51 protein-coding genes and 2 tRNA genes (2 of these 53 cut by a window edge) are annotated in these 57,671 nt (G+C 55.6%); 22 read left to right on the top strand and 31 right to left on the bottom strand.

The features are described from left to right. Positions 1-2,139: the 3' portion of a valine--tRNA ligase gene (locus CTZ24_RS02760; protein WP_208724714.1), read on the top strand. Its footprint begins 717 nt before the window's first position; only the last 2,139 of its 2,856 coding nucleotides appear in the window; its start codon lies off the left edge, out of view; the stop codon is at positions 2,137-2,139. Between the two features lie 68 nt (positions 2,140-2,207). Then, the gene (locus CTZ24_RS02755) at positions 2,208-2,711 is read left to right on the top strand and encodes a GNAT family N-acetyltransferase (RefSeq protein WP_021185764.1); all 504 of its coding nucleotides are present in this window, start codon (positions 2,208-2,210) and stop codon (positions 2,709-2,711) included. Positions 2,712-2,804: 93 nt separating this feature from the next. Here the strand turns inward: CTZ24_RS02755 and miaE are convergent, their stop codons facing one another. Together miaE and rraB are read right to left on the bottom strand one after the other, a co-directional pair. Continuing rightward, positions 2,805-3,566 (bottom strand): tRNA isopentenyl-2-thiomethyl-A-37 hydroxylase MiaE, encoded by a 762-nt coding sequence (miaE, locus tag CTZ24_RS02750; RefSeq protein WP_208724713.1) that lies wholly within the window; start codon positions 3,564-3,566, stop codon positions 2,805-2,807. 57 nt (positions 3,567-3,623) lie between these two features. Further along, entirely contained in the window at positions 3,624-4,043 is a 420-nt protein-coding gene (rraB, locus tag CTZ24_RS02745; RefSeq protein WP_013507725.1) for a ribonuclease E inhibitor RraB, read from the bottom strand. 164 nt (positions 4,044-4,207) lie between these two features. Between rraB and argF the strand changes: the two genes are divergently transcribed. The 4 genes from argF (at position 4,208) to ridA (ending at position 7,340) form a co-directional block, all read left to right on the top strand. Further along, positions 4,208-5,215, top strand: a complete 1,008-nt coding sequence (gene argF, locus CTZ24_RS02740) for an ornithine carbamoyltransferase (protein WP_021185762.1) — start codon at positions 4,208-4,210, stop codon at positions 5,213-5,215. A 244-nt stretch (positions 5,216-5,459) separates the two neighbouring features. Beyond that, positions 5,460-6,395 carry an aspartate carbamoyltransferase gene (gene pyrB / locus CTZ24_RS02735; RefSeq protein WP_208724712.1) on the top strand — a complete coding sequence of 312 codons (936 nt, stop codon included), beginning with the start codon at positions 5,460-5,462 and terminating at the stop codon, positions 6,393-6,395. Between the two features lie 13 nt (positions 6,396-6,408). Continuing rightward, complete coding sequence (gene pyrI / locus CTZ24_RS02730; RefSeq protein WP_021185759.1) at positions 6,409-6,873, top strand: aspartate carbamoyltransferase regulatory subunit; 465 nt, start codon at positions 6,409-6,411, stop codon at positions 6,871-6,873. Positions 6,874-6,953: 80 nt separating this feature from the next. Next, entirely contained in the window at positions 6,954-7,340 is a 387-nt protein-coding gene (gene ridA / locus CTZ24_RS02725) for a Rid family detoxifying hydrolase (RefSeq protein WP_208724711.1), read from the top strand. Positions 7,341-7,428: 88 nt separating this feature from the next. Here the strand turns inward: ridA and CTZ24_RS02720 are convergent, their stop codons facing one another. Next, on the bottom strand, positions 7,429-9,813 hold the full coding sequence (locus tag CTZ24_RS02720; RefSeq protein WP_208724710.1) for a beta-N-acetylhexosaminidase: 2,385 nt from the start codon (positions 9,811-9,813) through the stop codon (positions 7,429-7,431). A 269-nt stretch (positions 9,814-10,082) separates the two neighbouring features. On the opposite strand from CTZ24_RS02720, the gene nrdD reads away from it, so the two are divergent. Next, positions 10,083-12,221 (top strand): anaerobic ribonucleoside-triphosphate reductase, encoded by a 2,139-nt coding sequence (nrdD, locus tag CTZ24_RS02715; RefSeq protein WP_021185756.1) that lies wholly within the window; start codon positions 10,083-10,085, stop codon positions 12,219-12,221. Continuing rightward, a complete protein-coding gene (nrdG, locus tag CTZ24_RS02710) occupies positions 12,218-12,784 on the top strand; it encodes an anaerobic ribonucleoside-triphosphate reductase-activating protein (RefSeq protein ID WP_208724709.1) in 567 nt (188 codons plus the stop codon). Before nrdD ends, nrdG begins: the two co-directional genes overlap by 4 nt. On the opposite strand, the gene CTZ24_RS02705 is transcribed toward nrdG, so the two are convergent. Both CTZ24_RS02705 and CTZ24_RS02700 read right to left on the bottom strand, forming a co-directional pair. Further along, positions 12,677-13,714 (bottom strand): permease, encoded by a 1,038-nt coding sequence (locus CTZ24_RS02705; RefSeq protein ID WP_208724708.1) that lies wholly within the window; start codon positions 13,712-13,714, stop codon positions 12,677-12,679. The two genes, nrdG and CTZ24_RS02705, sit on opposite strands and share 108 nt — an antisense overlap. Positions 13,715-13,869: 155 nt before the next feature. Continuing rightward, on the bottom strand, positions 13,870-14,298 hold the full coding sequence (locus tag CTZ24_RS02700; RefSeq protein ID WP_021185754.1) for a YhbP family protein: 429 nt from the start codon (positions 14,296-14,298) through the stop codon (positions 13,870-13,872). Between the two features lie 100 nt (positions 14,299-14,398). Here CTZ24_RS02700 and CTZ24_RS02695 point away from each other — a divergent pair, with 100 nt between their 5' ends. Then, positions 14,399-14,686, top strand: coding sequence for a GIY-YIG nuclease family protein (locus CTZ24_RS02695; RefSeq protein WP_013507715.1), 288 nt, complete (start codon positions 14,399-14,401; stop codon positions 14,684-14,686). On the opposite strand, the gene CTZ24_RS02690 is transcribed toward CTZ24_RS02695, so the two are convergent. Both CTZ24_RS02690 and ubiT read right to left on the bottom strand, forming a co-directional pair. Then, on the bottom strand, positions 14,670-15,176 hold the full coding sequence (locus CTZ24_RS02690; RefSeq protein ID WP_013507714.1) for a GNAT family N-acetyltransferase: 507 nt from the start codon (positions 15,174-15,176) through the stop codon (positions 14,670-14,672). The two genes, CTZ24_RS02695 and CTZ24_RS02690, sit on opposite strands and share 17 nt — an antisense overlap. Then, on the bottom strand, positions 15,170-15,697 hold the full coding sequence (gene ubiT / locus CTZ24_RS02685; protein WP_021185753.1) for a ubiquinone anaerobic biosynthesis accessory factor UbiT: 528 nt from the start codon (positions 15,695-15,697) through the stop codon (positions 15,170-15,172). Before ubiT ends, CTZ24_RS02690 begins: the two co-directional genes overlap by 7 nt. A 202-nt stretch (positions 15,698-15,899) precedes the next feature. Between ubiT and ubiU the strand changes: the two genes are divergently transcribed. From ubiU to CTZ24_RS02670, 3 genes are all read left to right on the top strand, one after another. Beyond that, on the top strand, positions 15,900-16,895 hold the full coding sequence (ubiU, locus tag CTZ24_RS02680; protein WP_021185752.1) for a ubiquinone anaerobic biosynthesis protein UbiU: 996 nt from the start codon (positions 15,900-15,902) through the stop codon (positions 16,893-16,895). A 9-nt stretch (positions 16,896-16,904) separates the two neighbouring features. Beyond that, positions 16,905-17,792, top strand: a complete 888-nt coding sequence (locus CTZ24_RS02675; RefSeq protein ID WP_208724707.1) for a U32 family peptidase — start codon at positions 16,905-16,907, stop codon at positions 17,790-17,792. 117 nt (positions 17,793-17,909) lie between these two features. Next, complete coding sequence (locus CTZ24_RS02670; RefSeq protein ID WP_208724706.1) at positions 17,910-18,920, top strand: luciferase-like monooxygenase; 1,011 nt, start codon at positions 17,910-17,912, stop codon at positions 18,918-18,920. Positions 18,921-18,923: 3 nt separating this feature from the next. Here CTZ24_RS02670 and CTZ24_RS02665 read toward each other — a convergent pair whose 3' ends face one another. Continuing rightward, a complete protein-coding gene (locus CTZ24_RS02665) occupies positions 18,924-19,838 on the bottom strand; it encodes an AraC family transcriptional regulator (protein ID WP_021185749.1) in 915 nt (304 codons plus the stop codon). 183 nt (positions 19,839-20,021) lie between these two features. Between CTZ24_RS02665 and CTZ24_RS02660 the strand changes: the two genes are divergently transcribed. Continuing rightward, positions 20,022-20,768, top strand: coding sequence for an SDR family NAD(P)-dependent oxidoreductase (locus CTZ24_RS02660; RefSeq protein ID WP_208724705.1), 747 nt, complete (start codon positions 20,022-20,024; stop codon positions 20,766-20,768). A gap of 59 nt (positions 20,769-20,827) precedes the next feature. On the opposite strand, the gene CTZ24_RS02655 is transcribed toward CTZ24_RS02660, so the two are convergent. From CTZ24_RS02655 to rlmE, 17 genes are all read right to left on the bottom strand, one after another. After that, on the bottom strand, positions 20,828-22,741 hold the full coding sequence (locus CTZ24_RS02655) for a DEAD/DEAH family ATP-dependent RNA helicase (protein WP_208724704.1): 1,914 nt from the start codon (positions 22,739-22,741) through the stop codon (positions 20,828-20,830). 16 nt (positions 22,742-22,757) lie between these two features. Continuing rightward, positions 22,758-22,814 carry a protein YrbN gene (yrbN, locus tag CTZ24_RS26895; RefSeq protein ID WP_100229640.1) on the bottom strand — a complete coding sequence of 19 codons (57 nt, stop codon included), beginning with the start codon at positions 22,812-22,814 and terminating at the stop codon, positions 22,758-22,760. Between the two features lie 105 nt (positions 22,815-22,919). Further along, positions 22,920-23,804: a lipoprotein NlpI gene (gene nlpI, locus CTZ24_RS02645; protein WP_021185746.1), complete on the bottom strand. Its 885-nt coding sequence runs from the start codon at positions 23,802-23,804 to the stop codon at positions 22,920-22,922. A gap of 132 nt (positions 23,805-23,936) precedes the next feature. Beyond that, the gene (gene pnp, locus CTZ24_RS02640) at positions 23,937-26,075 is read right to left on the bottom strand and encodes a polyribonucleotide nucleotidyltransferase (protein WP_021185745.1); all 2,139 of its coding nucleotides are present in this window, start codon (positions 26,073-26,075) and stop codon (positions 23,937-23,939) included. Between the two features lie 309 nt (positions 26,076-26,384). Next, on the bottom strand, positions 26,385-26,654 hold the full coding sequence (rpsO, locus tag CTZ24_RS02635) for a 30S ribosomal protein S15 (protein ID WP_013507704.1): 270 nt from the start codon (positions 26,652-26,654) through the stop codon (positions 26,385-26,387). A 123-nt stretch (positions 26,655-26,777) separates the two neighbouring features. Continuing rightward, positions 26,778-27,722: a tRNA pseudouridine(55) synthase TruB gene (truB, locus tag CTZ24_RS02630; RefSeq protein ID WP_208724703.1), complete on the bottom strand. Its 945-nt coding sequence runs from the start codon at positions 27,720-27,722 to the stop codon at positions 26,778-26,780. Continuing rightward, complete coding sequence (gene rbfA, locus CTZ24_RS02625) at positions 27,722-28,129, bottom strand: 30S ribosome-binding factor RbfA (RefSeq protein ID WP_013507702.1); 408 nt, start codon at positions 28,127-28,129, stop codon at positions 27,722-27,724. The genes truB and rbfA overlap by 1 nt, the downstream gene beginning before the upstream one ends. Before the next feature lie 65 nt (positions 28,130-28,194). Continuing rightward, the gene (infB, locus tag CTZ24_RS02620; protein ID WP_021185743.1) at positions 28,195-30,888 is read right to left on the bottom strand and encodes a translation initiation factor IF-2; all 2,694 of its coding nucleotides are present in this window, start codon (positions 30,886-30,888) and stop codon (positions 28,195-28,197) included. A 17-nt stretch (positions 30,889-30,905) separates the two neighbouring features. Continuing rightward, on the bottom strand, positions 30,906-32,393 hold the full coding sequence (gene nusA, locus CTZ24_RS02615) for a transcription termination factor NusA (protein WP_021185742.1): 1,488 nt from the start codon (positions 32,391-32,393) through the stop codon (positions 30,906-30,908). A gap of 24 nt (positions 32,394-32,417) precedes the next feature. Beyond that, positions 32,418-32,870 carry a ribosome maturation factor RimP gene (rimP, locus tag CTZ24_RS02610; RefSeq protein WP_021185741.1) on the bottom strand — a complete coding sequence of 151 codons (453 nt, stop codon included), beginning with the start codon at positions 32,868-32,870 and terminating at the stop codon, positions 32,418-32,420. A 212-nt stretch (positions 32,871-33,082) separates the two neighbouring features. Then, positions 33,083-33,159: transfer RNA gene (locus tag CTZ24_RS02605), tRNA-Met, on the bottom strand. A gap of 59 nt (positions 33,160-33,218) precedes the next feature. Beyond that, positions 33,219-33,305 (bottom strand) — tRNA-Leu (locus CTZ24_RS02600). Positions 33,306-33,352: 47 nt separating this feature from the next. Further along, positions 33,353-33,685, bottom strand: coding sequence for a preprotein translocase subunit SecG (gene secG, locus CTZ24_RS02595; RefSeq protein WP_013507698.1), 333 nt, complete (start codon positions 33,683-33,685; stop codon positions 33,353-33,355). Positions 33,686-33,903: 218 nt separating this feature from the next. Beyond that, the gene (gene glmM / locus CTZ24_RS02590) at positions 33,904-35,238 is read right to left on the bottom strand and encodes a phosphoglucosamine mutase (RefSeq protein ID WP_021185738.1); all 1,335 of its coding nucleotides are present in this window, start codon (positions 35,236-35,238) and stop codon (positions 33,904-33,906) included. Between the two features lie 6 nt (positions 35,239-35,244). Next, complete coding sequence (gene folP, locus CTZ24_RS02585; protein ID WP_208724702.1) at positions 35,245-36,078, bottom strand: dihydropteroate synthase; 834 nt, start codon at positions 36,076-36,078, stop codon at positions 35,245-35,247. Between the two features lie 85 nt (positions 36,079-36,163). Further along, entirely contained in the window at positions 36,164-38,092 is a 1,929-nt protein-coding gene (ftsH, locus tag CTZ24_RS02580; RefSeq protein WP_036627470.1) for an ATP-dependent zinc metalloprotease FtsH, read from the bottom strand. 174 nt (positions 38,093-38,266) lie between these two features. After that, entirely contained in the window at positions 38,267-38,896 is a 630-nt protein-coding gene (gene rlmE, locus CTZ24_RS02575; protein WP_013507694.1) for a 23S rRNA (uridine(2552)-2'-O)-methyltransferase RlmE, read from the bottom strand. A gap of 126 nt (positions 38,897-39,022) precedes the next feature. On the opposite strand from rlmE, the gene yhbY reads away from it, so the two are divergent. Beyond that, positions 39,023-39,319, top strand: coding sequence for a ribosome assembly RNA-binding protein YhbY (gene yhbY, locus CTZ24_RS02570; protein ID WP_021185735.1), 297 nt, complete (start codon positions 39,023-39,025; stop codon positions 39,317-39,319). A 107-nt stretch (positions 39,320-39,426) separates the two neighbouring features. On the opposite strand, the gene greA is transcribed toward yhbY, so the two are convergent. Further along, entirely contained in the window at positions 39,427-39,903 is a 477-nt protein-coding gene (greA, locus tag CTZ24_RS02565; protein WP_013507692.1) for a transcription elongation factor GreA, read from the bottom strand. A gap of 246 nt (positions 39,904-40,149) precedes the next feature. Here greA and dacB point away from each other — a divergent pair, with 246 nt between their 5' ends. The 3 genes from dacB to pmrB are packed head-to-tail and all read left to right on the top strand — an operon-like array spanning position 40,150 to position 43,300. After that, entirely contained in the window at positions 40,150-41,583 is a 1,434-nt protein-coding gene (dacB, locus tag CTZ24_RS02560) for a serine-type D-Ala-D-Ala carboxypeptidase (protein WP_036627468.1), read from the top strand. After that, positions 41,583-42,245 (top strand): two-component system response regulator PmrA, encoded by a 663-nt coding sequence (gene pmrA, locus CTZ24_RS02555; RefSeq protein WP_021185733.1) that lies wholly within the window; start codon positions 41,583-41,585, stop codon positions 42,243-42,245. Before dacB ends, pmrA begins: the two co-directional genes overlap by 1 nt. Beyond that, on the top strand, positions 42,242-43,300 hold the full coding sequence (pmrB, locus tag CTZ24_RS02550) for a two-component system sensor histidine kinase PmrB (RefSeq protein WP_021185732.1): 1,059 nt from the start codon (positions 42,242-42,244) through the stop codon (positions 43,298-43,300). The genes pmrA and pmrB overlap by 4 nt, the downstream gene beginning before the upstream one ends. On the opposite strand, the gene CTZ24_RS02545 is transcribed toward pmrB, so the two are convergent. Next, a complete protein-coding gene (locus tag CTZ24_RS02545; RefSeq protein ID WP_021185731.1) occupies positions 43,297-45,549 on the bottom strand; it encodes a TonB-dependent siderophore receptor in 2,253 nt (750 codons plus the stop codon). The genes pmrB and CTZ24_RS02545 overlap by 4 nt on opposite strands. Positions 45,550-45,802: 253 nt before the next feature. On the opposite strand from CTZ24_RS02545, the gene fes reads away from it, so the two are divergent. From fes to CTZ24_RS02530, 3 genes are read left to right on the top strand one after another with little or no spacing between them, the layout of a single operon-like run. After that, on the top strand, positions 45,803-47,014 hold the full coding sequence (gene fes / locus CTZ24_RS02540) for an enterochelin esterase (protein WP_208724701.1): 1,212 nt from the start codon (positions 45,803-45,805) through the stop codon (positions 47,012-47,014). 29 nt (positions 47,015-47,043) lie between these two features. Then, the gene (locus tag CTZ24_RS02535; protein WP_021185729.1) at positions 47,044-47,265 is read left to right on the top strand and encodes an MbtH family protein; all 222 of its coding nucleotides are present in this window, start codon (positions 47,044-47,046) and stop codon (positions 47,263-47,265) included. After that, entirely contained in the window at positions 47,258-51,175 is a 3,918-nt protein-coding gene (locus CTZ24_RS02530) for an enterobactin synthase subunit F (RefSeq protein WP_208724700.1), read from the top strand. The genes CTZ24_RS02535 and CTZ24_RS02530 overlap by 8 nt, the downstream gene beginning before the upstream one ends. 76 nt (positions 51,176-51,251) lie before the next feature. Here the strand turns inward: CTZ24_RS02530 and CTZ24_RS02525 are convergent, their stop codons facing one another. Genes CTZ24_RS02525 through fepD form a run of 3 tightly spaced genes read right to left on the bottom strand, consistent with a single transcriptional unit; the run spans position 51,252 to position 53,967 of the window. Beyond that, entirely contained in the window at positions 51,252-52,046 is a 795-nt protein-coding gene (locus CTZ24_RS02525; RefSeq protein ID WP_021185727.1) for an ATP-binding cassette domain-containing protein, read from the bottom strand. Then, the gene (gene fepG, locus CTZ24_RS02520) at positions 52,043-53,014 is read right to left on the bottom strand and encodes an iron-enterobactin ABC transporter permease (protein ID WP_208724699.1); all 972 of its coding nucleotides are present in this window, start codon (positions 53,012-53,014) and stop codon (positions 52,043-52,045) included. Before fepG ends, CTZ24_RS02525 begins: the two co-directional genes overlap by 4 nt. Continuing rightward, entirely contained in the window at positions 53,011-53,967 is a 957-nt protein-coding gene (fepD, locus tag CTZ24_RS02515; protein WP_244634015.1) for a Fe(3+)-siderophore ABC transporter permease, read from the bottom strand. Before fepD ends, fepG begins: the two co-directional genes overlap by 4 nt. A gap of 181 nt (positions 53,968-54,148) precedes the next feature. On the opposite strand from fepD, the gene entS reads away from it, so the two are divergent. Next, positions 54,149-55,399 (top strand): enterobactin transporter EntS, encoded by a 1,251-nt coding sequence (gene entS / locus CTZ24_RS02510; protein WP_208724697.1) that lies wholly within the window; start codon positions 54,149-54,151, stop codon positions 55,397-55,399. Here entS and fepB read toward each other — a convergent pair. Then, a complete protein-coding gene (fepB, locus tag CTZ24_RS02505; RefSeq protein ID WP_208724696.1) occupies positions 55,394-56,359 on the bottom strand; it encodes a Fe2+-enterobactin ABC transporter substrate-binding protein in 966 nt (321 codons plus the stop codon). The genes entS and fepB overlap by 6 nt on opposite strands. A 176-nt stretch (positions 56,360-56,535) precedes the next feature. Here fepB and CTZ24_RS02500 point away from each other — a divergent pair, with 176 nt between their 5' ends. Continuing rightward, positions 56,536-57,671, top strand: the 5' portion of a protein-coding gene (locus CTZ24_RS02500) for an isochorismate synthase (protein ID WP_208724695.1). The gene runs 43 nt beyond the window's last position; only the first 1,136 of its 1,179 coding nucleotides appear in the window; the start codon lies at positions 56,536-56,538; its stop codon lies beyond the right edge, outside the window.

Genomic DNA, 57,671 nt, shown 5'->3' with positions numbered 1-57,671 from the left:
CCACGTTATAAAGATCTGATCGGCAAAGAGCTGATCCTGCCGCTGGTAGACCGTCGTATTCCGATCGTTGGCGATGAACACGCCGACATGGAAAAAGGCACCGGCTGCGTGAAGATCACCCCGGCCCACGACTTCAACGACTACGAAGTTGGCCGTCGCCATGCGCTGCCGATGATCAACATCCTGACCTTCGACGGCGACATCCGCACCACTGCGGAAGTGCTCGACACTAACGGTGAAGAGACTGACGTTTACAGCAACGCCATCCCGGCTGAGTTCCAGAACATGGAACGTTTTGCTGCGCGTAAAGCGATCGTCGCGGCGATTGACGCCCTCGGCCTGCTGGATGAGATCAAGCCTCACGATCTGACCGTACCTTATGGCGACCGTGGCGGCGTGGTGATTGAGCCGATGCTGACCGACCAGTGGTATGTGCGCACTGCCCCGCTGGCAAAAGTCGCGGTTGAAGCGGTGGAAAACGGCGACATCCAGTTCGTGCCGAAGCAGTACGAAAACATGTATTTCTCCTGGATGCGCGACATTCAGGACTGGTGTATTTCCCGTCAACTGTGGTGGGGCCACCGTATTCCGGCGTGGTACGACAATCACGGCAACGTGTATGTCGGTCGCACTGAAGAAGAAGTACGTCAGGAAAACAACCTTGGCGCTGACGTTGCGCTGCGCCAGGACGAAGACGTGCTGGATACCTGGTTCTCTTCTGGCCTGTGGACCTTCTCAACCCTCGGCTGGCCGGAGAACACCGAAGCGCTGCGTACCTTCCACCCGACCAGCGTGCTGGTGAGCGGCTTCGACATCATCTTCTTCTGGATTGCCCGCATGATCATGCTGACCATGCATTTCATGAAAGATGAAAACGGCAAACCGCAGGTGCCGTTCAAGACCGTGTATATCACTGGTCTGATCCGCGACGAAGAAGGACAGAAAATGTCCAAGTCGAAGGGTAACGTCATCGATCCGCTGGATATGGTGGACGGCATTTCACTGGAAGATCTGCTGGAAAAACGTACCGGTAACATGATGCAGCCGCAGTTGGCTGATAAAATCCGTAAACGTACCGAGAAGCAGTTCCCGGACGGCATCGTCCCATCAGGCACCGATGCGCTGCGCTTTACCCTGGCGGCACTGGCCTCGACGGGTCGTGACATCAACTGGGACATGAAGCGTCTCGAAGGTTATCGCAACTTCTGTAACAAGCTGTGGAACGCCAGCCGCTTTGTGCTGATGAACACCGAAGATCAGGATTGCGGCCAGAATGGCGGCGAAATGAAGCTGTCGCTGGCGGATCGTTGGATCCTCACCGAGTTTAACAGCACCGTAAAAGCCTACCGTGAAGCACTGGATAGCTATCGTTTCGATATCGCTGCCAACCTGCTGTACGACTTCACCTGGAACCAGTTCTGTGACTGGTATCTGGAGCTGACCAAGCCAGTGATGAACAGCGGTAGCGAAGCGGAACTGCGCGGCACGCGTAACACGCTGGTGACGGTGCTGGAAGCGTTGCTGCGCCTGGCACATCCGGTCATTCCGTTTATCACTGAAACCATCTGGCAGCGTGTCAAAGTGCTGAAAAATATCAGCGACGACACCATCATGCTGCAACCGTTCCCGCAGTACGAGGCGGCGAAAGAAGATGCGGAAGCGAAAGCGGATATCGAGTGGATGAAGCAGGCTATCGTCGCGGTACGTAATATCCGCGCCGAGATGAACATCGCCCTGAGCAAACCGCTGGATGTGTTGCTGCGTGATTGCTCACCGGCGGCGCTGCGTCGCGTGGAAGAGAACCGTAACTTCCTGTCGCGTCTGGCACGCCTGGAAAGCCTCACCATCCTGCCTGCGGGCGAGAAAGGCCCGGTATCGGTGACCAAGATCGTTGAAGGCGCTGAACTGCTGATTCCGATGGCGGATCTGGTGAACAAAGAAGCGGAGCTGGATCGTCTGGCGAAAGAGCTGACCAAGCTGGATGTTGAAATCGAGAAGATCCAGACCAAACTGGCGAACGAAGGTTTTGTTGCCCGTGCACCGGAAGCGGTGGTAGCGAAAGAGCGCGAACGTGCAGCTGAGCTGGAACAATCAAAAGCAAAACTGATTGAACAGCAGGGCGTGATTGCGGCATTGTAATCGCTTCAGGCCAACTGCTTAACCGAAGCCGGGCACTGCCCGGCTTTTTTCTATCGGATGAGATGCTAATGACCACTGTCACCCCGCTGGATCTTCAGGTACGTCCCATTACCGCAGCCGATAATCCGCTGATTGCTCGGGTCATTCGCGACGTCTCTGCCGAGTTCGGCCTGACTGCTGACAAAGGCTATACCGTGTCTGATCCCAATCTGGACCGGCTGTTTGAATTGTACAGCGAGGCGAACAGCGCTTACTGGATTGTCGAGCATCAGGGCAAAGTGCTGGGTGGCGGCGGTGTGGCACCCCTGGCGTGTAGCGCGCCGGATATTTGTGAATTACAGAAGATGTACTTTCTGCCGGAAGCGCGTGGTTTTGGCCTGGCCCGCGATCTGGCACTACGCGCGATGGATTATGCACGCCAGCAAGGTTTCCGTCGTTGCTATCTGGAAACCACCGCCAGCCTGACGCGCGCCATTAAGTTGTATGAATCGCTGGGTTTTACCCTGATTGATACCGCGATGGGCTGCACCGGGCATGTGGATTGTGAAGTGCGTATGCTGCGTACCCTGTAATCATTCCGTCCCGTAGCGGCGCGATTTATCATGCGGGTCGTAGCGGCGCGATTTATCGCGCGGGTTGTAGCGGCGCGATTTATCGCGCGGATTTTATAAGGTTGGCACACCGCTGTGAAAACGCAGCTCGATATCCGGTTCGCTGATTAAGCGCCCTTCCGCCTCACCAATCGCGCGCACGCGTGGCGCAATATCTTTCGGCGAAATCTGCGCCGCCAGCGTCAGGTAATCCTGGTAATGACGCGCTTCGGAACGCAGCAGCGAGATATAAAACTTCTCCAGTTGCTCATCCAGATACGGTGCCAGGCTGGCGAAACGTTCACAAGAACGCGCCTCGATATAAGCACCGCAAATCAGCTTATCTACCAGGGTATCTGGCTCATGAGTCGTGACCTCACGCAGCAACCCTTTGGCGTAACGACTGGCGGTAATCTTGCGATACGGCAGACCGCGCGCCTGCATAATTTCCCAGACCTGATAAAAATGGTGCAGCTCTTCTTTAATCAGCAGCACCATCTTTTCCACCAGATCATCCGCCCACGGCAACTCATTACGCACGATGATGCTTTTGGTCAGATTTTTGTGGGCGTTGATAAAGTTGCTGTCGTGATCTTCGCCAAAAATAAAATCTTCGTAGGGCTTCAGCCACGCCAGAATAGCGTCACCACTCGGCTTGTCAGCCACATATTTACGAATCAACCAGACGGCGGTTTGCGCGGCTTTTAACTCACAAACCATATGATCGGTGAGTAGCAACGTCAGGTTTTCCGGCTTGCGTGCTTCATCAATCCACGCCTGTGGTGTGCGGCAATGCAGAAACTGATGGATAGGTTCTAATAGCGGGGCGTAATTCATGAATGTCTTTATCTGCGGGGAAAAAATACGGGCAGCAACGCGGCTGCCCGTTCATTTTTAGTGACGTACACCGTCGTCTTCATCATCAATGAAGTCGCCGTCATCATCTTCGTCTTCCGCGTCCGGGTCTTCGAAGTAGGTGCCCCAACCGTCGTAATCTACGTTGTATTTGCCCGCCAGATTCACCAGTTGCTCAACCTGCGCATCAATCAGCTCGGGTTTCAGCGCGGCTTCGCTCAGGATGTCGACACACATCACCGTGCTGCCATCTTCCAGCTCCAGCTCTTCCGGTTCAGTCACCTCATAACCCAGCTTGAAGGCATCTACCGCCGCTTTTTCCAGCGAGTCAAAATTGTTGCAGGAAAGATGGTGCTCGATGGTGTAGAGGGCATCAGGATCGCTGCCATCTTCCAGTAATTCATCAATGATCAACCGCGTCTCTTCGCGTTGTTCTTCCAGCAATGCTTCGTATGCCATGGGGATATCCTCAAAATGTTCGGCAATGAATGCAATTATTTTCCCACACTGCCTCGCGCGCCACTACTCAAAACAGAAAGTTTCTTAACGCCGGGGTTGAAAATGCATATTCATACGGTTAGATTGAATTTTAATTCATTTATGATCCCCACATGGAGCGCTGTATGAGTCAGCTGAACCAACGCCATTTCCTGAGATTGCTGGACTTCACCCCAGCAGAAATTGATTACCTGTTAAGACTGGCCGGTGAATTAAAACACGCAAAGAAAAACGCCAGCGAAACGCAGTACCTGAAAGGCAAAAACATCGCGCTCATCTTCGAAAAAGACTCGACTCGTACCCGTTGCTCTTTCGAAGTTGCCGCTTACGATCAGGGTGCTAACGTGACTTACCTCGGCCCAAGCGGCAGCCAGATCGGCCATAAAGAGTCGATGAAAGACACTGCGCGCGTGCTCGGACGTATGTATGACGGTATTCAATATCGTGGTTATGGTCAGGCGTTGGTGGAAACCCTGGCGGAACATGCCGGGGTGCCGGTCTGGAACGGTCTGACCACCGAATTCCATCCAACTCAGTTGCTGGCGGATCTGTTGACGATGCAGGAACATCTGCCACAAAAATCGCTGAACCAGATGACGCTGGTGTACGTTGGCGATGCGCGCAATAACATGGGCAACAGCATGCTGGAAGCAGCTGCGATGGTCGGGCTGGACCTGCGTCTGGTGGCACCGAAAGGCTGCTGGCCAGAAGAACAACTGGTGGAACAATGCCGCATCGCAGCGCAAAAAACCGGTGGCAAAATCACGCTGACCGAAGATATCGCCACCGGCGTGCAGGGTGCCGATTTCATCTACACTGACGTGTGGGTCTCGATGGGAGAAGACAAATCCGTGTGGTCTGATCGTATCGCGCTGCTGCGCCCGTATCAGGTAAACAGCGCGATGCTGGCGTTGACCGGCAATCCGCAGGTGAAGTTCCTGCACTGCCTGCCAGCGTTCCATGATGACCAAACCACGCTGGGACGTCAGATGGCTGAGCAGTATGGCCTGAACGACGGTATGGAAGTCAGCAACGAGGTGTTTGAATCGGCACACAGCATTGTGTTTGACCAGGCAGAAAACCGCATGCACACCATTAAAGCCGTGATGGTGGCAACGCTCGGCCAGCCCTGACTCAGGCGGGAGCAAACGATTACCTCGCGTGTGATTTTTGCTTGATGCAAAGCAGTGAATGCGTATAATGCGCCACAATTTGCCGGGAGGAAGCATGCAACAGCGCAGCGCACAATTTGACGCTCAATTACGCCAGAAAGCTGGCGGCGCACCTGTTTCTTTCCGTCATCAATCGATCGCAAATCAAGCCCCTTAAGCAGGGGCTTTTTTTTGTCCGTTATCCGGCAGCGCAGAGGAGAGAGCTATGGCCAACCCGCTATATCGTAAGCACATTATTTCAATTAACGATCTCAGCCGCGCTGAGCTGGAGCTGGTACTGCATACCGCCGCGCAGCTCAAGGCACACCCGCAGCCGGAATTGCTGAAACACAACGTCATCGCCAGCTGCTTCTTTGAAGCCTCAACGCGTACCCGTCTGTCGTTTGAAACCGCCATGCATCGCCTTGGTGCCTCGGTCGTCGGTTTTGCCGACGGCAGCAACACCTCGCTCGGTAAGAAAGGGGAAACCCTCGCCGATACCATTTCGGTGATTGGTACCTATGTCGATGCCATTGTGATGCGCCATCCGCAGGAAGGCGCGGCCCGTCTCGCTACCGAGTTTTCCGGCGGCGTGCCGATTCTCAACGCCGGAGACGGGGCTAACCAGCATCCGACGCAAACCCTGCTCGATTTGTTCACCATTCGTGAAACCCAGAGCCGTCTGGATAACCTGAATGTGGCGATGGTGGGTGACCTGAAATATGGCCGTACCGTGCACTCCCTGACTCAGGCGCTGGCGAAGTTCGATGGCAACCGGTTCTTCTTTATCGCCCCTGATGCACTGGCGATGCCGTCTTACATCACCGATATGCTGGATGAGCAAAACATTCGCTGGTCGCGCCATGACAGCATCGAAGAGGTGATGCCGGAACTGGATATCCTGTACATGACGCGCGTGCAGAAAGAGCGTCTCGACCCGTCAGAATACGCCAACGTCAAAGCGCAGTTTATTCTGCGCGCCAGCGACCTGGTGGGCGCACGCGACAATATGAAGGTGCTGCACCCGCTGCCACGAATCGATGAGATCACTACGGATGTCGACAGCACACCGCACGCCTGGTATTTCCAGCAGGCCGGGAATGGCATCTTTGCCCGCCAGGCTTTGCTGGCTCTGGTACTGAATCGCGATCTGGCCCTGTAAGGAGGAAAACAGCATGACACACGATAACAAATTGCAGGTTGAAGCCATTAAACGCGGCACGGTGATTGACCATATCCCGGCGCAGGTTGGCTTTAAATTACTGTCGCTGTTTCGCCTGACCGAAACCGATCAGCGCATCACCATTGGTCTGAATCTGCCTTCTGGCGAAATGGGGCGTAAAGATCTGATCAAGATCGAGAACACCTTTCTCACCGATGATCAGATCAACCAACTGGCGGTGTATGCCCCTCATGCCACGGTCAACCGTATCGACGAATATGAAGTGGTGGCGAAGATCGCCCCGACGCTGCCGGATCGCATCGAACGGGTGCTGACCTGCCCGAACGGCAACTGTATCAGCCGCAGCGAGCCAGTGTTCTCCAGTTTTGCCGTGAAAAAGCGCGACGATGAAGTGCACCTGAAGTGCAAATATTGCGAGAAAGAGTTCGCGCACCATGTAGTGCTCGGTCACTGGTAATCGTCAGCATCGCCCCTATAATGGGGCGATCTTTTCATGCCGTCGGGAGCACTGGCGGCGCATTTTCTTAAGGAGAAACAATGTCTCGCGAAATCAGTACCGAAAAAGCACCGGCAGCGATTGGTCCGTACGTACAGGGCGTGGATCTCGGTAGCATGATCATTACCTCCGGCCAGATCCCGGTTGATCCGCAAACCGGCGCAGTGGCTGACGATGTGTCTGCTCAGGCGCGTCAGTCGCTGGAAAACGTGAAGGCGATTGTTGAAGCTGCCGGTCTGAAAGTGGGCGACATTGTGAAAACCACGGTGTTTGTCAAAGACCTGAATGACTTCGCCACCGTGAACGCAACCTATGAAGCGTTTTTCACCGAGCATAACGCCAGCTTCCCGGCTCGCTCCTGCGTGGAAGTGGCGCGTCTGCCGAAAGATGTGAAGATTGAGATCGAGGCGATTGCGGTTCGTCGCTGATGCCCCCCGTAGCGGCGCGATTTATCGCGCGGATTTTACCCGCATAGCGCACGAAATCGCGCGATAAATCGCGCCGCTACATCCTGGGTTATTTGACAGAACGCAGCAGTTTTTCCAACGGGCGCACTAACGCCAGCACCGTCTCATCCTGCACCAGGGCAGCGTCATCCAGTTTCTCTTGCATCTGCGCCACTTCTCCCGCGCCATACGCCTGATTACGCTCCAGCGTCGCGACCAAATCCAGCCCCATGCGGCAGAGAATTGCCACCTGCTGTACCTGCGGTTGCAGCGCATGCAGTTGATAGTTATGCAGCGTCAGCGGCAGCACCCGGTCGCTGTTACTTAGCCAGCGTTGCAATTGCTGGCGAATCACATTGGTGGCCTGCCGGTTGCCCCGATTAGCGATCAAGGCATCCACCTGCTTGTCCAGCAAACGCACCGCTTCGCTCTCGGCGGGCAGAACATCGGCCAGTCGGTTAAGCGGCTCGAAATAGTTATAGTGGCCTGCCTGGAATTTCAGATGCTGCCGCGTGTAATATTGTGCCGGTTCCAGCACCTCACTCAGCACGCGCAGTGGGGTAATATCGGTGCTGTTCGCCAGTCGCATCATCTGTACCTCCGCCTGCTGATGTTGTTGCAGACCAACGGATATGGCACCCCAGCGATCGATGGCGCTCAACCGCTGATACATATTATCGCTGTCATTCACATCGGCAGCAGACCACAGGCGTTCCGCCACCACAAAGGTTCGTGGCCACAGTTTGGTGTCAATAATCTGGCTATTGACGTTTTCCGCCCACAGCGCCGCTTCACCCCCTTTCAGGTTTTCACTTAACTGCTGCGGGCTGGGCAACGAAGGGGCAATCCCGCTGGGTACTTGCGCCAGACGGCCCCCCTCGGTGGGATAACGTACATTGCCCACCAGCATATATCCGGTCAGTTTGTTGTCCGTCAACGTCACCATCGGCTGCACTTCCCCCATCCAGGTATCCACCCGGAACGTGACCTGGCTGGATGACAACCAGTCAACCTGCTGCACCAGGCGCCGCGCTTTGCCGTTAAAGTCAATAAAACCGCGCCACCCCTCTTTTCCCTCAATCAGGGTGAAACTGCCCTTCACCGCGCTGCCTTTCAGACGTGGCAGGGTGAATGCCCAACTCTGTGCCTGCTCATCCGCCTGCACCTGATCCTCGCCGTTCAGCCCCTGCGGGAAAGGCTCATTACGATAGTGGTAAGCCGCAGGTTGTGGTTGATCAAGGTAGAAGCCGGTTGAAAGGATGCCGCGATAGTCGTTTTTCACCACCTCACCTAAGGCATCCTGCCCCTGCCACGACTGGATCAGAATGCTGCGCGGCAGATCGGGATGATAGATTTCGTCCCAGCCCACCATGCGACGTTGATGCGCTTCAAGAATCTTTTCCACCCGCTGATTAAACCAGGCCTGCAACGCATGGGCATCCTTTAACCCGTGATCGCGCATAAACTGTTGAATTTTAGGCGAGTCATTCCACTGCGCAGGATCAACCTCATCACCGCCAATATGCAGATACGGATCCGGGAAGATCGCTGCCACTTCCCCCACCAGCGTATCGATAAAGGCAAAAACCTGTTCATTGCTCGGATCGAGCAGCGGCTTAAATACCCCCCAGCCGCGCTCCATTGAGTACGGTCCCGGTGCGCTGATCAGCTCTGGCATCGCCACGGCGATGGCCGAAGCATGGCCGGGTAGATCGATTTCCGGGACAACGCGGATGCCACGTTGCGTGGCATATTGCACTACATCGCGCATCTGCTGCTGGGTGTAGTAGCGGCCATCACTGGCTTTATCCTGCAACTGCGGATAATGGCTGGAGGCAAAACGCCAGCCCTGATCGTCGGTCAGGTGCCAGTGAAAAACATTCATACGGGCTGCCGCGATGCCATCAATCTGACGTTTGATGGTCTCCACCGGCATAAAATGACGTGCGGAGTCGATCAGCAGACCGCGCCAGGCAAAGCGCGGTTGGTCATTGATGGTGACATACGGGATGACCGTGCCGCTTTCACTGTTCTCAATCAGTTGCAGCAGAGTCTCCATACCACGCATGGCACCGAAGCGTGTCTGCGCCTCGAGCAAGACACCATCGCTGTTCACCTCCAGCTGATAGCTTTCATCGCTGTCCGGTTGCGGTAAGGGGTCAACCGCCTCCTTGATTTGCACCCGGATAGTCGCCTTTTCATCCGATGCGTCCGTTGGCAACAACGGCCAGCCAGTTTGTCGCGCAATACGTCTGAGCCAGCGCGTCTCCGCCCCCTCCAGATGGTCCCCCGATATGTGTAGCGTCAGCTGTGGCGTCAGTTGATAGGCACCGCCGCTCCGAGGCAGCTCAACCTGTTGCGGCCAGGGCATCAGCGGCAGATCACCCGCCGGGGTGGCGAAAGCGGAAAAACTCACGGATAAACAACAGGCAAGCAGCGTGCGTTGCAGAGGCATGAAGGGCATCCTTGTTAACGATTGTCTGACCAAAGCGGGCAAAAGGCTCATTAAACCTGTTTCGCGTCGCACATCAAGTTGCAGAAAGCGGAACTATGGGCGGGTTAAAACTTTTTCAGTTTAGTCAGCGTTGCTGATTGCGCGCCTTTCAAACTTCCTTATTGCTTCTTTGCGCCATATCAAAAACCCTGCAATTAATTCTCAGGCAAACACCATATATAGCGATTACACTTCGTAAAAATCACAACATGTAGTTTCACGGAGAGTAAATGGCAACGGTAGTGATTAAGCGTGACGGCTGCAAAGTGCCGTTCGATGCCCAGCGCATTGCCTGCGCCGTACAGGCTGCGGCCAGTGCGGTACAGGTGAACGATGCGGCCTGGTGCGCCCAGGTTGCGGCAGAAGTGGAACAGCAACTGGCTGCACGCCACGAGGTGGATATCCGCGATATCCAATGCGCGGTCGAAGAGACGCTGATGAGCGGTCCGTGGCCGCAGCTGGCACGCGCCTATATTGAATATCGTCACGACCGTGACCTGGCGCGTGAACAGCGCGGGAAACTACATCACGCTATTCGTGGCCTGGTTGAACAAACCAATGCCGCGCTGTTGAACGAGAACGCCAACAAAGATAGCAAGGTGATCCCCACCCAGCGTGATTTGCTGGCAGGGATCGTCGCCAAACATTACGCGCAACAACAGATCCTGCCACGCGACGTGGTGCTGGCGCACGAACGCGGTGAGATCCACTACCACGATCTCGATTATTCGCCCTTCTTCCCGATGTTTAACTGCATGCTGATTGATCTGCACGGCATGCTAACCAACGGCTTCAAAATGGGTAACGCTGAGATCGAGCCACCCAAATCGATCGCCACCGCCACCGCCGTCACCGCGCAGATCATCGCCCAGGTCGCCAGCCACATTTACGGCGGCACCACCATTAACCGTATCGATGAAGTGCTGGCCCCCTTTGTCACCCTAAGCCTGGAAAAACATCGTGCTGTCGCCCTTGAATGGCAGATTGCCGATGCCGAGGCGTATGCCCGCGCGCGTACCGAAAAAGAGTGTTACGACGCCTTCCAGTCGCTGGAGTATGAGGTCAATACGCTGCATACCGCCAACGGCCAAACCCCCTTTGTCACCTTTGGTTTTGGCCTCGGTACCGACTGGGCGGCACGTTTGATCCAACAATCGATCCTGCGCAACCGTATTGCCGGGCTGGGCAAAAACCACAAAACCGCGGTATTTCCGAAGCTGGTATTTGCCATCCGTGAAGGGGTTAACCGCCGTGCGGGTGACGTCAATTACGACATCAAACAACTGGCGCTGGAGTGTGCCAGCAAGCGGATGTATCCCGATATCCTCAATTATGACCAGGTGGTGAAAGTCACGGGTTCGTTCAAGACGCCGATGGGTTGTCGCAGCTTCCTCGGCGTGTATGAAGAGCATGGTGAGCAGATCCACGAAGGACGCAACAACCTGGGCGTGATCAGTCTCAACCTGCCACGCATTGCGCTGGAAGCCCAGGGGGATGAGGCACGTTTCTGGTCGCTGCTGGATGAACGCCTGGCACTGGCGAAACGTGCGTTGATGACCCGTATCGCGCGGCTGGAAAAAACCAAGGCCCGCGTCGCGCCGATTCTGTATATGGAAGGTGCCTGTGGCGTACGCCTGAAGGCCGATGACGATATCGGGCCAATTTTCCGCAATGGCCGTGCCTCCATCTCCCTTGGCTATATCGGCCTGCATGAAACCCTCAATGCGTTGAGCGGTAACGAAGTGCATCCGTATGATGCCGATTATCTGCGCGCCAAAGGGGTGGCGATCGTCGCCCATCTGCGTCAAGCGGTGGATGCATGGAAAGCGGAAACCGGCTATGGCTTTAGCCTCTACAGCACGCCAAGCGAAAACCTGTGTGACCGCTTTTGCCGCCTTGATGCCGCCGAGTTTGGCGTGGTGCCGGGCGTCACCGACAAAGGTTATTACACCAACAGCTTCCATCTCGACGTCGAGAAGAAGGTTAATCCGTACGACAAAATCGACTTTGAAGCGCCTTACCCACCGATCGCCAACGGCGGTTTTATCTGTTACGGCGAATATCCCAATATCCAGCATAACCTCAAGGCGCTGGAAGATGTCTGGGACTATAGCTACGACCGCGTGCCCTACTACGGCACCAACACGCCCATTGATGAGTGCTACGAATGCGGCTTCAGCGGCGAATTCAGTTGCACCAGCAAAGGCTTTACCTGCCCCTGCTGCGGCAATCATGATCCGGCGCGGGTGTCGGTGACACGGCGCGTGTGCGGCTATCTCGGTAGCCCGGATGCACGTCCGTTTAACGCCGGTAAACAGGAAGAGGTGCAGCGCCGCGTGAAACATCTGGATACGGGACAACTGGGATGATGCATATCCATCGCTATTATGACGTCGATATTGTTAACGGTCCGGGCACACGCTGCACGTTGTTTGTCGCCGGTTGCGAACACCAATGTCGCGGCTGCTACAACCAAAGTACCTGGCGACTGGACTCCGGCGTGCCTTTCACGCTGGCGATGGAAGAACAGCTGATCGCCGATCTCAAAGATCGGCGCATTCCGCGTCAGGGATTGTCGCTCAGCGGCGGCGATCCGCTGCATCCCCATAACGTGCCGCATATCCGCCGTCTGGTGAAACGGGTGCGGCGTGAATGCCCCGATAAGGATATCTGGCTGTGGACCGGCTACCAGTTAGCGGAACTGAGCGCCGCGCAGCGGGAAGTGATCGCCGAAATCGACGTGTTAATCGATGGGCGATTTATCGAAGCGGAGAAAGATGCGCGGCTGCTATGGCGCGGCAGCCGCAATCAGAAAATCTGGTATCTACGCCAGCCACAGGGCGAGCACACCGACCAGCATTCCGCTGCAAGCGACGCCCAACAAGGCTATCCACAACGCGCGAGCCGGGAATGCCCGGTGCAGCATCAGTAATGAGGGGACGCTGACCGCTGGCAATGTCAGCAGCAATGCCAGCGCGGGCGCGATGCCCATCCCGGCCAGCATCATGGTCTGGACAATCGGGATCTCTGCCGCAGTCGGGATGACAAACAGGCATCCCGCCACTGCCATCACCACCACCCAGAACAACGTGTTACCCACGGCCCCATCCGCATGCGGGAACAGCCAGACGCGGGCCGCGCCAAGCAGCAGCACCGCCGCCACATACAACGGAATGGTATTCCAGAACAGCCGCCACAGCACCCGCCACCAGCGCTGGAGAAAGGGTTCTTCCGGGGGGACCGATGCCCTGGCCTCAAGTGCACCGACTTTCTGCGGCACGCTACGTTGCACCAGCCAGGCAATGCCCAGCACCATGATGATCCCCGCCACCAGGCGGATGGCCGCGAACTGCCAGCCCAGGACAAAACCCATAAAAATCAGGGTGGCCGGATTCAGTATCGGGTTTGCCAGCCAGAATGCCATCGCCGCACCGCTGGAAACTTGCGACTGCCGCAAACCCGACGCAACCGGTGCGGCACAGCACGTACACATCATGCCAGGTAGCCCAAGCCCGGTGCCAATCAATGCGGAACCAAAACGGTTCTTGCCCATCAGACGCAACAGCCAGCTACGGGGGATCAGCACCTGTACCAGCGATCCGAGCAGTACGCCGAGTACCGCTGCTTTCCACACCGCCAGAAAATAGACCATCGCGTAATCCAGCGCGGCACGCCAGGGTGACGCATCCGCGTTGGCTAAAATCGATTTACCGATCGAATGAGTCTCTGCCGCCGTGAAGGCTTTGCCGTAGTAGGGTTGCCATTTGACGTACCAGAGGCCAACAATCACCACCAGCAGAAATAGCAGCGGTTTCCACCAGGCAAAACGCGTTGCCGCAGCAGTTGAAGTGAGTTGAGTCATGACAGGATTCCGTATTCAGACTGAATAACGAATGCCGTACCGGAGGCACGACGGATTAACCCGCGGCGGCACGATTTATCGCGCGGTTTTATCATCCATCGCGCACTAAATTGCGCGATAAATCGCGCCGCTACGGATAGAGGGTAGCAGAACGCTTAATCCGCGCGCTGCCAGACAATTTTTTTGCCAAACCCCAGCGCGTTATCCGTCATCTTCACTTCTTCCAGCACTATTTCCCACAGTGGAGCCGTGACGGCTCGCGAAATGGGGAAACGTTTCTGGTAGGCATGACGGGCCTGTTGCTCGGCTTCATCCCTTAAGCGCTGAATATGGCCGCGATATTGTACACCCTTAATCAGCAACACGGTTTTCGGCTGCCCGTTAACCGTGCCCGCCACGCGCGGATTAGCCAACATCAGTTGACCATGACGGGTATCTGGCTCGGTCATCAGCCAGAACACCATGCGGGATTCATCAAAAACATAAAAACAGTTGGCGCACCAGAGATCGTCACCGTCTGTCGCGCACAGCGACAGCGCATGCTGTTTCTTCAGGTAGCGAATCAGATGGGAATGGTCGGACACAATCGAACTCCCTTGCAGGCCAGAGGCCTGTGCTGACCAATAGCGGCAACGCCGGATGCGCGCTACACTGCCTGCCAGCAATTTTTCCGAGGTTAGTCATATGGAGCAGGGCTGGCAGCTTTATATGCTGCAAACCGCCGCAGGCATGCTTTACACCGGCATCACAACGGATGTTAACCGGCGTTTACAACAGCATCAGCAGGGGCGTGGAGCACGATCACTGCGCGGCAAAGGCCCGCTGACGCTGGTATTTCACTGTGATGCCGGGGATCGCGCCGCCGCATCACGACTGGAGTATCAGGTTAAACAGTTAAGCCGGGCGCAAAAGTTACAACTGGTAGCGCAACAACCGCTCAACCTGACGAACTGGTTTACGCAAAGCGATTGAAAGGCTCGGCAAAATCGATCTGCCCTTCTGCCCCGACGAACGCATCGTCGGCCAACTTGTACACCTGAAACGCCGCTTCTGAACCGGTCCAGCGGCAATGCAAACCATGACGCGCTGCCGGTTCAAAACCGAAGGCATTGTAGTAAGCCGGGTCACCCAACACCACCACCGCGCTGTAACCAAATTCGTTCAGCGCGTCTAATCCCTCGTACACCAGCTGTTTACCGATACCCTGTTTACGTACCGTCTCGTCCACCGCCAGCGGTGCCAACGCCACCCAGCCGCGATCCTCACCCTGCAAGGTTACCGGGCTGAAGGCGGCGTAACCCAATACCTGGCCTTCATCATCAGTCGCCACCACGCCGAGGGTCAGCAAACCATCTTCACGTAACTGTTGTACCAGTTCCGCTTCGGCGGCGCTGGCAAAACAGCGCTTTAACAGGCTGTCGATGCTGGCTGCATCAACACCAATTTCAGTACGAATTAACATGAGATCCTCGCGCGCGACTCACTGGCCTTCGCGTCCTGTTTCAGTCCTGCCTCAACAAAGGCAGCCAGCTGTTGCAACCCCGTGCGCAACGGCGTGGGCATGGCATCCAGTTCAATGGCATCCATCAGGTTTTTCACCTCCAGTCCCAGCTCCGTGTCGCCTTCAATCACCAGGCGGCGTTGAAAGAACAACATATCGGGGTCTGCTTTGCGTGCTGCCACCAGCAACAGATCGTTAGCTTCACCACGAAACCAGACATCAGCCTCTGTATCGTGTGAAACGGTCAGACGCCCATCCTGCAAGGTCGTCATCCAGCGCAAATTGATGTCGCTGATTTCGATCCCCAGGGAACGTCCTTCCAGAAAGTCTAACTCACCTTCAGCCAAAGCATGGCGAAATTGCCAGTTTAGGAGTTGTTGCAAAACGGCTTTTTTCAGCGCAAAAGGGGTCAATGAAACCGGTAACCCGAGGAATTTTGGGCCTTTTTCAACAATCAGGCCGCGTAAGCGAGTAAACACCATCTGCACTCCCTTTAGAAAATTTTACCTATTCTGCCACATCCGTTTGGCTTCGCATCCACTGAGATCAAGGAATTCGCAGTCTGGTTGTGTGAAAAATCTTCACTCTGCATCACCATTGGCCGTTTCACTGCCTTAAATCAACATTCTGCGGCGAGGGCTTACCTACACTCAACGCCGTCCAGAACCTGGGGGAGGAAAAAGTATGGAACTGCTGTGCCCGGCGGGTAATCTGCCTGCGCTGAAATCGGCGGTGGAGCATGGCGCCGACGCCGTTTATGTCGGCCTGAAAGACGATACCAATGCCCGCCACTTTGCCGGCCTTAATTTTACCGATAAAAAACTGGCCGAAGCCGCGCGCTATCTGCACCAGCATCGGCGCAAACTGCATGTGGCGATTAACACGTTTGCCCATCCCGATGGCATGAATCGCTGGCAGCAAGCGATTGATATCGCTGCCCAGAATGGTGCAGATGCGCTGATCCTCGCGGATATCGCCACGCTGGAATATGCGGCGAAGCACTATCCACAGGTTGAACGTCATCTGTCGGTACAGGCTTCGGCCACCAATCTGGAAGCGATCCGTTTTTATCATCGCCATTTTCAGTTGCACCGCGTGGTGCTGCCGCGCGTACTGTCGCTACATCAGGTGAAACAGCTGGCGCGTGAAACACCCGTCCCGCTGGAGGTGTTCGCTTTTGGCAGCCTGTGCATCATGGCCGAAGGTCGTTGTTATCTCTCCTCATGGCTGACGGGTGAATCGCCCAACAGCGCCGGAGCCTGCTCACCCGCCAAATTCGTGCGCTGGCAGCAGACGCCAAATGGCATGGAGTCACGCCTGAATGAAGTATTGATTGACCGTTACGGCCCCGATGAAAGCGCCGGTTATCCCACCCTGTGTAAGGGGCGCTATGAAGTCGATGACCAGCGTTATCACGTCCTGGAAGAACCGACCAGCCTGAACACCCTGTCGCTGTTGCCGGACTTGCTGCGGGCCGGTGTGGCATCCGTGAAGATCGAAGGACGCCAGCGCAGCCCGGCCTACGTGGCGCAAGTGGCGAAAGTGTGGCGCCAGGCGATTGATCGATGTATCGCCGCACCGGAACAGTTTGCCGTGCAGACCCCGTGGATGCAGGCGTTGGGAGAACTTTCTGAAGGTAGCCAGACCACGCTCGGCGCTTACCATCGCGACTGGCAGTAAGGAGTCAGCATGAAATACGCAATCGGACCGGTGCTGTGGTACTGGCCCAGCGACAAACTGGAAAATTTTTATCAACGTGCCGCGCAATCCAGCGCGGAAATCGTTTATCTGGGGGAAGCGGTATGCAGCAAACGCCGCGCCACGCCGTTCGCGAAATGGATGGAGATGGGCCGGGCGCTGGCGCAGCACGGTAAGCAGGTGGTTATCAGCACGCTGGCGCTGCTGCAATCGCCTTCGGAACTCAAGGAGCTGCGACGCTATGTGGAAAACGGCGAGTTTCTGATTGAAGCCAACGATATTGGCACCGTGAATATGGCGGCTGAACGCCAGTTGCCGTTTGTCGCTGGCCCGACCCTCAACGTCTACAACGCGCAAACGCTTCAGCTGCTGTTGCAGGAAGGAATGACGCGCTGGTGCATGCCGGTCGAGATGTCACGCGACTGGCTGATCCAGCTGTTGCAGCAGTGTGATACGGCAGGCGTACGTGATCGTTTTGAGGTAGAGGTGCTGGGTTACGGCCATCTGCCGCTGGCGTTATCCGCACGCTGCTTTACCGCCCGCTCGGAAAATCGTGCCAAAGATGATTGCCAGACCTGCTGCATTGATTATCCCAATGGCCGACGCGTGCTATCCCAGGAAGGCCAGCAGGTGTTCGTGCTCAACGGTATCCAGACCATGAGCGGTTACTGCTACAACCTTGGCAATGATCTGGCCGGTATGCATAACTGGGTCGATATCGTGCGTTTATCGCCACAGGATGAAAGCACACTGGAAGATGTGGATCGCTTCCGCGCCAACGAAGCCGGTGAAGCGCCCTTAATGGTGGCGCGCGGCAGCGACAGCAACGGTTACTGGCGACGCCTGGCCGGGATGGCGCTGGATACGACAGGCCGCTGAAAGGCACGTTCCGGCTATATTCCTGCGGTTATTAGCAGTTTTAATATGGGTACTGATGCGTAATACTGGATGGCGCAGGTTTGATGAACACCTGCGCCATACTTATTTGGAGTGCCCATGTCTGAGAAAAAAACAGTTCGCCTGTCCGTGCTGGATCTGGCTCCTATTCCACAGGGTTCAACGCCCCGCGATGCGTTCCAGAATTCGCTGGCATTGGCCCGTCAGGCTGAAGCCCTTGGCTTTCATCGCTACTGGTTGGCAGAGCACCACAATATGACCGGCATTGCCAGCGCGGCAACCTCCGTATTGATTGGTTATCTGGCTGCCAACACCGAAACCCTGCGCCTCGGCTCCGGCGGCATTATGCTGCCGAACCATTCACCGTTGGTGATCGCCGAACAGTTTGGCACCCTGGAGGCGCTCTATCCGGGACGTATCGATTTAGGGCTGGGCCGTGCGCCGGGTTCCGACCAGCGTACTATGCTGGCGCTGCGTCGCCATCTGTCGAGCGCACAGGCCGACAGCTTCCCCGATGATGTCGTTGAGCTGCTGAACTGGTTTGATGCTGAGGTGGGTGAATGTCCACCGGTTCAACCGGTGCCCGGCCTGTGCTCAAAAATTCCGGTCTGGCTGCTGGGTTCCAGTCTTTACAGCGCCCAGTTGGCCGCACAGCTTGGCTTGCCATTTGCCTTTGCCTCGCATTTTGCCCCGGATCTGCTGCTCCAGGCATTGCACCTGTACCGTGAGAAGTTCCAGCCATCAGCGCGTCTGGAAAAACCTTACGCAATGGTGTGCGTCAATGTGGTGGCCGCCGATAGCGAACGTAATGCGCGCTTCCTGTTTACCTCAATGCAGCAGCAATTTATCAATCTGCGTCGCGGTAAACCGGGTCCACTCCCGGCACCAGTGGAGAATATGGACAACTTATGGTCGCCGTCAGAGCAGTACGGCGTGCAGCAAGCACTCAGCATGTCGATCGTCGGAGATAGCGATAAAGTTCGCCACGGCCTCGCGGCGCTGGTGCGCGAAACTCAGGCGGATGAAATCATGGTGAATGGCCAGATTTTCGATCCGCAGGCACGCCTTCGCTCCTTCGCTATCGCGATGGAAGCCGCTCGCTCGCTGTAACGGTTATTGCGGTGGGTACGCTTCCTGGCCCACCGCCATCTGACGGATATCCCGTCCCGGAGACTGGCCATAGAATCGGCTGTATTCACGGCTGAACTGTGAAGCGCTTTGATATCCCACCCGATAGCCCGCCGTTCCGGCATCCAGTTTTTCCATCAACATCAGACGCCGCGCTTCATTCAGACGCAGCTGCTTTTGATACTGCATTGGCGTCATGGCAGTGACCGATTTGAAGTGATGGTGCAGTGACGAAATGCTCATGCCTACGTTGCTTGCCAGCTGATCCATCTTTAACGGCTGATGAAAGTTTTCCCGCAACCAACGCGCAGCGCGCGCCACTTTGTTACCCGGACGTTCTGCCAGCGCCATATTCAGAATGCGCGGCCCTTCCGGCCCGGTCAGCAGACGATAAAAAATCTCCTGCTCAATTAACGGTGCCAGCGCCGCGATGTCCTGTGGCTGATCCAGCAGTTCAATCAGGCGAATGACCGCATCCACTAACGGCGGGGCCACTTTATGCACCGTGATGCCACGCTCATTGGTGGTGGCGGCGGCTACCTGATGCAACGGAAAGTGCTCCAGATAACGCATCAGACGTGCCTCATTGATGGTGATGCCCACCCCCAGATTGGGTTTCTCCTCCGTCGCCATCACCACGCAGGATTGCACAGCCATATCCAGCGTCACCAACAACAAATCGCCCGCCCCGTAATGCATCACATCCTCTCCCATGCGCAGCGCTTTCTGTCCCTGCGCGACCAGCGCAAAGCTGGCCCAGGTGGCAACATGCGTCAGGCTGGTGGGTCTGGAACTGCGGCCAAAAGAGAGAAAATCGATAGCACTGTGGTGACGGCCATCAGCCGGGGCGTGGCGGGCTATCATGGCAACCAGTTGCTGCCACTGTTCCTGATGAATCATGCGTTGGGCGCTCCGCGATGAAAGATCGTCAAGTCGCTATTCTAACCTGGCGTGGTTGTTACGCCTGCTCCCTGGGATGGAGATTTGCAGGATCGTGCAAAAAGCTTGCAGGATTGCGCTACCGGTAGATTGTATGGACAGCGCATTCTTATGCTTCCCCGAAACCTCAGGTGGAGAGACACAATGAAAGCACTTGAAGGCAAAATTGCGCTGGTGACGGGCGCTTCGAAAGGCATTGGTGCCGCCATTGCCATGACTTTCGCGGCGGCCGGCGCCCGGGTGGTAGTGAATTATCGTCAGGATGAAGTCGGCGCAGCTGACGTGGTGACGGATATCCGTGCTCTGGGTAGCGATGCCATCGCCGTGCAGGCTGATGTCTCGCGTGAAGCTGATGTTGCACGGCTCTTTGCTACCGCCATTGATCAATTCGGCGCCCCGGACATCGTGGTGAACAACGCAGGCATTTTTCATCATGGTGATTTCACCGCGCTGAGTGTCGTTGAGATGCAGCAACAGCTGAATGTAAACCTGTTCGGCACGCTTCTGGTTTGCCAGCGAGCAGCACAGCATTTTCCGTCACGCGGTGGTTGCATCATCAACCTGAGTGCGTTGAATAGCCAGCGCAGCACGCCCGGTTCAGTGCTGTGGGCCGCCACCAAAGGCGCGATCGATACCCTGACACAGGGTCTGGCACGAGAACTTGGGCCGCGTAATATCCGCGTCAATGCCCTGGCCCCAGGCATTATCCTGACCGAAGGTTTACTGGCGGCGAAGAAGATGCACCCGGAACTGAAAGCACAGTTAATTGCAGCAACACCGCTGGGACGCTTTGGCTTACCGGAGGATGTGGCGCAGGTCGCGCTGTTCCTCGCATCGGAGGAGTCTGCCTATGTCAGCGGCGAACGGGTGCTGATTGCTGGCGGCGTGTAGGAAATAGGAAAAAAAATGGGACGCCGAGGCGTCCCATTTTGTTATTCAGCGTTTATCGCTTAGATATCACGACGACGCGGTGCTGCTGCACCCGCTTCTTCGCGACGAGGGCCACGGTTACCTTCACGGCTGAAACGGCCACCTTCACGACGTTCAGAGAAACGACGACCGCCTTCACGACCTTCACCACGCGGTGCGCCACCTTCACGGTTACCACCGCGACGCTCACCACCGAAGTCACGACCACCGCCACGACGTTCGCTACGCTCACCGCGCTCAAACGGCTGTGCGTCGCCCAGCAACTGCATATTCATCGGTTTGTTCAGAATACGCGTGCGGGTGAAGTGTTGCAGAACTTCGCCCGGCATGCCTTTCGGCAGCTCGATAGTAGAGTGAGAAGCAAACAGCTTGATGTTACCGATGTAACGGCTGCTGATGTCACCTTCGTTAGCGATCGCGCCCACGATATGACGAACTTCAACACCATCATCACGGCCCACTTCAATGCGGTACAGCTGCATTTCGCCCACATCACGACGCTCACGACGCGGACGGTCGCCATCACGGCTGTCACGCGGACCACGAGAATCGCGAGAGTCACGGGAATCACGACGATCATCACGATCACGGAATTCACGACGCGGCGGACGCGGTGCATCAGCAGGTACGATCAGAGGACGTTCGCCCTGAGCCATTTTCAGCAGTGCCGCAGCCAGGGTTTCGATATCCAGATCTTCTTCCGGCTGCATTTTGCTCAGCAGGGCACGGTACATTTCCAGATCGCTGCTTTCCAGCTGCTGCTGAACTTTCGCCGCGAATTTAGCCAGACGACGCTCACCCAGCAACTCAGCATTCGGCAGTTCAACTTCCGGAATGGTCAGCTTCATGGTGCGTTCGATGTTACGCAGCAGACGACGCTCGCGGTTCTCAACGAACAGCAGCGCACGACCTGCACGGCCTGCACGACCGGTACGGCCAATACGGTGAACGTAAGATTCTGCGTCCATCGGGATGTCATAGTTAACAACCAGGCTGATACGCTCAACGTCCAGACCACGGGCAGCAACGTCGGTTGCGATCAGGATGTCGAGACGACCATCTTTCAGACGCTCCAGCGTTTGCTCACGCAGTGCCTGGTTCATGTCGCCGTTCAGTGCTGCGCTGTTGTAACCACTGCGCTCCAGCGCTTCAGCCACTTCCAGCGTTGCGTTTTTGGTACGCACGAAGATGATCGCAGCATCGAAGTCTTCTGCTTCGAGGAAACGCACCAGCGCGTCAGTTTTACGGCCATAAGCGGTCCAGTAAGACTGAGAGATGTCCGGGCGGGTAGTCACGCTGGACTGGATGCGCACTTCCTGCGGATCTTTCATGAAACGCTTGGTGATACGACGAATCGCTTCCGGCATGGTGGCAGAGAACAGAGCGGTCTGATGACCTTCCGGGATCTGCGCCATGATGGTTTCAACGTCTTCAATAAAGCCCATACGCAGCATTTCGTCAGCTTCGTCCAGTACCAGACCACGCAGGTTGGACAGATCAAGCGTACCGCGTTTCAGGTGGTCAAGCAGACGACCCGGGGTGCCCACGACAATTTGCGGGCCCTGACGCAGTGCACGCAGCTGTACGTCATAACGCTGGCCGCCGTACAGGGCCAACACGTTTACGCCACGCATGTGTTTGGAGAATTCAGTTGCTGCTTCAGCAACCTGCACCGCCAGCTCACGGGTCGGTGCCAGCACCAGAATCTGCGGTGCTTTCAAATTTGGATCAATGTTATTCAACAGCGGCAGAGAGAATGCTGCAGTTTTGCCACTACCGGTCTGTGCCATACCCAGCACGTCACGGCCAGCCAGCAGGTGCGGAATGCACTCAGCCTGGATCGGTGACGGCTTGACGTATCCCATGTCGTTAAGAGCAGACAGGATGGATTCGTTCAGGCCCAGATCAGCAAAAGTGGTTTGAATATCAGTCATGTAGTACACGTGCCTCTTAGATTGCGGCGGCCAGTCTACATAACTCGTCATGAAAATTTTCAGTCATTTTCATCGAAAAGTGTGAACCGGCTCAAATTAGAAGTTTCGACGAACAGAAAAGCCCTCATCCCGGAAGATGATGACTTAACGGGTAATTCAGGCAATAAAAGTTCGTCAGCTATTGCTGGTCAGATTCTGATAAATCGTCTTGTGCCTGGCCGAGTTGCGCCAGTTCCAACAATGCGTATCGGTGTTCAACAAAGTTATTAACGTTGTTGGCCACCGCCAGTTTGAACAACGCTTTCGCGTCGTCCTTCTCCCCCAGACTTAGGTAGTACTTACCTAAATAGAAGTTGGTTTCACTGAGATGTTCAGCGAGCGAGGTGTTATCCGTTGCGTCCGCCTTGAGACGTTCCATCAATGTTTTTTCACTGATGTCGCCCAGGTAGAACTCGACAATATTCCATCCCCATTGATCCCGGACCGCTTTGTCGTAACGCTGTTTCAGCGAAACTTTTGCTTTGTCGACATCCATCTCGCGTTCAACGAGGTAGAGCCACAGGCTGCGGAATGGATCATTAGGATCGTCTTGATAAAACGCCAGCAGATCATCTTGCGCTAACTTGTATCGACCGCCGTAATAGAGGGCGATACCACGGTTTAAATGCGCATAGTTGTAAGTTGGATCAAGCTCAAGTACAGAATCAAACGCTTCATAGGCAGCATCAAAATTGCCTGCCTGCGTTAAATATATGCCGAGATAGTTAAACACCTCAGGCATATCCGGTCTGATAGACAGCGCTTGCGAGAAATCGTTCCGCGCTAATGCTCTCAGACCTAAGCTATCATACAACACTCCACGCTCATATAATAGCTGTGCGCGTTCATCATCGGTCAGGGCGCGACTGGCAAGAATTTGTTCCATTCGCGCCAAAATCACTTCCTGCTGCAGTGTGGGCTGCAAAGGTACTGCCAGAACTTCGTTCTTACGCCAATTGGAGTTGCTGCATCCTGCCAGCGTCAAAGCTGTCGCAACAAAACACCAGCGCAAAAAAGGCTTCATTTCCCACTCCCGAATACAAACATTGGGATAACCATCCTGTCATCCGCCTGCTGTGCACAAGGATTCCCGCCCTCGCGATGATACAAACACCTCTCCCCACCAAACGGCAGGGAGAGGCTAATCAGGAAACGCTTACTCGGCGTCAGGTGCATCGGTCGCAGCGGTAGTCTCGACCGCCTGCGGTTTCTGCTCTGTCGCTTCTTTGATGCTCAGACGTACACGGCCCTGACGGTCCACTTCCAGTACTTTAACCGGAACTTCCTGGCCCATCTGCAGATAGTCGGTCACCTTCTCAACGCGCTTGTCAGCGATTTGAGAGATGTGTACCAAACCTTCTTTGCCGCCGCCAATCGCAACAAAGGCACCGAAATCAACGATACGGGTCACTTTACCACTGTAAATGCGGCCCACTTCGATTTCTGCGGTGATCTCTTCGATACGACGAATAGCTTCTTTCGCTTTCAGGCCATCGGTCGCGGCGATCTTCACGGTGCCATCATCTTCGATTTCGATGGTGGTGCCGGTTTCTTCAGTCAGCGCACGAATGACAGAACCGCCTTTACCGATGACATCTTTGATCTTGTCTGCATTGATCTTGATGGTGTAAATACGCGGTGCGAACTCAGAAATCTCCTGACGCGGCGTGCTGATTGCCTGCTCCATCACGCTCAGAATGTGCAGACGCGCACCCTTAGCCTGGTTCAAAGCAACCTGCATGATCTCGCGGGTGATCCCTTCGATTTTGATATCCATCTGCAGCGCGGTCACACCTTCACGGCTACCGGCCACTTTGAAGTCCATGTCGCCGAGGTGATCTTCGTCACCCAGGATGTCAGACAGAACCACAAATTTTTCGTCTTCTTTTACCAGGCCCATCGCGATACCGGCTACGGCAGCTTTGATCGGCACACCAGCATCCATCAGCGCCAGAGAAGCGCCACACACGGAAGCCATAGAAGAAGAACCGTTTGATTCGGTGATTTCAGATACCACACGTACGGTGTACGGGAAATCTTCCTGCTTCGGCATCACCGCCAGCACGCCGCGTTTCGCCAGACGACCGTGACCAATTTCACGACGCTTTGGTGAACCGACCATACCGGTCTCACCCACCGAGTACGGAGGGAAGTTGTAGTGGAACAGGAAGCTGTCGGTACGTTCGCCCATCAGCTCGTCCAGGCTCTGCGCATCACGCGCAGTACCCAGGGTAGCAGTAACCAGCGCCTGAGTTTCACCACGGGTGAACAGCGAAGAACCGTGGGTACGCGGCAGCACGCCAGTGCGCACGTCCAGACCACGAATCATGTCTTTTTCACGGCCATCGATACGCGGTTCGCCGTTCAGAATACGGGTACGTACCACGTTCTTTTCCAGGCTGTGCACGATGTCACCGATTTCAGCGTCATCCAGCGTTTCGTCTTCAGCCAGCAGCGCTGCAATGGTTTCGTCTTTGATAACACCAACCTGAGCGTAACGTTCCTGCTTATCAGTGATGCGGTAAGCATCGCTGATGCGTGCTTCAGCCAGTGCAGCAACGCGTGAAATCAGCGCATCGTTAGCAGGCTCTGGCTGCCAGTCCCAACGCGGTTTACCGGCTTCAGCCACCAGCGCGTTGATGTTTTCGATGACAACCTGCTGCTGGTCGTGGCCGAATACCACCGCACCCAGCATCTGATCTTCAGTCAGGATATCAGCTTCAGATTCCACCATCAGCACGGCGTTCTGTGTACCGGCAACCACCAGATCCAGACGAGATTGTTTGATTTCGTCAGCCGTCGGGTTCAGTACGTATTGATCGTTGATGTAACCAACGCGCGCAGCACCGATCGGGCCGTTGAACGGAATACCAGACAGCGACAGCGCAGCAGAAGCACCGATCATCGCAACGATATCCGGGTTAACCTGTGGGTTAACAGAAACAACGGTAGCGATAACCTGAACTTCGTTAACAAAACCTTCCGGGAACAGCGGGCGAACCGGGCGGTCAATCAGACGCGCGATCAGGGTTTCACCTTCGCTCGGACGGCCTTCACGACGGAAGAAGCTACCCGGGATACGGCCAGCAGCGTAAGTACGCTCCTGATAGTTGACGGTCAACGGGAAGAAGTCCTGACCTGGTTTAGCTTTTTTCTGGCCAACAACGGTTACGAAAACCGCGGTGTCGTCCATGCTTACCATCACAGCAGCGGTGGCCTGGCGTGCCATCATGCCAGTTTCCAGCGTGACGGTATGCTGACCATATTGGAATTTGCGTACGATCGGGTTCAGCAAAATTAAAGTCCTTAACGTCGGGGCAGACCCATCTCAGGCCCGCCGGGGATTACCGATCTTCAGCTGCATCCTCGCGACTAATGACAACCTTTAACCGCCCTTGCGGTAAAGCCTCTCATTAGCCGCGCGAACCTCTGCAAGCGAAGATCACTCTCAGCAACAATACATGAGTTTGGACCGGATTGCTGCCGATTGCTCGAAAAAAGGGGCCATAAAGGCCCCCTTTTCGCGAAACTCGCACAAATCTGATCATCAGATGCGTTTTTTTGCATACTGTCTGCGCTACACCCTTGATCAGATTCTTCAGACTTAGCGACGCAGACCCAGGTTTTCGATCAGGCTGGTGTAGCGTGCAACGTCTTTACGCTTCAGGTAGTCCAGCAGCTTACGACGCTGGGATACCATGCGCAGCAGACCGCGACGGCTGTGGTGGTCTTTTTTGTGCTCAGAGAAGTGACCCTGCAGGTGGTTAATCTGAGCAGTCAGCAGAGCAACCTGAACTTCAGTTGAACCGCTGTCGTTAGCACCACGACCGTATTTGGCAACGATCTCTGCTTTAGCTTCTACGCTTAGAGACATAATAAACTCCAGTTATTAATGAATGTATGGGTGCCGATCTCTAATTCAGCAGCCCGCTTTTAAAGCCGCGCTATTCTACTCTTCGCCCAGCGGCAACGCAAATACCCCGTTGGGCGAACCGCATTATTGCGGAAATTCTACCACCAGACGGCGTGGCGCAACACGCAGTCGCTCGTCAATCTCTGCCATACCGATAAATTTACGCGCTTCGCCTTCCGTGACTCGCACCAGGCCCGCCGCAGGTACCCCTTCGGCCTGCACCGGCTGGCCCAGCTTAAAGAAAGCGGCAACGGCATCGGGCAGATTCACTTCCGGAAAATCCGCAGCCGGGCTATCCATCGGTAACAAGAGCGGATCGAGCAGTTCAGCAGGCGCGATTTCTGCCGCTGTGGCTTGTTCCAACAACGCTTGCAACTGCTCAAGCGTGACCATTTTCTCTGCCGGATAGCGGGAAACCTGCAAACGACGCAGCATGATCACATGGGCACCACAACCGAGTTTCTCGCCGAGGTCGTCGATGATGGTCCGAATATAGGTACCTTTAGAGCAGTGGATTTCCAGCTCCAGCTCATCCCCTTCCCAGCGAATAAACAGCAGTTCATACACGGTGATGGGACGGGCATCACGCTCAACGGTAATCCCCTGGCGTGCATACTCATACAACGGACGCCCCTGATGCTTCAGCGCCGAAAACATGGTCGGCACCTGCTGGGTATCGCCACGAAAACTTTCCAGTGCCGCATCCAGCTCAGCCTGAGTAAAGCTGACCGGACGGGTTTCGACCACATTGCCGTCGGCATCAGAGGTATCGGTACGTTCACCCAGGCGAGCAATCACCCGGTAACGCTTATCCGAATCCAGCAGATACTGCGAAAACTTGGTGGCCTCACCGAGACAGATGGGCAGCATGCCGGTTGCCAGCGGATCCAGCGCGCCGGTGTGGCCCGCTTTGTTCGCATTAAAGATGCGTTTTACTTTTTGCAGCACGTCGTTAGAGGACGCACCCTGATGCTTATCCAGCAGCAATACACCATGCACATCGCGACCGCGACGACGAGGACGACTCATCAATCCTCCTTGTCGTCGTCCGTTGCATGATCGCCACGGCGTTCAGCATCATTTTTGACAACGTTGGTGACCAGGTTTGACATGCGCATACCTTCGATCAACGAGTTGTCATAGAAGAAGGTCAGCTCGGGCACAATGCGCAGACGCATCGCTTTACCGACTAAAGTACGGATATAACCTGAAGCCTCTTTGAGTGCCTTCAGACCGTTTTTCACCGCTTCTTCGTCTTTATCATTCAAAAAAGTGACAAACACTTTGGCATAAGCCAGATCGCGTGACACTTCAACGCCAGAAACCGTCACCATCATACCAAGGCGCGGATCTTTAATTTCGCGTTGCAGGATGATTGCGATCTCTTTCTGCAATTCCTGTGAAACGCGCTGTGGGCGGCCAAATTCTTTCGCCATTATGCTTTCTCCCAAATAATTCGGGAGGCCAGCGGCCTCCCAAATTGCAACACATCAGATGATGATCAATCGATGGTGCGTTTAACTTCAATCACTTCAAAGACTTCGATCATATCGCCGACACGAACGTCGTTGTAGTTCTTCACGCCGATACCACACTCCATGCCGTTACGCACTTCGTTAACATCGTCTTTGAAGCGACGCAGGGATTCCAGCTCGCCTTCATAGATAACAACGTTGTCGCGCAGAACACGGATCGGGTTGTGACGTTTGATGTTGCCTTCGGTAACCATACAGCCCGCGATCGCACCAAATTTCGGTGACTTGAACACATCACGAACTTCAGCCAGACCAATGATCTGCTGTTTGTATTCCGGAGCCAGCATGCCGCTCATCGCCGCTTTCACTTCGTCAATCAGGTTATAGATGACGGAGTAGTAACGCAGGTCCACGCTTTCCGCTTCAATTACGCGACGAGCCGAAGCATCAGCACGCACGTTGAAGCCGAGGATGATCGCGTTGGAAGCCGCAGCCAGCGTCGCGTCGGTTTCGGTGATACCACCTACACCCGAACCGATAATCTTCACCTTCACTTCGTCGGTGGAGAGTTTCAGCAGGGAGTCGGAGATCGCTTCCACAGAGCCCTGTACGTCGGATTTCAGTACGATGTTCAGCTCGGACACTTCGCCTTCGGTCATGTTGGCGAACATGTTCTCCAGCTTAGATTTCTGCTGACGCGCCAGTTTCACTTCGCGGAATTTACCCTGACGATACAAAGCAACTTCACGCGCTTTCTTCTCGTCACGGACCACGGTGGCTTCATCACCCGCAGCCGGAACACCGGACAGACCGAGGATTTCGACCGGAATTGACGGACCAGCAGCCAACACTTCACGGCCCAGCTCGTCACGCATCGCACGCACACGGCCATATTCGAAGCCGCACAGCACGATATCGCCTTTATTCAGGGTACCTTCACGCACCAGAACGGTAGCGACCGGACCACGACCTTTGTCGAGGAACGATTCAATCACCACGCCGCTTGCCATACCTTCACGGATAGCAGTCAGTTCCAGAACTTCCGCTTGCAGCAGAATTGCGTTCAGCAGGTCATCAATGCCGGTACCGGCTTTCGCAGAAACGTTGACGAACATGTTCTCGCCGCCCCACTCTTCCGGGATGATACCGTACTGAGTCAGCTCGTTCTTAACGCGATCCGGATCGGCTTCTGGTTTGTCGATCTTGTTCACGGCAACCACAACCGGCACACCGGCCGCTTTCGCGTGCTGGATAGCTTCAATGGTCTGCGGCATCACGCCGTCATCCGCGGCCACGACCAGGATAACGATATCCGTTGCCTGTGCACCACGCGCACGCATCGCGGTAAACGCGGCGTGGCCCGGGGTATCCAGGAAGGTGATCATGCCGTTTTCGGTTTCAACGTGGTAAGCACCGATATGCTGGGTAATGCCGCCCGCTTCGCCTGAGGCGACTTTGGTGGAGCGGATGTAGTCCAGCAGTGAGGTTTTACCGTGGTCAACGTGACCCATGATAGTCACGACCGGTGCGCGGCTTTCCTGCGCAGCATCGGTATCACGATCGTCCATCACCGCTTCTTCCAGCTCATTCTCACGGCGCAGGATCACTTTGTGACCCATCTCTTCCGCAACCAGCTGGGCAGTTTCCTGGTCGATAACCTGGTTAATGGTCGCCATAGCGCCCATCTTCATCATGGCTTTGATGACCAGTGAACCTTTCACGGCCATTTTGTTAGCCAATTCTGAAACGGTGATGGTTTCACCGATGATAACATCACGGTTCACTGCCTGAGCTGGCTTGTTAAAGCCTTGTTGCAGGGAGCTCGGTTTGCGATGTTTACCGCCTTTACCACCACGAACAGCGGCGCGCGCTTCTTCACGGTCAGTTTTGGCTTCAGAATGCTTGTTGCCTTTCTTGGCAGGGCGAGCAGCTTTAGTGGTGCGGCCACGGCCACGACCGCCTTCAACTTCGCGATCGTTTTCATCTTCAGCCTGGCGGGCATGGGTCGAGGTGGTGACGTGATAGTCGCCTTTATCCTCTTCTTCCGGTTTTTCCCACTCAGCAGCTTTTTCTTCTGCCAGACGGCGGGCTTCTTCAGCCGCACGTCGTGCGTTTTCTTCCAGCTTACGGCGCGCTTCTTCTTCGGCTTTACGCTTCAGTTCTGCGGCTTCGGCTTCACGACGGGCCTTATCAGAATTCGCGGCTTTGGTTAGTTCGTCGGTAGGTTGATTAGTCACTTTGTCATTTTCCGCTGCTTCACGCTTCGCCTTGTCAGCGGCTTCGCGCTTGGCTTTTTCTTCGGCTTCACGTTGCGCTTTTTGTTCAGCTTCGCGACGGGCTTGTTCTTCCGCCTCGCGACGCGCCTTCTCTTCCGCTTCACGCTGCGCCTCGGCTTCAGCTTCAGCCTGAGCCTGCGCTTCGGCTTCTGCATCACCCTTCACATAGGTGCGCTTTTTGCGGACTTCGATTTGCACCGACTTACTTTTACCCCCGGTGCCAGGAATATTCAAGGTGCTGCGAGTTTTACGTTGCAGCGTCAGTTTACCTGAACCGGCCTGACCATGTTCACGATTCAGGTGGGACAATAAGGTTTCTTTCTCTTGCTGGGTCACCGCGTCATTCTCAGACTTACGGATCCCCGCATCAGCAAATTGCTGTACCAGGCGATCTACCGGAGTCTGAATTTCGGCGGCCAGCGATTTTACGGTTACATCTGTCATGCTGTTCCTTCCTGTAATTATGCGTCATCGCCGAACCAGCAGATATTACGCGCGGCCATGATCAGCGCGCCGGCTTTCTCATCATCCAGCCCTTCGATATCTGTCAGATCGTCGACACCTTGCTCGGCAAGATCTTCCAGCGTGCAAACGCCAATCGCTGCCAGACGGTAAGCCATCGCACGATCCAGACCCTCGAGATTCAGCAGATCCTCAGCAGGCTCCTGATTGCCACGGCTCTCTTCTTTCGCCAGTGCCAGGGTAGTTAACGCATTTTTTGCTCGTTCACGCAGGGCTTCTACCGTGTCTTCATCGAGGCCGTCAATTTCCAGCAGCTCGTTGATCGGTACATATGCCAGCTCTTCAAGAGAAGAGAAGCCCTCTTCCACCAGAATGGTGGCAAACTCTTCGTCGATGTCGAGATGTTTGGTGAACATATCGATGGCCGCGTGGGCTTCAGCCTGATGCTTCGCCTGCAGGTCATCGACGGTCATTACGTTCAGTTCCCAACCGCTCAGCTGGGAAGCCAGACGTACGTTTTGGCCGTTACGGCCGATCGCCTGAGCCAGATTGCCAGCTTCAACAGCGATATCCATGGTGTGATTGTCTTCATCCACCACAATTGACGCTACATCAGCCGGAGCCATAGCGTTGATGACGAACTGTGCCGGGTTATCGTCCCACAGCACGATATCGATACGCTCGCCACCCAGTTCGCTGGAGACAGCCTGCACGCGAGCGCCACGCATACCTACGCAGGCACCCACCGGATCGATACGTTTGTCATTGGTTTTCACCGCGATTTTGGCGCGAGAACCGGGATCACGCGCTGCCGCTTTGATCTCAATAACTTCTTCGCCAATTTCCGGTACTTCGATGCGGAACAGTTCGATCAGCATTTCCGGCTTCGAACGGGTCACGAACAGCTGTGCACCACGCGCTTCCGGACGCACGGCATACAACACACCGCGAATACGGTCGCCAGGGCGGAAGTTTTCACGCGGCAGCATATCTTCACGCACGATGACTGCTTCAGCATTGCTGCCGAGATCCAGCGTGATGTTGTCGCGGTTCACTTTCTTCACCACGCCAGTGATGATGTCGCCTTCCTGCTCGCGGAACTGATCCACCACCATCGCGCGTTCAGCTTCGCGCACTTTCTGCACGATAACCTGCTTCGCCGTCTGGGTGGTGATACGGTCAAACGTGACCGATTCAATCTGATCTTCAACAAAATCGCCCAGATTGAATGCTTCATCTTCGAAGCGGGCTGCTTCCAGCGTGATCTCGCGAGTCGGCTGCGTCACTTCATCAACAATCAGCCAGCGACGGAAAGTATCGAAATCGCCACTACGGCGGTCAATGCTGACACGCACGTCGATTTCCTGCTCATACTTCTTTTTGGTCGCAGTGGCCAAAGCGCTCTCCAGCGCTTCGAAGATTTTCTCACGCGGCAGGGCTTTTTCGTTAGAAACGGCTTCTACTACAGCTAAGATCTCTTTGTTCATCCTGGTTAGCCTCAATCCGGACTTTTAAAAGTGGGGGACCAGGTTCGCTTTCTGAATGTTGCTCAGCGCGAACACTTCATCCTTACCCTCAACGGTTACCGTGATCATCTCGCCTTCGACAGACTTAATGATGCCCTGCCATTTACGGCGGTTCTGCACGGCCATACGCAGTACCAGACTTACCTCTTCACCGGCAAAACGCGCGTAGTGTTCAGCAGTAAAAAGAGGACGGTCAAGACCCGGTGAGGAAACTTCAAGGTTGTAAGCCACGGTGATGGGATCTTCCACATCCATCACAGCGCTGACCTGGTGGCTGACATCGGCGCAATCATCAACATTGATACCCTCTTCACTATCAATATAGATGCGCAAGGTTGATGTGCGACCACGAATAAATTCGATACCGACCAATTCGTAGCCAAGCGCTTCTACCGGAGCAGAGATCAACTCTGTCAATTTTTGCTCTAATGTGGACAAGCCCACCCCCAAGACATAAAAAAAGGGCCTAATAGCCCAGTGTTGCGATTTCCTGATAACAAAAAACCCCGAAAAATCGGGGCTTTTTGTGACTGGACCCTGTATGCCGCGATGCGGCTCGGAGCACAATCCAGAAGAATTTTTTTCAAAACTCACTGCGAATGCGTCCGTCGATGCATACAGTATATTTGAAAAAGAACTCTAAGGGAAAGTGGTTGCGGGGGCCGGATTTGAACCGACGACCTTCGGGTTATGAGCCCGACGAGCTACCAGGCTGCTCCACCCCGCGTCCGAAAACGTGGCGAATGTTACGCCGAACATGCAAAAATTGCAAGTCATACTGAGATTTGGTACCGAGGACGGGACTTGAACCCGTAAGCCCAATCGGGCACTACCACCTCAAGGTAGCGTGTCTACCAATTCCACCACCTCGGCACTTCACTGACGGCGACGATAATATGTCGCACTGCAAGCTGACGATCTTACTGCGGGATATCGTTACCCGGGGTTGCCGGTTTGGCTGGCTGAGTCTGTTCAGATTTAGCCGGCGCAGTCAGATTTTCCCACTCGCTTCCTTTGGAAGTTTTATTCGTGTTCAGGTTACCCAGAATCAGGCTGATGATGAAGAACAGCGTCGCCAGCACTGCGGTCATGCGAGTCATAAAGTTACCAGACCCGGTAGAACCGAACAGCGTCGCAGAAGCGCCTGCACCAAATGATGCTCCCATATCAGCGCCTTTACCTTGTTGCAGCATGATCAGACCAACAAGGCCCAGCGCCACAATAAGGAAAACAACTAAAAGAGCTTCGTACATAATCAACCTGTTTCCTTGCGCGTAAACCGCACAGTTAAAGCTTCAACCAGTATCGATGGGGAGTCTCGTCATCACCCATCAGAAGCGGGTGTGAATACTAACCAAAGGCACATTGCTCTGCAAGCGCAATTTTCACGAACCTCATCAATTGCGGAAAAAAGCGCCATCATGGTGATTTTACAGGCGGAAAGAGAAAAATCTTACCGCCTGAAAGGCACTTAAACCGCCTTCACCGCATCGGCAATTTTGTGCGCCAGCGCGGTCACCTGCGCTTCATCTTCACCTTCCACCATCACCCGAATCAGTGGCTCAGTGCCGGATTTACGTAACAGCACGCGACCACGACCCGCCAGCGTTTTTTCCACTTCTGCGCTGGCCGCTTTGACGGCATCACTTTGTAAAGGATCGTTGTTGCCGCTGAAGCGAACATTGACCAACACCTGGGGCAACATCTTCATGCCGCTACACAGGTCATGCAGGCTCATGTGGTTTTGCACCATTGCAGTAAGTACTTGCAAACTTGCAACGATGCCGTCGCCAGTGGTGGTTTTGTCCAGCAGGATGACATGGCCGGAGTTTTCCGCCCCCAGACGCCAGCCCTTCTCCTGCATTTTCTCCAGCACGTAGCGGTCGCCAACTTTGGCACGCACAAACGGGATACCAAGCTGCTTCAGCGCCAGTTCGAGGCCCATGTTACTCATCAGCGTCCCTACTACGCCACCGCGCAGTTGGCCCTGACGTAAACCTTCTCGCGCAATGATGTAGAGGATCTGGTCACCATCAACCTTCGCGCCTAAATGGTCAACCATCATGATGCGGTCGCCGTCGCCATCGTAAGCCAGGCCAATATCTGCCTTCTCTTCCAGCACGCGTTGCTGCAACATTTTCAAATCGGTTGCGCCGCAATTTTTATTGATGTTCATACCATCCGGTTGAGTCGCGATGGCAATCACCGTAGCCCCCAGTTCACGCAGCACGTTTGGCGCAATGTGATAGGTCGCCCCGTTCGCGCAATCCACCACGATTTTTAAGCCATTCAGGCTCAGTTCACTGGGGAAGGTGCCTTTGCAAAACTCGATGTAGCGCCCGGCAGCATCGACAATGCGGCTGGCACGTCCCAGCTCAGCAGACTCAACACAAGTGATCGGTTTTTCCATCTCCAGTTCGATCGCTTCTTCCACTTCATCTGGCAATTTGGTGCCTTCAGCAGAGAAAAATTTGATGCCGTTATCGTCGAACGGGTTATGTGAAGCAGAAATCACAATGCCAGCTTCGGCGCGGAAAGTGCGTGTCAGATAAGCAATCGCCGGCGTCGGCATCGGACCGGTAAACGCCGCAGACAGGCCCGCCGCTGCCAGCCCGGCTTCCAGAGCCGATTCCAGCATGTAGCCCGAAATACGCGTATCTTTCCCAATCAACACTTTCTTAGAACCGTGACGGGCCAGCACTTTTCCTGCCGCCCAACCCAGCTTCAGAACGAAATCCGGGGTAATTGGCGCTTCCCCCACTTTGCCGCGAATCCCATCCGTACCGAAATATTTACGATCACTCATGCCTTTTTATCCTTTTGCTCTGCGTGTCGCTTCAACCACACGCATCGCTTCAACAGTTTCTTTCACGTCATGCACGCGAATAATGTGCGCGCCTTGCATGGCGGCAATGACCGCACACGTCAGGCTGCCGGTCAGGCGCTGCGCCGGGCCGACATTCAGCAACTGACCAATCATTGATTTACGCGACATCCCCACCAGTAACGGCAAACCGAAATGATGAAAATGGCTCAGTTCAGCCAGTAGCTCATAGTTGTGGCTGAGATTCTTACCGAAACCAAAGCCGGGGTCGAGTAGCAGATTCTCTTTTTTAATACCGGCGTCGACACAACGCGTAATCTGTTCTGTGAAGTAAGCGTCCACTTCACTGACGATGTTTTGATACTGGGGTGCTTGCTGCATGGTGCGCGGCTCACCTTGCATATGCATCAGGCACACCGGCAATCCGGTATCAGCCGCAGCCTGCAACGCACCGGGTTCAGATAATGAGCGAATGTCATTAATGATGTGAGCACCCACTCGCGCAGATTCACGGATCACTTCAGCCTTTGAAGTATCGACAGAAATCCATACCTCAAAACGCTGGGCGATGGCTTCCACCACCGGGATAACCCGCTCCAGCTCCTCCTCAACGCTCACCTCATCGGCTCCCGGACGGGTCGATTCACCACCAACATCAATAATGGTTGCCCCGGCATTGACCATCTCATTGGTGTGCGTCAGCGCATCCACCAATGAATTGTGCTTACCGCCATCGGAGAAGGAGTCCGGCGTGACATTCAAAATGCCCATCACATGGGGAAACGAGAGATCGAGATGGGTATCACGGGCGTACAACTTCATGGCGAGAGCCTCCTTGAGGAATTACGGAACTGCGGGATGTAAAAAACCCCGGACCGGCCGGGGTTTTTGTCGAGGTTTGCGCCTCTTATTTGTCGAGCTGTTCTGACATGGTGTTGCCTGGGTTCGGCGTACGCGGTTCATCAACCGGACGTGGCGCCTTCGGCGTACCGTTGTTGTCAGAAGAGTTGCTGCCTGGATCTTCCCAGCCAGCAGGTGGACGCACTTCACGGCGTGCCATCAGGTCATCAATCTGCGGTGCATCAATGGTTTCATACTTCATCAGCGCGTCTTTCATCGCGTGAAGAATATCCATGTTTTCACCCAGGATACGGCGTGCGCGTTGGTAGTTGCTGTCGATCAGGTGTTTAACTTCCTGGTCGATAATACGCGCCGTTTCATCAGACATATGCTTGGCTTTCGCCACAGAACGTCCGAGGAACACTTCTCCCTCTTCCTCTGCATACAGCAGTGGACCGAGTTTTTCTGAGAAGCCCCATTGGGTCACCATGTTACGCGCCAGATTAGTGGCAACTTTGATGTCGTTTGATGCACCCGTCGATACGTGTTCCACACCGTAGATAATCTCTTCAGCCAGACGGCCACCGTACAACGTAGAGATCTGGCTTTCCAGTTTTTGACGACTGGCGCTGATCGCATCGCCTTCCGGCAGGAAGAAGGTCACACCCAATGCACGACCGCGCGGAATAATCGTCACTTTATGTACCGGATCGTGTTCCGGCACCAGGCGACCAATAATCGCGTGCCCCGCTTCGTGATAGGCAGTCGATTCTTTCTGCGCTTCCGTCATCACCATAGAGCGACGTTCCGCACCCATCATGATTTTGTCTTTCGCTTTCTCGAATTCAACCATCGATACCACACGCTTATTGGAGCGGGCAGCAAACAATGCAGCTTCGTTGACCAGGTTCGCCAGGTCAGCACCGGAGAAGCCCGGCGTACCACGCGCGATGATGGCAGCATCAATATCGGTTGCCAGCGGCACGCGACGCATATGCACTTTCAGAATCTGCTCACGGCCACGCACGTCTGGCAGACCGACCACCACCTGACGGTCGAAACGGCCAGGACGCAGCAGCGCCGGGTCCAGCACGTCAGGACGGTTAGTAGCCGCGATAACGATAATACCTTCGTTGCCTTCAAAGCCGTCCATTTCAACCAGCATCTGGTTCAGCGTTTGTTCACGTTCATCGTGACCACCGCCTAAACCTGCGCCACGCTGGCGACCCACTGCATCGATCTCATCGATAAAGATGATGCAAGGTGCGGCTTTTTTCGCCTGTTCGAACATGTCGCGCACACGAGATGCACCCACACCGACGAACATTTCAACGAAGTCAGAACCGGAAATGGTAAAGAAAGGCACTTTGGCTTCACCGGCAATCGCTTTTGCCAGCAGCGTTTTACCCGTACCCGGCGGACCAACCATCAGTACGCCTTTCGGGATTTTACCGCCCAGTTTCTGGAAGCGACTCGGTTCACGCAGATATTCGACCAGCTCACCCACTTCCTCTTTGGCCTCATCACAACCGGCCACATCCGCAAAAGTGGTTTTGATCTGATCTTCGGTCAGCATGCGGGCCTTGCTCTTGCCGAAGGACATCGCGCCCTTCCCGCCGCCACCTTGCATCTGACGCATAAAGAAGATCCACACGCCAATCAGCAGCAGCATCGGGAACCAGGAGATGAAGATCGAAGCCAGCAGGCTCGGCTCTTCCGGCGGTTCGCCAACCACTTTGACGTTTTTGGTCAACAGGTTATCGAGTAACTTGGGATCGTTGACAGGAATATAGGTCGTGTATTTATTACTGTCTTTTTTGGTAACGTTAATCTCACGCCCGTTAATACGTGCCTCGCGGACCTGATCCTGGTTCACTTCCGACAGGAAGGTTGAATAATCAACCCTACGGCCATTCGACTCGCTGGGCCCAAAGCTCTGGAATACTGACATCAGCACAACCGCGATGACTAGCCAGAGAATCAGGTTTTTCGCCATGTCACTCAAGGGATTAACCTCATATTACAACGGTGTTAACAGACAGCGTAGGGTACTATATATCCTTCATACCTGGAATCGCGGCGCTGATGATTTTGCTTGTTTACCCTGAAAGTCAGAATACTCATCGGTGTAAACGCATTGGTCGCCTTGCTTTGATTCCTGTCAATCAGGTTATAGTTTGCGCCCTGTCGCCACAATGTACACTTCGCGCGAACGTGAACGCGAAGCATCCGGCTTACGAATTTTCACTTTCGTAAACAGGGAGCGAATTTCCCGCAGGTATTCATCGAAGCCATCTCCCTGAAACACTTTCACTACAAAACTGCCGCCTGGTGCCAGGATATCCCGACACATTTCCAACGCTAACTCTACCAAATACATGGAACGTGGAATATCAACCGCCGGTGTACCACTCATGTTCGGAGCCATGTCCGACATGACAACCTGCACTTTTTCGTCACCAACACGTTCCAGAAGCGTCTTCAGCACGGCTTCGTCACGAAAATCGCCTTGCAGAAAATCGACCCCAACAATCGGGTCCATGGGCAGCAGGTCACACGCAATAATACGGCCAGAAGAGCCAATCAGTTGTACCACATATTGCGACCAGCCACCGGGTGCAGCTCCCAGATCTACCACTGTCATACCGGGTTTGAAAAGCTTGTCACCCTGCTGTATTTCCTCAAGTTTAAACCAGGCGCGCGAACGCAACCCTTTTTTCTGTGCCTGTTGCACATATTTATCGCTAAAGTGTTCCTGAAGCCAGCGACTGGAACTGGCCGAACGCTTTTTACCCGTCATAATTTTTCCAGTTAAATCGTCATCGTAGCGATAAATCAGCACGCATCGGTTGCGTTGATTTGGCGATATACCCGAGATGGCGGTAGAATGAACCGTTTTCAATCCCTAAGTAAGCAAAAAAATACGATGAATCTGAGTACCAAACAAAAACAGCACCTGAAAGGTCTTGCCCATCCATTGAAACCCGTTGTTATGCTGGGCGGAAATGGCCTGACTGAAGGCGTGCTCGCCGAGATCGAACAGGCGCTGGAACATCACGAATTAATCAAGGTAAAAATTGCCTCGGAAGATCGTGAAACCAAACTGTTGATCGTTGACGCAATCATTCGCGAAACGAAAGCTTGCAACGTACAGGTCATCGGCAAAACGCTGGTGCTGTATCGCCCTGCAAAAGAGAGCAAAATTTCTCTGCCTCGCTCATAAGGCGGGCAAAGAAAGTGCCATGCTCCTGCATGGGATAAAAGGCCGCTATGCGGCCTTTTTCCTTTCTTTACAATATGCAGCAATGCATTTCAAAGCGTAGCAATATCTTAAAGGTATTCCACCTTCAGGATCTCATATTCCACATCGCCACCCGGGGTTTTGATGATGGCGACGTCATCCGCCTCTTTTCCGACCAGACCACGCGCCATTGGCGAGTTCACCGAAATCAGATTTTGTTTAAAATCGGCTTCATCATCCCCCACGATGCGGTAGGTGGATTCTTCGTCGGTATCAAGGTTCAGCACCTGCACGGTCGCACCAAAAATGACGCGGCCGGTTTTCGGCATCTGAGTCACATCAATCACTTGCGCATTGGAGAGCTTAGCTTCGATCTCCTGAATACGACCCTCGCAGAAACCCTGTTCTTCGCGGGCGGCATGATATTCGGCATTCTCTTTCAAATCGCCGTGCTCACGGGCTTCGGCAATTGAGGCGATGATGCGCGGGCGCTTAACGGTTTTCAGTTCGTTCAGCTCTTCGCGCAGCTTCTCAGCGCCTTTCAACGTCATCGGAATCTGATTCATTTTAGCTCCTCGTCATCTTTCCTGGTTAACGGCGTCATCCTGACAGGTGACAGCAGAAAACAGCTTCTGCGGCGCGTTACCTCATTTCACAAGCAAAAGAATCCTGACCCGGAAAGCGTTCCGGGTCAGGATCGGTTTTGCATTTTGATACGTATTTTACCCCAGAGTTCCCTGTGGGTCATCGTTTACTTTGCACCGTCCGGGGACGTAGTATTGTCGCCTTCACCCGTCAGTTACCGCGAGATTATGCGATTTTCACGACTTGTTACCGGACTAACCTGTGCGTTTATGCTGCAGGCACAAGCAGCCCCCGTTGAAGAATACATGCAGTATTTGCCAGACGGCGCAAACCTGGCGCTGATGGTACAAAAAGTGGGCGCATCAACCCCGATAATCGACTTTCATGGCAAACAGATGGCGCTGCCCGCCAGTACCATGAAAGTGGTCACCGCGCTGGCGGCGTTGCTGGAGCTCGGACCCGACTTCCGTTTTCAGACCACGCTGGAAACCAAAGGCGCCGTTAGCGATGGTACGTTGAATGGCGATTTGGTGGCGCGCTTTGCCGGTGATCCGACGCTCAGCCGTCAGGATCTGCGCAACATGGTTGCCGCACTGAAAAAGCAGGGTATCACCCATATTAAAGGCAACCTGGTGATCGATACCTCGGTCTTCGCCAGCCATGATATGGCACCGGGTTGGCCGTGGAACGACCTGACCCAATGCTTCAGCGCCCCGCCGGGCGCGGCTATTGTTGATAAGAACTGTTTCTCCGTTTCGCTCTACAGCGCCAACACGCCGGGCGAAAATGCCTTTGTGCGCATCGCCTCTTATTATCCGGCTCACATGTTCAGCCAGGTACGCACCCTGGGCCGCAACAGCGGTGAAGGACAATATTGTGAGCTGGATGTGGTGCCAGGTGAACTGAATCGTTACACCCTGACCGGCTGCATGCGTCAACGTGCCGAACCGCTCCCGCTGGCGTTTGCCGTTCAGGATGGTGCCGCCTGGGCCGGAGAGATTCTGCGCGATGAACTGCGCGCCGCAGACATTGATTACAGCGGTCATCTGGTACGCCAGACGCAGGTTACATCGCCGGGCACGGTGCTGGCCTCAACACAATCTGCGCCGCTGCATAATCTGCTGCACACCATGCTGAAGAAATCGGACAACATGATCGCCGACACCGTATTCCGTACCATCGGCCATCATTACTTTAACGTGCCTGGCACCTTCCGCGCCGGTTCTGACGCGGTGCGGCGTATCCTGCGCGAAAAAGCCGGTATTGATCTCGGTAACAGCATTCAGGTAGACGGTTCCGGCCTGTCACGCCATGATTTGATCGCACCGGATACCATGATGCAGGTGCTGCAATACATTGCCAAAAATGATTCGACGCTGAATTATATCTCGATGTTACCGCTTGCGGGTTATGACGGCACGCTACAATATCGTGGTGGTCTGCATGAAGCGGGTGTCGATGGCAAAGTCTCGGCCAAAACCGGTTCACTTCAGGGTGTCTATAATCTGGCTGGATTTATCACCACAGCCAGCGGCGCGCGTGTCGCCTTTGTGCAATACCTTTCAGGTTATGCTGTGCCACCGGAAGATCAGAAGACGCGACGTATCCCACTGGTACGTTTTGAGAGCCGCCTCTACAAGGATATTTACCAGAACAACTGATGAAACTGTTAATCGTTGAGGATGATGCGCTGCTGCAATCGGGCCTGGCCCAGGCATTGAGCGCTCAGGGTTACGCCGTGGACTGTGCCGCCAACGCCGCAGAGAGCAATGCCTTGCTGCGCAGCGGCCAGTACAGCCTGATCGTGTTGGATCTCGGTCTGCCGGATCGTGACGGCGCAACCTTGTTGCGCCAGTGGCGACGTGACGGCATCAACGTGCCGGTATTGATTCTCACCGCTCGCGATGCGCTGGAAGATCGCGTAGACGGGCTGGATGCCGGTGCCGATGACTATCTGGTAAAACCTTTTGCGCTGGTCGAGTTACAGGCCCGGGCACGCGCATTGATTCGGCGCTATCAGGGGCACAGCGACAACCTGCTTCAGCAGGGCGATTTGACCCTCAACCTCAGTTCTCAACAGGTGTTGCTGGAAAACCTGCCGCTGGAGATCACCCCCAAAGAGTTCGCGCTGCTGACGCGCCTGCTGATGCGGGTCGGGCAGAACGTGCACCGTGAAACCTTGCAGCAGGATCTCTACAGCTGGAATGATGATCCCGGCTCCAACACCCTGGAAGTCCATATCCATAATCTGCGCCGCAAACTCGGCAAAGACCGCATCAAAACCGTCCGTGGTGTGGGTTACCGGCTGGAAGTGCGCGAATGAACAGCATGCGTCAGCGGTTACTGATTATGCTGGCGCTGATTCTGCTCACCTGCCAGATCATGAGCGCCGTGTGGCTATGGCACGAAAGCCGGGAGCAGATTGGCTTTCTGGTGAGTGAAACCCTCTCCGCCAAAGCGCGCAATGAACACGTTGAAAATGAAATCCGTGAAGCGATAGCCTCGTTACTGCTGCCTTCGCTGGTGATGGTGTGCCTGACGCTGCTGTTCTCCTTCTGGGCAATCAACTGGATTATCCGCCCACTGAAGTCACTGCAAAACAGCCTGGCACATCGCTCTGCCGATAACCTGTCCCCCTTGCCGATCTACTCTGAGATGGAAGAGATCGTGGCAGTGACCACCTCCATTAATCAGCTGTTGTCACGCCTTGACCATACCATTCAGCAGGAGCGCTTATTCACCGCCGATGCCGCCCACGAGTTGCGTACACCGTTAGCGGGGTTACGTCTGCATCTGGAATTACTGCAACAACAGAATGTACCGCAGAGCGAAATGTTGGTGGCGCGTATTGACCAGCTGATGCACACCGTCGAACAGTTGTTGATGCTGTCACGCGCCGGTCAGGCATTGGCCAGTGGTCATTATCAACAGCTGCACTGGCAGCAAGACATCATGCAACCGCTCCAGCCCGAGATGGCCGAACTTTATCAGCAACGCCAGCAGCAGCTGCACTGGCCGCAGGGTGCCGACGTAGCGCAGCAGGGCGAAGCGGTATTGCTGCGCCTGATGCTGCGCAATCTGCTGGAAAACGCCTCGCGCTACAGCCCGGAAGGGAGTGAAGTGAAGGTGGTGTTACGTCAGGAACAACAACAAGTGATTGTTGAAGTCTGGGATCAAGGGCCAGGCATCGAAGCCAGCGCGGCAGAGGAGTTAACCAAAGCCTTTCGGCGGCGCGATCAACGTTATGGCGGCAGTGGGCTGGGCTTGAATATCGTGCTGCGCATCGTGCAGATGCATCGTGGTCGTCTGGAGTTACTGAACCGTAAAGATGGCAGCGGACTGATTGCCCGCTGCCATTTGCCTCAGTTGCTGAATTAGAACTGGGTGTTGAGGCTCATGTAGTAAGTGCGGCCTGAATCGTTGTAGGTATTGGCACCCGCACCGTACAGGTAAGCGCCGGTAGTTGAGTTACCGGTAGTCTGGGCATTACCCTGACGCCAGTGGCGCTTGTCGAACAGGTTGTCGATACCTACTGTCACGCTGACGTACTTGTTCACATCATAAGTACCGCTCATGCCGAGGATGGAGTAAGGGCTAACCTGATCGGTGGCGCTGCCGGTAACCGGATCGCCATGATAGTCATACTTCTTCGGCACCTGCTTACCATACCAGGTAAAGGTGGTTTGCAGTGACAGATCTTCCATTGCCTGCCAACTCAGTGTCGAGTTCAGGGTATATTGCGGAATAATCGACAAACGGTCGCCCGTAGTTTTGTTCTTACTCTGCAACATGTAGGTGAAGTTGTTATTCCAGGTCACCGTATCGGAGAAAGGAATGTTAACCGTTCCTTCCAGCCCTTCAACCACCGCTTTTGGCACGTTCTCCCATTTGTAGATGTTAGTGGTGCCGTTGGAAGCGGTACCGGTTGACACCATACCCGCTTCAATTTTGTTGCGATAATCGTTACGGAACCAGGTCAAACCGGCCTGATAACCCTCGTGTTTCCACTCCAGACCAATCTCTTTGTTGATGCTGTTTTCCGCTTTCAGGTCTTTGTTACCTTGCAGATAACAGGCGCTGGAGGCGTCAGCACAACCCTGGCCGTTGCTGTACAACAGATAGTTCGGGTTGGTCTGATACAGGCTTGGTGCCTTATAAGCACGGCCAATCCCCATCTTCAACGTGAAATCATCACCCAGACCTTGCGACAGGTTCAGTGATGGGCTCCAGTTGTTGCCAACAATCGAATGATGGTCGAAGCGCAGGCTTGGGGTCAGCATGGTGCTGTCCGTGACTTCCATATTGTCTTCAGCAAACAACGAGAAGATTTCAGCCTGTGAGTAAGGACTACGTCCGGTATTGGAGATACCCGGCACGCTACCGTAGTTGGCCGCCTGCGTGGTTGAAGACGGATCCTTCATACGCTGCTGGTTCCATTCAGTGCCCAGGGTCGCCGTCTGGTTGATCAACCATTCAAACGGGATGCTGATTTCACTGTGCAGCATGATGTCATCCAACTGAATGGTGTTAAAACCACTGTTGGAGAAGATCCCCTCGGTGCCGCCTGCCAGGCCTTCATTAATGCGGGTATTACGGGTTTTCTCGTAGCGTCCCCAGGTATTGGTGCTGACGCCATTATCCCAGGCACCGGTCCACTTCAGCGAGACGTTCTGACGATACAGGCGGTTAGTTTCGTCACCGTACAGGCTTTTCACCAGCGTGCTGGTGTTGGTGTTCTGGGTATCACCGGCATACAGGTTGCCCTGACGGCTATAACCCGCCTGAAGTTCCAGGGTCTGCATCGGCGCAAACGCCCAGCTTAATAAGGCATTGATATCTTTATTGACTGAACCTTCGCGTCCCGCCGGATAGCTGCCCGCGTAAGTCCCGGTACGATCTGCCGCATGGCCTTCGTTGATATCGTAAGCATCAGCCTGAGTTTTGGCTAAACCGCCATATAAACGGAAGTTGAAATCATCGCCCAGCGGCCCTTGCAGACTGAAGTTGGTGCGTTTGGTTGCGCCTTCATCTTTATGCTGCGGTACGTTGAAATAGGTATTCCAGGAACCGTGCCACTGCTGATCGGTGTATTTTTTGGTGATGATGTTCACCACACCGCCCGCCGCGCCGTTACCGTAGCGCACCGCTGCCGGTCCACGGATCACGTCGATATGGTCGATCAACTCGGGTGGCACCCAGTTGGTATCGCCACGGGTATCACGCTCGCCACGCCAGCCGAGTCGCACCGAGTTACGGCTGGTGATCGGCATACCATCAACCATAATCAGGGTGTTTTCTGGCCCCATGCCACGAATATCGATCTGGCGATTGTTGCCACGCTGGCCGCTGGTGGAGTTACCGGTCAGGTTAACACCCGGCATGGTTCGAATGATTTCAGAGACGTCACGGGCTGGCGGATGCTTTTTGATTTCATCAGCGGTGATGGTGGAAACACCGGGAGCCTGTAGCGTCTGTTGCTCGGCGGTCACCATCATGGTGCCGCCATCATGTGAACTGGCGTCTGTGCTGGTAGTCGTACTACTGGAGGTATCTGCTGCCCAGGCGCTGCTGGAAAGTAGGCCCAGTTCAATCAGAATGGCTAATGATAAACGCGAATATTTTGTCATTTTTTCGTTCCTGGATTGCCAGCAAAGGTGGCTGGCGAGCCGGTGAGAAGGTCACAGTCCTTATCAAAACCCCGTTCCAAGCCTGGCAGTGCTATCCGTTGCGCATCCTTTCCTTAATGGGAAAGTTGACAGGCGGAACGAGCGTGCTCATTTATGAGCGGAAACACACTATTGCAAATGCAAATAATTATCAATAGTATTATTTATAACCTTTGTGAAAGAATCCTTGAGTAAATGGCGACTGGCAGCACCTATGACCTGGCTAAATGATCTAACCGGCAGTGAAGCCTGGTGGCAGGAGCAACAACGTAAAGGTATCCCGCGTGTGGAAGGCGAAGTGAACGGCGAGTGCCAGGTCACTTTCCTCTGGCGCGATCCGCAGGGCAACGAGACGCAGTCACCTATCCAGCGGGTATGGATTAACATCACCGGTGTGACCGATCACCACCAGCGCCGCGCCCCACAATCCCTGATGCGAGTAGCCAATACCGATGTCTGGTACTGGCAAACCACCCTGCCAGCCAACTGGCGTGGCAGCTACTGCCTGATGCCAGATGAGCAGGCGACGGATTTTTCCGGCGATGTCGATATGTACACGCTGCGCAACTGGTGGCGCGACAAATTCCCGACCGCCCAGGCGGATCCGCTCAATGCCCTGCGAGGCTGGTCTGGTGGACGCGGCATGGGGGTATCCCCATTGCATCTGCCGCTGGCACCCAATCAGCAGCTATGGCGTGCGATAGATGAAGGCCACGCCCCTGCAATCCCTTTGCAAGAATATCGCTGGGACAGCCACTTACTCGGCAACAGTCGCCGGGTGTGGATCTATTGCACCGGCGAGGCCCAACCCGCGTCACGGCCACTGGCAATTTTGCTCGACGGTCAGTTCTGGGCCAACAGCATGCCGATTGCCGGACCGCTGCAACAACTCACCGATGAGGGCGCATTGCCTGCTGCCGTCTATCTGTTTATCGACATCATTGATCGTGAGCACCGCAGCCGTGAGTTGCCGTGTAACCCGCTGTTCTGGCAAGCCTTGCAGGAAGAATTACTTCCCCAGGTCGCGCAGTGGGCACCGTACCAACCGCAGGCCACCAGTACCGTGGTCGCCGGGCAGAGCTTCGGCGGTCTGGCATCAGTGTTTGCGGCGCTGCACTGGCCGCAGCAGTTTGGCAACGCCATCAGTTTGTCGGGCTCCTTCTGGTGGCCGGAGCGTGGTAATCCGCATGGCTGGCTGTTGCAGCAACTGGATCAAGGTCTGGCACCGCGCCAGCCGCTGCGTTTCTGGCTGGAAGCGGGTAAACGTGAAGGACTGATTTTGCAGGCAAATCAGCAACTACAGCAGAAGTTGCAGGCCGCTGGCTATCAGGTGCACTACCAGCCAGTAGAAGGGGGACACGACGCGCTGTGCTGGCGTGGTGGCCTGATTGATGGTTTACAGGCGTTGTGGCGCACCCCGACATAAATTCATCTCGCCCGGACTCAGGAGCCGACATGGAACATCGCAATCCCTTCGACGATCCGCAGCAGGATTGTCTGGTGCTGCGCAATCCGCAGCAACAATACAGTTTATGGCCCGCGTTCAGCGCCCTCCCCGCTGGCTGGCTCGCCGTGTATGGCCCGCAGCCACAGCCTGATTGCCTCAACTGGCTGGAACAGAACTGGGGGAATATCCGCCCAGTGACGCAGGACACCAACCGGAGCGACAATGTCTGAATCCCTGATGAATCGACCCCATACCGAACAACAAACCCTGCCGCTGGTGGCAGCACAGCCCGGCATCTGGATTGCCGATCAGCTGTCGCCCCATCACAACGCCTATGCGGTCGCGCACTTTATTGAATTGCAGGGCGATATTGACAGTGAGTTGCTGAGCAAAGCGATCATCAATGGGATGCAGGAGGCCGATACGCTGAATATGGCGTTTGGCGAGGTAGACGGCGAAGCGCTGCAATGGCCGCAGATCCAGCATTTCACCGCACCGCAAGTGGTTGACCTGCGCTCAGACGAGAATCCCGCAGACAAAGCCCGCGCGCTGATGCGTGACGATATGAATGGCGATCTGCGCGTGCTGAGCGGTTCCCCCTTATATCATCATTGCCTGTATCGCCTCGGCGAGCAGCATTGGTTCTGGTATCAGCGTTATCACCACCTGGTGGTGGATGGCTTCAGTTTTACCGCCCTGACGCGGCGCATCGCCAACCTGTACAGCGCCTGGGCGCGCCAGCAGGAGCCAGAACCCACGCCGTTTATCCCCTTTAGCGAAGTGGTGGAGGAGTATCAGCGTTATCAGCAATCCTCCTCCTTTGAACGTGATCGCCAGTTCTGGCGTGAAAAAGGGGCATCCCTGCCCGCCCCTGCCTCACTGGCGGCGCAACCGCTGGCCGGACAAAGCGCCAGCACCCAACTGCTGCGCCATAGCCTGACGATGGATCACGCCTCCTTCCAGACGCTGGTCAGCCAACATCCGCAGCACAGCGCCGCCGATCTCGCCTTCGCGCTGGTTGGCTTATGGTTGGCGCGCCTCAGCGGGCAAAACGATTTTTCCGCAGGTTTCATCTTTATGCGGCGTATCGGTTCGGCCGCGCTATGCGCCACCGGGCCGGTGATTAACGTGTTACCGATGGCGATCCATTACGACCCGTCACAGCCACTGGCCGCACTGGCAACGCAACTGGCGGGTGAAGTGAAGAAAATGCGCCGCCACCAGCGCTATGACGCTGAACAGGTGCAACGCGATCTGGGACGCCTTGGCGATGGCGATCCGATCTACGGTCCGGTGATCAACCTGAAGATGTTTGATTATCAGCTGGATTTCGCCGGTGTGGAGGGCATCACCCATCAACTGGCTTCTGGTCCGGTACGCGATCTGGAAATCGCCATCTATATCAGTGAACAGGGTGAGCTGACGCTGGAGTTGCTGGCGAATGCGGAACGCTACAATCTGGCGACGCTGCAACGCCACACCAGCCGTTTTGCGCTGCTGCTGACCCAGTTGGCCGCGGAACCGCAGCGCCCGTGCGGCGAGTTGGATCTGTTGACCGCAGCAGAACATCACTGGCTGGCGGATATTAACCATACCCCTCACCCGGTGCCTGCCGAGACTCTGGCATCGCTGTTGGCTCAGCAGGTAACCCGCACCCCGGATGCGCCAGCGCTGGCCGATGCACAGCATCAACTCAGCTACTGTCAGATGCAGCAGCAGGTATTTGCGCTGGCACAACAGCTAAGCGCCGCCGGTGTCGCACGGGGTGATATTGTTGCCGTCGCGCTGCCGCGTTCGGTGCAGTTGTCGCTGGCACTCCAGGCGATCGTTACGCTCGGTGCGGCTTATCTGCCGCTTGATACCGGCTACCCTGATGATCGCCTGCAACTGATGCTGGAAGATGCCACACCACAAACGTTAATCACCTCAGCGTCACTCGCACCACGTTTTGCTGCCATCTCCGACGTCAGCCAGCTACATTTCGATGCGCTGTTTAATCACACGGATGCGCCAGCCCCGCTCAGCGCGCCGCAACCGCAGGACGGTGCCTACATCATCTATACCTCGGGTTCTACCGGGCGTCCCAAAGGGGTGCTGGTCGGTCATGAGGCGATCGTTAACCGTCTGCTATGGATGCAAAATCACTATCCGTTGCAGGCTGACGATGTGGTGTTGCAGAAAACCCCGAGCAGCTTTGACGTTTCGGTGTGGGAATTCTTCTGGCCGTTGCTGGTCGGTGCCCAACTGGTGATGGCCCCACCGGAAGCCCATCGCGACCCGGAAGCTCTGCAACAGTTGTTCGCGCAACATCAGGTCACCACCACCCACTTTGTGCCTTCGATGCTGGCGGCGTTTGTCGCCGCATTGCAGGACGATGCCGCGATTAACAGTTGTGCCAGCCTGCGCCGCGTGTTCTGTAGCGGCGAAGCACTGCCAACCGATTTATCCCGCGAGTGGGAGCAGTTGACTCAGGTGCCGCTGCACAATTTATACGGTCCGACTGAAGCGGCGGTGGATGTGAGCTGGTATCCAGCGTTCGGCGAGTCACTGGCGGCGGTTGAAGGTGCCAGCGTGCCGATTGGCTATCCGGTCTGGAACACCGGCCTGCGTATCCTTGATGCGCGTCTGCAACCGGTGCCGCCGGGTGTGGCGGGCGATCTCTATCTGACCGGCATTCAACTGGCACACGGTTATCTGGGGCGTCCCGCTCTCACCGCCAGCCGCTTTGTCGCCGATCCGGCCGGCAAGGGTGAACGCATGTATCGCACTGGCGACGTGGCGCGTTGGCTCGACAACGGCGCGGTGGAATATCTTGGCCGCAGTGACGACCAGTTAAAAATTCGTGGTCAGCGCATCGAACTCAACGAAATCGATCATGTGTTGTGCGCTCAGCCCGGCATTGAGCAAGCGGTGACGCACGCCGTGGTGTTGGGGGGGGCCACGGCACAAGGCGATGCCCGCCAACTGGTGGGTTATGTCATTGCCGATCATGCTGTAGACGGTGAGGCCCTGCGTAACGCGCTGGCCCAGCAACTACCCACCCATATGGTGCCAGTGGCGATTGTCCAACTGGAGGCTTTCCCGCTCAGCAGCAACGGCAAGCTGGATCGCAAAGCCCTGCCGCTGCCGCAGGCGAGCAGCGCCAGCGCCGGGCGTGAACCGCATCCCGGCCTGGAAAGCCAACTGGCTGCGGCGTTTTGTCAGTTGCTGGCACGCGACAGCATCAGCGCCCAGGATGATTTCTTTGCCCTGGGCGGTCATTCACTGCTGGCGATGCGCCTTGCTGCCCAGTTGCGCCGTGAACTCCGGCAGCCGGTGACCGTCGGACAGATCATGGTTGCCTCCACCGTCGAGAAGCTGGCTGCATTGTTAAGTGATGCGCAATCCCACCAGCAGGCCGGTTTTGAGGCCGTGCTGCCGCTGCGCCAGGGCACTGGGCCAAATTTGTTCTGTTTCCATCCGGCCTCTGGCTTTGCGTGGCAATTCAGCATTCTGCAACGCTACCTTGATGCGCGCTGGTCGTTGATCGGCATTCAGTCGCCGGACACCGCCAGCCCGTTGAATCAAAGCACGCATCTGGACGAGGTGTGCGACGCCCATCTGCGCACCCTGCGCGAGGTACAGCCGCACGGCCCTTATTATTTCCTCGGCTATTCACTTGGCGGTACGCTGGCTCAGGGGATTGCGGCACGGCTGGCGGCTGCCGGTGAAGAGGTAGCGTTCCTCGGCCTGCTTGATACCTGGCCGCCAGAGACGCAGAACTGGGATGAAAAACGCGGCGAAAACGTGCTGGACCCGGCAGTGCTGGACGAAGTGAACCGCGAGCGCGAGCAGTTTATTGCGGCGCAACGGCATCAGGCGGGTGAAGAGATGCAGGTGATGTTTGACACTATCGAAGCCAACTACGCCAGTTCAGTACGTCTGTTGGCAACGGCACGCAGCGCCAGCTTCAGTGGCCGCGCAACCTTGTTCCTCGCAGAACAGACGCAACAGCCGGGACAGGATGCACGTCGCGCCTGGGCACCTTATGTCGGCGAGCTGGAGGTGTGGCCGATGGATTGCGCCCACGTCGATATCATTTCACCGAAGATGTTTGAGCAAATCGGACCGTTATTACAACGGCTACTGAGCAAACTCTGATCCAGAATGTAGGGCGCGATTTATCGCGCCGATTTTTTCCAGCACCGCGCACGGAACCGCGCGATAAATCACACCGCTACGGCCGTCCCAGCGGCACAATCATTGGCGTATGCGCCACCGGGTCTTCCACAATCACGCAGCGCAAGCCGTATACCTGCTCAATCAACGCGGGCGTGACAATCTCTGCCGGTTTCCCTTCCGCGATAATCCGTCCATGACGCATAGCAATCAGGTGCGTGGCATAGCGGCAGGCGTGATTCAGATCATGCAGCACCACCACCAACGAACGGCCATGCTGTTGATTGAGATCCTGCATCAATTCCAGCAATTCAATCTGATGGGTGATATCCAGCCAGGTGGTCGGCTCGTCCAGTAACAACAACGGCGTTTGCTGCGCCAGCACCATCGCAATCCACACACGCTGACGCTGACCGCCAGACAAGGTATCCACCTGCTGATCAGCGAGATCAGACACCCCGGTCGCCAGCATCGCCTGCTGCACCGCAGCTTCATCTTCAGCACGCCAGCGCCCGAACAGCGCCTGATGTGGATAACGTCCACGCGCCACCAGCTCAGTGACGCTGATGCCTGCCGGGGCGTTAGAACTTTGCGGCAGCAGGCCCAGGCGGCGTGCCACCTCTTTGGTGGGATAGCGCGCAATGGCTTCTCCGTCCAAAAACACCTGACCTTTTAACGGCGTATTCAGACGACTCAGGGTGCGCAACAGGGTTGATTTGCCACAGGCATTCGGGCCGATAATCACCGTCAGTTCCCCTTCCGGGATCGCCACCGACAAATTTTCTGCCACCACTTTTTTGTCGTAACCCAGCGTCAACCCTTCGCCATAGAGACGACTGGAGATTTCGGTCATTGGCGTCGTGCCTCCCGCACCAGTAAAGCAATCAGATAAAGGCCGCCGATGCTGACGGTAATCACCCCCACCGGCAATTGATAAGGTAAGAACAGATGCTGGGCTGCGAAATCGGCAGCAATCAGCAACAGCGCACCACACAATCCGGCCAGCGGCATGCCGCCGCCGAGACGGCGCGCAATCTGCGGTGCCAGTAGCGCCACAAAGGAGATCGGGCCGACCAGCGCCGTTGAAGCAGCGATCAGCACCACGCCAAGCAGCATCAACCACAGGCGGCTACGCTCCACCGGCACGCCAAGGGCGCAGGCGGTGTCATCCCCCATCTCCAGCAAACGCATCCGGCGGGCCAGCAGCGCCACCAACAGCAGCGCCAGCAGTAACACCACGATCACCGGCGGCGTTTTTGTCCAGGTAATACCGTTCAGCGAACCGGCGCTCCACAGACCGGCGCTGAGGGCAGCATCCAGCGAAGCGCTGATAATCAACCAGCTGTTAAGCCCCATCAACAACGCGCGCACGCTGATGCCGACGATAATCAAACGGAAAGTTTCCACGCCGTTACGCCAGGCAAACAGGTAAACCAGCGCGGCAGTGGCAATGCCGCCAATCATCGCAGCAGCCGTCATCGCCGAGGCGTTTTGGTTGAACAACACCAGCGCCACCAGCACACCGCTGTAGGCACCGGTGTTAAAGCCAAGAATATCCGGGCTGCCTAATGGATTACGCAACAGTGACTGGAAAATCGCGCCGCTCACGCCCAACGCTGCGCCAATCAGCAACGCCATCAACACGCGTGGCAGACGCCACTCCAGCACGATCAGTTTGATATTGCTGGCACCCTGCCCCAGCATCACCTGCCAGATTTGTTCACCGCTGACCGGCAGAGCACCCCGTGTCATCGCCAGAAACGCGAGCAATCCGCAACCGAGCAGCAACCAGAAGGTATGAAACATGACGCGCCGGGTCATACAACACCTCGCGCGAGTTTGCGCCGCACCAGTACAATCAACATCGGTGCTCCCAGCATGGCGGTGACGATAGAAACGCGCAGCTCACCTGGCACCAGCAGGCGACCAATAATATCCGCCGTTAACAGCAGGATCGGCGTCACCAACGCGGTAGCAGGCAGTAGCCAGCGATGGTCATTCCCCACCAGCCAGCGCGCCAGATGCGGCGTCATCAACCCAACAAACGCAATCGGTCCAACCGCTGCGGTGGCTGCACCGCACAGCAGCGCAATCGCCAGCAGCCCCAGTACCTGGGTACGGGCCACGCGCGTACCCAGCGCGGTCGCCATATCGCCGCCCATACTCAGGCTGTTTAACGCTTGCGACAAACAGAAAGCCACCACGCTTCCGACGGCAACGGCTGGCCACAGGGTACGCAGGATGCTGAAGTCGCGAATATCCAGCGAACCACTGTGCCAGAAACGCAGGTGATCATAGATGTCAGGATTGAGCAGCGAGATGCCTGAGGTCAGCCCTTCCAGTACCGCGCTTAACGCGACACCGGCCAGGGTTAAACGCACCGGATTGACGCGCCCGCCACCTATCGCGCCGGTCATCGACACCAGCAATGAAGCCAGTAGCGCACCGCCAAAAGCAAAACCAAGCCATTCGGACGGCGCATTGGCACCAAAGCATGCCACCCCCAACACCACGGCGAAACTGGCTCCGGCGTTGACACCAAGAATACCGGGGTCAGCGAGTGGATTACGCGTCAGGCTTTGCATTAACGCGCCGGCCAGCCCCAGAGCCACGCCCGCCAGCAATCCGGCCAGGGTACGCGGCAGACGCGCCTCGCGAACGATAACGCAATCCGCACTACCACAGGTGGTGGTCACGGCATGATAAACATCGGAAAGAGAGATGGATTTTGCCCCCAGCATTAAACTCAGGGCAATAAGGAGCACCAGCAGCATCCCTGATCCTGCAAGTGCGCGAGTCTGGTGCATAGCGTTATGAACCTTTAATGATCAACGTAATCGCGTGCGTAGGGTAAATGTGATAATGATATTTGTTATCGTTATTACTCGTATTTGTCTATGTTATCATGACTCGCCTCGCGGAAGATGAGGAAAATTGGTGCAAAAAGGCGAAGAAATGAACAAACCCTCCCACTTTATCGATCTCTCCCTGCTTAAATCCCATCCGGCGTTTCGCGCGGTATTTATCGCCCGCTTTATCTCGATTGTCGCACTCGGCATGTTGGCGGTGGCGGTGCCGGTACAAATTCAGCAGATGACAAAATCCCCCCTGCTGGTTGGACTCGGCGTTACGGTAGCCGCCTGCGGCATGTTTATTGGTTTGCTAGCCGGCGGGGTACTGGCCGATCGTTATGAACGTAAGAAACTGATTTTATTCGCCCGCTCGACCTGTGGTCTGGGCTTTGTCGGACTGGCGATCAACGCGGCGTTGCCTGAACCCTCACTGACTGCGGTGTATCTGCTGGGGCTGTGGGATGGCTTTTTCGGTGCGATTGGCGTCACCGCGCTGTTGGCCGCGACTCCGGCGCTGGTCGGACGCGAGAATTTGATGCAGGCGGGCGCAATTACCATGCTTTCGGTACGTTTCGGCTCCATCCTGTCACCGGCGATAGCCGGCATGGTGATTGCCAGTGGCGGCGTGGTATGGAACTTCGTCCTCGCGGCGCTGGGGACCTTACTGACCGTGCTGACCTTACTAAAACTGCCGATGCTACCTCCGCCACCACAGCCGCGCGAGCACCCCCTGAAATCGCTGGCAACCGGTGTGCAATTTCTTTTTACCACGCCTTTGGTGGGGATGGCGGCGTTGATGGGCGCACTGGTGACGCTGGCGAGCGCGATTCGCGTGCTCTATCCGGCGCTGGCTCCGCATTGGGAGGTGAGTGCCGACCGACTGGGATTGATGTTCGCTGCCGTGCCTTTGGGTGCCGCAATCGGCGCTGTCACCAGTGGTCGGTTAGCACAGGCCGCACGTCCCGGTTTATTGATTCTCAGTAGCGCTATCGCCTCATTTCTGGCGCTCGGGCTGTTTGGCCTGATGCCAGACTTCCCCCTCGCGTTGCTCTGCCTGGTGGCGTTTGGTTACTTCAGTTCCATTACCAGCCTGGTGCAGTACACCCTGATTCAGGCATTAACCCCTGATGCGCTGCTGGGACGTATTAACAGCTTATGGACGGCACAAAACGTCACCGGGGATGCGCTGGGCGCGGCGCTGATTGGCGGGATCGGTGCCTGGCTGTTACCTCAGCAGGCGGCCGCGGTGTTTGGCTTTGCTGCCACCCTGCTGGGCGTGCTGATGTGGCTGGTGATGGGATCGTTACGTCGCTATCAACCGCCAGCCGTAACGCTGGCGGAAGAAGCATCATGACTTCACAAACAGTTTTTCCAGGCGAGCCAGCAGGTTGCTGGCGCTGAAGTAATCAAGGCGGAAGCTGTCAACGCCCATTGCATAAACCTGTTGCTGCGTCACAGCGGCGTTTTGTGCGAGGAACGGATTAGCCAGCACCGACTGACGGGTTTTGTCATCGCCAGCAAATAACAGGAAGCTGTGTCCCGTCAGGCCGCTGGCAACGTTTTCACCCGCGAGCTGAATGATGTCCTTGCGCTGTCCCATGCTGTGGCTTTGTTGAATATTGGCCGGGGGCATCGCCAGGGTGAAGCCCAGTTGCTGCAACAATTTGCCCTGCGCCGATTCAGCGGTCCACAAATTCACCGCGCGTCCATCGCCATTCCACACCAGGGCGGAAACCGGCTGCGGCGGTAATGTGATGGCTTTTTTCAGCGCGGCCTGACGATCGGCAAAGGCTTTAATATGCTGCGCCGCTTCAGTTTCATGACCGGTGGCCTCACCGAGCAGCGTCATCAGGTCCTGCCAGCTTTTATCGTCGTAGTTAATCACCAGCGTCGGTGCAATGGCAGAAAGCTGACTCACCAGCTTGATGGCGGAGTCGTTGCCCGTGGCGCTGACGATAATCAGATCCGGTGCTTCGGCTGCCACCGCTTCAGCGTTGGCTTCACCAATATACAGGCGTTTGACGCCGCGTTGTTTCGCCACCTCGCCCCACTGACGGAAGAAGCCCTGATCGTCGGAGAGGCGACTGTTGGGGGCGGTAGCACCCGATGCAATCACCGGCGCATCAATCGCCAGCAGTGAACCGGTCAAGGTGACGCTGGTTGAGACAATACGCTGGGGGGCTTTGGTCAATGTCACCACGCCCTGTTCGGTCTGAATTTTGCGTGGCCAGCCCTGTTCGGCACGCGCAAGTCCACTAAAAGCCTGTAAAATGAACAACAGGACAACCATGCCCCATAAACCGCATTTATTCATAAGTTTTCATCCATCATTTAGCTTATTTCCGCCCCCGGCGTAAATGCCGGAAAACGCTTAAAGATAAGGGAACACCCGCGAACTGATTGACTCTTTGGACCATTCGACGTAGGTTACAGGGCCATAATAAAAATGATAATCATTCTTAATAATCTTATCATTTATAGGTGAAAATTATGGTGGAATCCTCCACGTTTGAAAATGCCTGGCTGAAGGATTTTTCCGCACTTTGTCGCGGATTCCTGTTCACATCTCCCTGGCGCAGCCTGGTGACTCAGGGTTGCTACACCACCCTGACCGAACCGGTTCAGGATGCTGCTGCGTTAGACGGTGATTTTCAGCAACAGCTGCGCCAGCATTTTGCGGCGGCGAAAAAACAGGGTATCGAGAAACCGATTCTGGTCGGTGCGATCCCGTTTGATGTCAGCCAACCTGCCGCTTTGTTTATTCCTGAATCCCATCAGACCTTTAAGCGTGCCGATTTACTGGCCGCGTTACCGACCGAACTGAGTGCGCTGCCCGCCGTGCGCCGCCGTGCGGCAGTGCCGGATCACGACGCCTTTACCCAAATGGTGGCAGATGCGGTGGCGGCCACACAACGTGGCGATCTCGATAAAGTGGTCCTGTCGCGCCTGATGGATATCGTGACTGAACAACCGGTGGATAGCGCTGCGCTGATGCAGCGGGTCATGGCGCAAAACCCTAACAGCTACCATTTCCATCTGCCGCTGCCGCAGGGTGGTGTGTTGCTGGGAGCCAGTCCGGAACTGATGTTGCGCAAGCAGGGGCGTGACTTCAGCTCTTGTCCTCTCGCCGGTTCCGCACGTCGCGATAGCGACAGCCAAACCGACCGCGCAGCCGGCGAAACGTTGATGAACTCCAGTAAAGATCGGCACGAACATCAGCTGGTCACCGATGCGATGCGCTCCACGCTGCAACCGCGCAGCCGTCTGCTGTCGGTGCCGACAGTGCCCTCGCTCATCACCACCTCAACGTTATGGCATCTCGCCACGCAGATTGATGGTGAAGTGCAGGATCCGCGCGAGAATGCCCTGTCCCTCGCCTGCCTGCTGCATCCGACTCCGGCTCTCAGCGGTTTCCCGCATCAGCAAGCGCAACAGCTGATCCAACAGTTGGAACCGTTCGATCGTCAGCTGTTTGGCGGCATCGTCGGCTGGTGCGATGACGCAGGCAATGGCGAATGGGTCGTCACCATCCGCTGCGGCACGGTACATGACAGCCGCGTGCGTCTGTTCGCGGGTGCCGGAATTGTGGCCGACTCTCAACCCGAATCAGAATGGCGTGAAACCGG

It is taken from the genome of Pantoea phytobeneficialis, from assembly GCF_009728735.1.
Taxonomy (GTDB): Bacteria; Pseudomonadota; Gammaproteobacteria; order Enterobacterales; family Enterobacteriaceae; genus Pantoea; species Pantoea phytobeneficialis.
Note: the sequence above shows the minus strand (reverse complement) of the source record. Positions and strands in the feature narration are given on the sequence as shown.

Bases quoted from the DNA above. Each gene is read 5' to 3' on its own strand.
- CTZ24_RS02755 (WP_021185764.1), top strand. From the start codon at position 2,208: ATGACCACTGTCACCCCGCTGGATCTTCAGGTACGTCCCATTACCGCA.
- miaE (WP_208724713.1), bottom strand. From the start codon at position 3,566: ATGAATTACGCCCCGCTATTAGAACCTATCCATCAGTTTCTGCATTGC.
- rraB (WP_013507725.1), bottom strand. From the start codon at position 4,043: ATGGCATACGAAGCATTGCTGGAAGAACAACGCGAAGAGACGCGGTTG.
- argF (WP_021185762.1), top strand. From the start codon at position 4,208: ATGAGTCAGCTGAACCAACGCCATTTCCTGAGATTGCTGGACTTCACC.
- pyrB (WP_208724712.1), top strand. From the start codon at position 5,460: ATGGCCAACCCGCTATATCGTAAGCACATTATTTCAATTAACGATCTC.
- pyrI (WP_021185759.1), top strand. From the start codon at position 6,409: ATGACACACGATAACAAATTGCAGGTTGAAGCCATTAAACGCGGCACG.
- ridA (WP_208724711.1), top strand. From the start codon at position 6,954: ATGTCTCGCGAAATCAGTACCGAAAAAGCACCGGCAGCGATTGGTCCG.
- CTZ24_RS02720 (WP_208724710.1), bottom strand. From the start codon at position 9,813: ATGCCTCTGCAACGCACGCTGCTTGCCTGTTGTTTATCCGTGAGTTTT.
- nrdD (WP_021185756.1), top strand. From the start codon at position 10,083: ATGGCAACGGTAGTGATTAAGCGTGACGGCTGCAAAGTGCCGTTCGAT.
- nrdG (WP_208724709.1), top strand. From the start codon at position 12,218: ATGATGCATATCCATCGCTATTATGACGTCGATATTGTTAACGGTCCG.
- CTZ24_RS02705 (WP_208724708.1), bottom strand. From the start codon at position 13,714: ATGACTCAACTCACTTCAACTGCTGCGGCAACGCGTTTTGCCTGGTGG.
- CTZ24_RS02695 (WP_013507715.1), top strand. From the start codon at position 14,399: ATGGAGCAGGGCTGGCAGCTTTATATGCTGCAAACCGCCGCAGGCATG.
- CTZ24_RS02690 (WP_013507714.1), bottom strand. From the start codon at position 15,176: ATGTTAATTCGTACTGAAATTGGTGTTGATGCAGCCAGCATCGACAGC.
- ubiT (WP_021185753.1), bottom strand. From the start codon at position 15,697: ATGGTGTTTACTCGCTTACGCGGCCTGATTGTTGAAAAAGGCCCAAAA.
- ubiU (WP_021185752.1), top strand. From the start codon at position 15,900: ATGGAACTGCTGTGCCCGGCGGGTAATCTGCCTGCGCTGAAATCGGCG.
- CTZ24_RS02675 (WP_208724707.1), top strand. From the start codon at position 16,905: ATGAAATACGCAATCGGACCGGTGCTGTGGTACTGGCCCAGCGACAAA.
- CTZ24_RS02670 (WP_208724706.1), top strand. From the start codon at position 17,910: ATGTCTGAGAAAAAAACAGTTCGCCTGTCCGTGCTGGATCTGGCTCCT.
- CTZ24_RS02665 (WP_021185749.1), bottom strand. From the start codon at position 19,838: ATGATTCATCAGGAACAGTGGCAGCAACTGGTTGCCATGATAGCCCGC.
- CTZ24_RS02660 (WP_208724705.1), top strand. From the start codon at position 20,022: ATGAAAGCACTTGAAGGCAAAATTGCGCTGGTGACGGGCGCTTCGAAA.
- CTZ24_RS02655 (WP_208724704.1), bottom strand. From the start codon at position 22,741: ATGACTGATATTCAAACCACTTTTGCTGATCTGGGCCTGAACGAATCC.
- nlpI (WP_021185746.1), bottom strand. From the start codon at position 23,804: ATGAAGCCTTTTTTGCGCTGGTGTTTTGTTGCGACAGCTTTGACGCTG.
- rpsO (WP_013507704.1), bottom strand. From the start codon at position 26,654: ATGTCTCTAAGCGTAGAAGCTAAAGCAGAGATCGTTGCCAAATACGGT.
- truB (WP_208724703.1), bottom strand. From the start codon at position 27,722: ATGAGTCGTCCTCGTCGTCGCGGTCGCGATGTGCATGGTGTATTGCTG.
- rbfA (WP_013507702.1), bottom strand. From the start codon at position 28,129: ATGGCGAAAGAATTTGGCCGCCCACAGCGCGTTTCACAGGAATTGCAG.
- infB (WP_021185743.1), bottom strand. From the start codon at position 30,888: ATGACAGATGTAACCGTAAAATCGCTGGCCGCCGAAATTCAGACTCCG.
- nusA (WP_021185742.1), bottom strand. From the start codon at position 32,393: ATGAACAAAGAGATCTTAGCTGTAGTAGAAGCCGTTTCTAACGAAAAA.
- secG (WP_013507698.1), bottom strand. From the start codon at position 33,685: ATGTACGAAGCTCTTTTAGTTGTTTTCCTTATTGTGGCGCTGGGCCTT.
- glmM (WP_021185738.1), bottom strand. From the start codon at position 35,238: ATGAGTGATCGTAAATATTTCGGTACGGATGGGATTCGCGGCAAAGTG.
- folP (WP_208724702.1), bottom strand. From the start codon at position 36,078: ATGAAGTTGTACGCCCGTGATACCCATCTCGATCTCTCGTTTCCCCAT.
- ftsH (WP_036627470.1), bottom strand. From the start codon at position 38,092: ATGGCGAAAAACCTGATTCTCTGGCTAGTCATCGCGGTTGTGCTGATG.
- rlmE (WP_013507694.1), bottom strand. From the start codon at position 38,896: ATGACGGGTAAAAAGCGTTCGGCCAGTTCCAGTCGCTGGCTTCAGGAA.
- yhbY (WP_021185735.1), top strand. From the start codon at position 39,023: ATGAATCTGAGTACCAAACAAAAACAGCACCTGAAAGGTCTTGCCCAT.
- greA (WP_013507692.1), bottom strand. From the start codon at position 39,903: ATGAATCAGATTCCGATGACGTTGAAAGGCGCTGAGAAGCTGCGCGAA.
- dacB (WP_036627468.1), top strand. From the start codon at position 40,150: ATGCGATTTTCACGACTTGTTACCGGACTAACCTGTGCGTTTATGCTG.
- pmrA (WP_021185733.1), top strand. From the start codon at position 41,583: ATGAAACTGTTAATCGTTGAGGATGATGCGCTGCTGCAATCGGGCCTG.
- pmrB (WP_021185732.1), top strand. From the start codon at position 42,242: ATGAACAGCATGCGTCAGCGGTTACTGATTATGCTGGCGCTGATTCTG.
- CTZ24_RS02545 (WP_021185731.1), bottom strand. From the start codon at position 45,549: ATGACAAAATATTCGCGTTTATCATTAGCCATTCTGATTGAACTGGGC.
- fes (WP_208724701.1), top strand. From the start codon at position 45,803: ATGACCTGGCTAAATGATCTAACCGGCAGTGAAGCCTGGTGGCAGGAG.
- CTZ24_RS02535 (WP_021185729.1), top strand. From the start codon at position 47,044: ATGGAACATCGCAATCCCTTCGACGATCCGCAGCAGGATTGTCTGGTG.
- CTZ24_RS02530 (WP_208724700.1), top strand. From the start codon at position 47,258: ATGTCTGAATCCCTGATGAATCGACCCCATACCGAACAACAAACCCTG.
- CTZ24_RS02525 (WP_021185727.1), bottom strand. From the start codon at position 52,046: ATGACCGAAATCTCCAGTCGTCTCTATGGCGAAGGGTTGACGCTGGGT.
- fepG (WP_208724699.1), bottom strand. From the start codon at position 53,014: ATGACCCGGCGCGTCATGTTTCATACCTTCTGGTTGCTGCTCGGTTGC.
- fepD (WP_244634015.1), bottom strand. From the start codon at position 53,967: ATGCTGCTGGTGCTCCTTATTGCCCTGAGTTTAATGCTGGGGGCAAAA.
- entS (WP_208724697.1), top strand. From the start codon at position 54,149: ATGAACAAACCCTCCCACTTTATCGATCTCTCCCTGCTTAAATCCCAT.
- fepB (WP_208724696.1), bottom strand. From the start codon at position 56,359: ATGAATAAATGCGGTTTATGGGGCATGGTTGTCCTGTTGTTCATTTTA.